This window comes from Stenotrophomonas sp. SrG (genome assembly GCF_050031795.1).
GTDB classification, from domain to species: Bacteria; Pseudomonadota; Gammaproteobacteria; order Xanthomonadales; family Xanthomonadaceae; genus Stenotrophomonas; species Stenotrophomonas rhizophila_A.
The window spans coordinates 1-42969 of record NZ_JBNBBE010000025.1 but is presented as its reverse complement, the minus strand read 5'-3'; the positions used below and the strand labels follow the sequence as shown (position 1 = coordinate 42969).

General features: G+C 67.5%; 41 protein-coding genes and 4 tRNA genes. 21 read left to right on the top strand and 24 right to left on the bottom strand.

The annotated features are described in order from the left end of the window. The 5 genes from ACQG3P_RS18100 to ACQG3P_RS18080 form a co-directional block, all read right to left on the bottom strand. Window positions 1–308: GTP-binding protein (locus tag ACQG3P_RS18100; RefSeq protein WP_426805805.1), on the bottom strand; the 308-nt coding region annotated here is incomplete at its 3' end. Window positions 309–348: 40 nt separating this feature from the next. Next, a tRNA-Thr gene (locus ACQG3P_RS18095) sits at window positions 349–424 on the bottom strand. Window positions 425–471: 47 nt separating this feature from the next. Then, window positions 472–545, bottom strand: a tRNA-Gly gene (locus tag ACQG3P_RS18090). A 38-nt stretch (window positions 546–583) separates the two neighbouring features. Next, window positions 584–669: transfer RNA gene (locus ACQG3P_RS18085), tRNA-Tyr, on the bottom strand. 138 nt (window positions 670–807) lie between these two features. Further along, window positions 808–1818 carry an isoaspartyl peptidase/L-asparaginase family protein gene (locus tag ACQG3P_RS18080; RefSeq protein ID WP_426805804.1) on the bottom strand — a complete coding sequence of 337 codons (1011 nt, stop codon included), beginning with the start codon at window positions 1816–1818 and terminating at the stop codon, window positions 808–810. A gap of 231 nt (window positions 1819–2049) precedes the next feature. On the opposite strand from ACQG3P_RS18080, the gene ACQG3P_RS18075 reads away from it, so the two are divergent. Further along, entirely contained in the window at window positions 2050–4785 is a 2736-nt protein-coding gene (locus ACQG3P_RS18075) for a TonB-dependent receptor plug domain-containing protein (RefSeq protein ID WP_426805803.1), read from the top strand. Between the two features lie 702 nt (window positions 4786–5487). On the opposite strand, the gene ychF is transcribed toward ACQG3P_RS18075, so the two are convergent. From ychF to ACQG3P_RS18035, 8 genes are all read right to left on the bottom strand, one after another. Next, window positions 5488–6579, bottom strand: coding sequence for a redox-regulated ATPase YchF (ychF, locus tag ACQG3P_RS18070; RefSeq protein ID WP_217538810.1), 1092 nt, complete (start codon window positions 6577–6579; stop codon window positions 5488–5490). Between the two features lie 52 nt (window positions 6580–6631). Next, window positions 6632–7210 carry an aminoacyl-tRNA hydrolase gene (gene pth / locus ACQG3P_RS18065; protein WP_184124884.1) on the bottom strand — a complete coding sequence of 193 codons (579 nt, stop codon included), beginning with the start codon at window positions 7208–7210 and terminating at the stop codon, window positions 6632–6634. Between the two features lie 81 nt (window positions 7211–7291). Then, window positions 7292–7909, bottom strand: a complete 618-nt coding sequence (locus ACQG3P_RS18060) for a 50S ribosomal protein L25/general stress protein Ctc (protein WP_217538809.1) — start codon at window positions 7907–7909, stop codon at window positions 7292–7294. A 113-nt stretch (window positions 7910–8022) separates the two neighbouring features. After that, complete coding sequence (locus ACQG3P_RS18055) at window positions 8023–8982, bottom strand: ribose-phosphate diphosphokinase (RefSeq protein WP_038692467.1); 960 nt, start codon at window positions 8980–8982, stop codon at window positions 8023–8025. Between the two features lie 134 nt (window positions 8983–9116). After that, window positions 9117–9193: transfer RNA gene (locus ACQG3P_RS18050), tRNA-Gln, on the bottom strand. A 9-nt stretch (window positions 9194–9202) separates the two neighbouring features. Then, the gene (gene ispE, locus ACQG3P_RS18045) at window positions 9203–10072 is read right to left on the bottom strand and encodes a 4-(cytidine 5'-diphospho)-2-C-methyl-D-erythritol kinase (protein WP_426805802.1); all 870 of its coding nucleotides are present in this window, start codon (window positions 10070–10072) and stop codon (window positions 9203–9205) included. Next, the gene (lolB, locus tag ACQG3P_RS18040; protein WP_184124878.1) at window positions 10069–10728 is read right to left on the bottom strand and encodes a lipoprotein insertase outer membrane protein LolB; all 660 of its coding nucleotides are present in this window, start codon (window positions 10726–10728) and stop codon (window positions 10069–10071) included. The genes ispE and lolB overlap by 4 nt, the downstream gene beginning before the upstream one ends. Further along, on the bottom strand, window positions 10725–12410 hold the full coding sequence (locus ACQG3P_RS18035; RefSeq protein ID WP_217538807.1) for a tetratricopeptide repeat protein: 1686 nt from the start codon (window positions 12408–12410) through the stop codon (window positions 10725–10727). Before ACQG3P_RS18035 ends, lolB begins: the two co-directional genes overlap by 4 nt. Window positions 12411–12474: 64 nt before the next feature. Here ACQG3P_RS18035 and hemA point away from each other — a divergent pair, with 64 nt between their 5' ends. From hemA to ppk2, 4 genes are read left to right on the top strand one after another with little or no spacing between them, the layout of a single operon-like run. Then, the gene (gene hemA, locus ACQG3P_RS18030) at window positions 12475–13758 is read left to right on the top strand and encodes a glutamyl-tRNA reductase (protein WP_095364647.1); all 1284 of its coding nucleotides are present in this window, start codon (window positions 12475–12477) and stop codon (window positions 13756–13758) included. Beyond that, window positions 13736–14821: a peptide chain release factor 1 gene (prfA, locus tag ACQG3P_RS18025; RefSeq protein WP_426805801.1), complete on the top strand. Its 1086-nt coding sequence runs from the start codon at window positions 13736–13738 to the stop codon at window positions 14819–14821. The genes hemA and prfA overlap by 23 nt, the downstream gene beginning before the upstream one ends. Continuing rightward, window positions 14818–16527 (top strand): tetratricopeptide repeat protein, encoded by a 1710-nt coding sequence (locus tag ACQG3P_RS18020; protein ID WP_426805800.1) that lies wholly within the window; start codon window positions 14818–14820, stop codon window positions 16525–16527. Before prfA ends, ACQG3P_RS18020 begins: the two co-directional genes overlap by 4 nt. Before the next feature lie 52 nt (window positions 16528–16579). Beyond that, a complete protein-coding gene (gene ppk2 / locus ACQG3P_RS18015) occupies window positions 16580–17359 on the top strand; it encodes a polyphosphate kinase 2 (RefSeq protein ID WP_426805799.1) in 780 nt (259 codons plus the stop codon). A gap of 7 nt (window positions 17360–17366) precedes the next feature. Here ppk2 and ACQG3P_RS18010 read toward each other — a convergent pair whose 3' ends face one another. Together ACQG3P_RS18010 and ACQG3P_RS18005 are read right to left on the bottom strand one after the other, a co-directional pair. Continuing rightward, on the bottom strand, window positions 17367–17930 hold the full coding sequence (locus ACQG3P_RS18010) for a TlpA family protein disulfide reductase (RefSeq protein WP_426805798.1): 564 nt from the start codon (window positions 17928–17930) through the stop codon (window positions 17367–17369). Then, on the bottom strand, window positions 17927–19201 hold the full coding sequence (locus ACQG3P_RS18005) for a YihY family inner membrane protein (protein WP_068849407.1): 1275 nt from the start codon (window positions 19199–19201) through the stop codon (window positions 17927–17929). Before ACQG3P_RS18005 ends, ACQG3P_RS18010 begins: the two co-directional genes overlap by 4 nt. A gap of 72 nt (window positions 19202–19273) precedes the next feature. Between ACQG3P_RS18005 and wrbA the strand changes: the two genes are divergently transcribed. The 3 genes from wrbA (at window position 19274) to ACQG3P_RS17990 (ending at window position 20782) form a co-directional block, all read left to right on the top strand. After that, complete coding sequence (wrbA, locus tag ACQG3P_RS18000) at window positions 19274–19864, top strand: NAD(P)H:quinone oxidoreductase (RefSeq protein ID WP_068849405.1); 591 nt, start codon at window positions 19274–19276, stop codon at window positions 19862–19864. Continuing rightward, window positions 19861–20196 carry a DUF2069 domain-containing protein gene (locus ACQG3P_RS17995; protein WP_426805797.1) on the top strand — a complete coding sequence of 112 codons (336 nt, stop codon included), beginning with the start codon at window positions 19861–19863 and terminating at the stop codon, window positions 20194–20196. Before wrbA ends, ACQG3P_RS17995 begins: the two co-directional genes overlap by 4 nt. Before the next feature lie 100 nt (window positions 20197–20296). Then, window positions 20297–20782, top strand: coding sequence for an asparaginase domain-containing protein (locus tag ACQG3P_RS17990; RefSeq protein ID WP_068849402.1), 486 nt, complete (start codon window positions 20297–20299; stop codon window positions 20780–20782). 91 nt (window positions 20783–20873) lie between these two features. On the opposite strand, the gene ACQG3P_RS17985 is transcribed toward ACQG3P_RS17990, so the two are convergent. The 3 genes from ACQG3P_RS17985 to sufT all read right to left on the bottom strand — a co-directional run bounded on the left by ACQG3P_RS17985 (window position 20874) and on the right by sufT (window position 24730). Then, window positions 20874–22613, bottom strand: coding sequence for a S8 family peptidase (locus ACQG3P_RS17985; RefSeq protein ID WP_320459099.1), 1740 nt, complete (start codon window positions 22611–22613; stop codon window positions 20874–20876). Between the two features lie 436 nt (window positions 22614–23049). Then, window positions 23050–24147 carry a branched-chain amino acid aminotransferase gene (locus tag ACQG3P_RS17980; RefSeq protein ID WP_093534546.1) on the bottom strand — a complete coding sequence of 366 codons (1098 nt, stop codon included), beginning with the start codon at window positions 24145–24147 and terminating at the stop codon, window positions 23050–23052. Window positions 24148–24178: 31 nt separating this feature from the next. Beyond that, window positions 24179–24730: a putative Fe-S cluster assembly protein SufT gene (sufT, locus tag ACQG3P_RS17975; RefSeq protein ID WP_068849396.1), complete on the bottom strand. Its 552-nt coding sequence runs from the start codon at window positions 24728–24730 to the stop codon at window positions 24179–24181. A 117-nt stretch (window positions 24731–24847) separates the two neighbouring features. Between sufT and ACQG3P_RS17970 the strand changes: the two genes are divergently transcribed. Beyond that, window positions 24848–25267, top strand: a complete 420-nt coding sequence (locus tag ACQG3P_RS17970; RefSeq protein WP_184124861.1) for a hypothetical protein — start codon at window positions 24848–24850, stop codon at window positions 25265–25267. A gap of 77 nt (window positions 25268–25344) precedes the next feature. On the opposite strand, the gene ACQG3P_RS17965 is transcribed toward ACQG3P_RS17970, so the two are convergent. Together ACQG3P_RS17965 and ACQG3P_RS17960 are read right to left on the bottom strand one after the other, a co-directional pair. Then, on the bottom strand, window positions 25345–26799 hold the full coding sequence (locus ACQG3P_RS17965; RefSeq protein WP_184124859.1) for an NAD(P)(+) transhydrogenase (Re/Si-specific) subunit beta: 1455 nt from the start codon (window positions 26797–26799) through the stop codon (window positions 25345–25347). Beyond that, window positions 26796–27104, bottom strand: a complete 309-nt coding sequence (locus ACQG3P_RS17960) for an NAD(P) transhydrogenase subunit alpha (protein WP_426805796.1) — start codon at window positions 27102–27104, stop codon at window positions 26796–26798. Before ACQG3P_RS17960 ends, ACQG3P_RS17965 begins: the two co-directional genes overlap by 4 nt. Before the next feature lie 129 nt (window positions 27105–27233). Here ACQG3P_RS17960 and ACQG3P_RS17955 point away from each other — a divergent pair, with 129 nt between their 5' ends. From ACQG3P_RS17955 to ACQG3P_RS17945, 3 genes are read left to right on the top strand one after another with little or no spacing between them, the layout of a single operon-like run. Next, complete coding sequence (locus tag ACQG3P_RS17955; RefSeq protein WP_068849388.1) at window positions 27234–27803, top strand: RNA polymerase sigma factor; 570 nt, start codon at window positions 27234–27236, stop codon at window positions 27801–27803. Between the two features lie 8 nt (window positions 27804–27811). Continuing rightward, window positions 27812–28129 carry a hypothetical protein gene (locus ACQG3P_RS17950; protein WP_307107422.1) on the top strand — a complete coding sequence of 106 codons (318 nt, stop codon included), beginning with the start codon at window positions 27812–27814 and terminating at the stop codon, window positions 28127–28129. A gap of 2 nt (window positions 28130–28131) precedes the next feature. After that, a complete protein-coding gene (locus ACQG3P_RS17945; protein ID WP_426805795.1) occupies window positions 28132–28551 on the top strand; it encodes a DUF3106 domain-containing protein in 420 nt (139 codons plus the stop codon). Window positions 28552–28578: 27 nt separating this feature from the next. On the opposite strand, the gene ACQG3P_RS17940 is transcribed toward ACQG3P_RS17945, so the two are convergent. Continuing rightward, window positions 28579–29661: an NAD(P) transhydrogenase subunit alpha gene (locus ACQG3P_RS17940; protein WP_426805794.1), complete on the bottom strand. Its 1083-nt coding sequence runs from the start codon at window positions 29659–29661 to the stop codon at window positions 28579–28581. A 633-nt stretch (window positions 29662–30294) separates the two neighbouring features. After that, window positions 30295–32604: a DUF1631 domain-containing protein gene (locus ACQG3P_RS17935; protein ID WP_426805793.1), complete on the bottom strand. Its 2310-nt coding sequence runs from the start codon at window positions 32602–32604 to the stop codon at window positions 30295–30297. Window positions 32605–32936: 332 nt separating this feature from the next. Between ACQG3P_RS17935 and ACQG3P_RS17930 the strand changes: the two genes are divergently transcribed. The 4 genes from ACQG3P_RS17930 to ACQG3P_RS17915 are packed head-to-tail and all read left to right on the top strand — an operon-like array spanning window position 32937 to window position 35780. After that, the gene (locus tag ACQG3P_RS17930; protein WP_426805792.1) at window positions 32937–33512 is read left to right on the top strand and encodes a nitroreductase family protein; all 576 of its coding nucleotides are present in this window, start codon (window positions 32937–32939) and stop codon (window positions 33510–33512) included. After that, complete coding sequence (locus tag ACQG3P_RS17925; RefSeq protein WP_217537071.1) at window positions 33513–34436, top strand: 5'-3' exonuclease; 924 nt, start codon at window positions 33513–33515, stop codon at window positions 34434–34436. Next, a complete protein-coding gene (locus ACQG3P_RS17920; RefSeq protein ID WP_217537069.1) occupies window positions 34433–34984 on the top strand; it encodes an NUDIX hydrolase in 552 nt (183 codons plus the stop codon). The genes ACQG3P_RS17925 and ACQG3P_RS17920 overlap by 4 nt, the downstream gene beginning before the upstream one ends. Continuing rightward, window positions 34965–35780, top strand: coding sequence for an N-formylglutamate amidohydrolase (locus tag ACQG3P_RS17915; RefSeq protein ID WP_426805791.1), 816 nt, complete (start codon window positions 34965–34967; stop codon window positions 35778–35780). Before ACQG3P_RS17920 ends, ACQG3P_RS17915 begins: the two co-directional genes overlap by 20 nt. Window positions 35781–35815: 35 nt before the next feature. Here the strand turns inward: ACQG3P_RS17915 and pip are convergent, their stop codons facing one another. Both pip and prmC read right to left on the bottom strand, forming a co-directional pair. Continuing rightward, complete coding sequence (gene pip / locus ACQG3P_RS17910) at window positions 35816–36760, bottom strand: prolyl aminopeptidase (RefSeq protein WP_068849368.1); 945 nt, start codon at window positions 36758–36760, stop codon at window positions 35816–35818. Between the two features lie 34 nt (window positions 36761–36794). Further along, entirely contained in the window at window positions 36795–37652 is an 858-nt protein-coding gene (prmC, locus tag ACQG3P_RS17905; protein ID WP_426805790.1) for a peptide chain release factor N(5)-glutamine methyltransferase, read from the bottom strand. 342 nt (window positions 37653–37994) lie between these two features. Here prmC and ahpC point away from each other — a divergent pair, with 342 nt between their 5' ends. From ahpC to ACQG3P_RS17880, 5 genes are all read left to right on the top strand, one after another. Beyond that, window positions 37995–38558 carry an alkyl hydroperoxide reductase subunit C gene (gene ahpC, locus ACQG3P_RS17900; RefSeq protein ID WP_068849365.1) on the top strand — a complete coding sequence of 188 codons (564 nt, stop codon included), beginning with the start codon at window positions 37995–37997 and terminating at the stop codon, window positions 38556–38558. A 151-nt stretch (window positions 38559–38709) separates the two neighbouring features. After that, entirely contained in the window at window positions 38710–40302 is a 1593-nt protein-coding gene (gene ahpF / locus ACQG3P_RS17895; RefSeq protein ID WP_093532920.1) for an alkyl hydroperoxide reductase subunit F, read from the top strand. A gap of 92 nt (window positions 40303–40394) precedes the next feature. Next, window positions 40395–41351, top strand: a complete 957-nt coding sequence (locus ACQG3P_RS17890; RefSeq protein WP_068849361.1) for a LysR substrate-binding domain-containing protein — start codon at window positions 40395–40397, stop codon at window positions 41349–41351. Between the two features lie 136 nt (window positions 41352–41487). Continuing rightward, window positions 41488–41892, top strand: coding sequence for a nucleoside diphosphate kinase regulator (gene rnk / locus ACQG3P_RS17885; RefSeq protein ID WP_068849359.1), 405 nt, complete (start codon window positions 41488–41490; stop codon window positions 41890–41892). Between the two features lie 51 nt (window positions 41893–41943). Further along, the gene (locus ACQG3P_RS17880; RefSeq protein ID WP_426805789.1) at window positions 41944–42906 is read left to right on the top strand and encodes a transaldolase; all 963 of its coding nucleotides are present in this window, start codon (window positions 41944–41946) and stop codon (window positions 42904–42906) included. Window positions 42907–42969: the final 63 nt, after the last annotated feature.

The following is a 42969-nucleotide window of genomic DNA, read 5'->3' as shown; positions in this document are numbered from 1 at the left end:
ATCGCGCCGTCCATCTGGGCAGCACCGGTGATCATGTTCTTGACGTAGTCAGCATGGCCCGGGCAATCGACGTGGGCATAGTGACGGGTCGGGGATTCGTATTCGACGTGTGCGGTCGAGATCGTGATGCCACGGGCCTTTTCTTCCGGCGCGGCGTCGATCGAGGAATAATCCTTGAACTCGCCACCGAAGCGCTCGGCACCGATCTTGGTCAGTGCGGCGGTCAGCGTGGTCTTGCCGTGGTCGACGTGACCGATGGTGCCGACGTTGACGTGCGGCTTGGTGCGCTCGAACTTACCCTTGGCCATGGCTGCTTATCTCGAAATCGTCTGAATGGTGGCACTAAGATGGTGCTCACGAAAGGAATCGAACCTTCGACCTCCTCCTTACCAAGGAGGTGCTCTACCGACTGAGCTACGTGAGCGAGTTTTGAATTATGGCACGAATTTGAATATATTCAAATCCATTCAATGGAGCGGGAGACGGGGATCGAACCCGCACCATCAGCTTGGAAGGCTGAGGTTCTACCATTGAACTACTCCCGCATCGGAAGCTATTGCCACAACTTGAAACTGCATGAAACTGGTGGAGGGAGGTGGATTCGAACCACCGAAGGCGTAAGCCAGCAGATTTACAGTCTGCCCCCGTTGGCCGCTTGGGTATCCCTCCTTACCACCCTGTCCCGTGGCGCCGAAGCGTTTTCGGTGTGGGGTGGAAGAGCCGTGAATTTTGGGGGTGAATGCGGGTTCTGTCAACAACCTTTTTGAAATTTTTCACACGAATCGCAATTTGCCCTGACAACGCGGGCTATTGGCCCGGAAGCGTCAGCGTTTCGTCCGCGAAGATCGCCACGTGCGGCACGCCGTCGGCACCAATCCAGCCGCGATACATGCCCTGCGTATTGAACGGCGTGGCGGCACGGCCATCGGCCCCCAGCACGATCGCACCACCATCGCCGCCCAGCGCGGGAATGCGCGTATTGATCACCTCGCGCCCGGCCTCTTCCGGGCCTTGCTTCAGGTACTGCATGCGCGCGCAGATGTCGTACGCGGCGGCCGTGCGGATGTAGTACTCGCCCCAGCCGGTGCCGGACACCGCACAGGTGGCGTTTGCGTAGGTGCCGGCGCCGATGATCGGTGAGTCGCCCACCCGCCCGTAGCGCTTGTTGGTCATGCCACCCGTGGAGGTGCCGGCGGCCAGGTGGCCCTGGCTGTCCAGCGCGACGGCACCCACGGTGCCGAAGTGGCGGGCCGTTTCCAGGTCGGCATGGGCCTGCCCGCTGGCCTCTTCCTTCAGTGCCTTCTGCAGCTGTTGCCAGCGCTTTTCGGTGCGGAAGTAGGACGGATCGACCAGCGCGATGCCCTGGCTCGCGGCGAAGGTCTCGGCACCCTGGCCCACCATCATCACGTGCGGGGAGTGCTGCATCACCGCTTCGGCGAGGAGGATCGGGTTGCGCACGCGCTGCACGCCGGCCACTGCGCCGGCCTTGAGGCTGGCGCCGTCCATCAGCGCGGCATCCAGTTCGTTGCGCCCGTCATGGGTGAACACCGCGCCCTTGCCGGCATTGAAGGTCGGATCGTCCTCGAGCACGGTGATGGCGGCGGTGACCGCGTCCAGCGCCGGCTTGCCGGCCGCCAGCGCCTGGTGGCCTTTGATGAGCGCCTGGCTCAGTGCCGCGCGCGCCGCCTTTTCCTCGGCCGCCGAGAGATCGTTGCGCTGCACCCCTGCCCCGCCATGGATGACCAATACCGGTTCGGCGGCCGACGCGAGGGGGCTGAGCAGGCACAGGGACAGCAGGAGGGCGGATCGACGGGACATGGCGATGACCGGAGCGGGTGAACCCCCATCATGCCCGCGCCGCACGCCCGCCTGCATCGGCCGAAAGACATGCAGGCCGTGGCTGGGGCCGGAAATCGGCTTCAGCCCCTTCCTGAAGACGCGGCAGTGGTGAACGGCGTAAAAAAGGCGTTAAATGCGCGCCGTCCGTTCACCGAATGTGAATGGGGGTCGCGGCCTCCCCTGAGGCCTACTTTCTTGTTGGGAATTCTCATGCGTAAACAGGCGATGGCGTGGTCGATCCAGCTGGCGTTGATGGGTGTGGCCGCAACTGCGGCGGCGCAGGCCCCGGCCCCCGGGGTGCAGCAGCTGGACACGGTGCAGGTCACCGGCTCGCGCATTCCGCGCGCGCAGGTTGAAGGCCCGGCCCCGGTGACGGTGATCACCGCCGAGCAGATCCAGGCCAGCGGTTTCACCAGCGTGCCGGACGTGCTGCGTTCGATGACCCAGAACGGCGGCGAGACCCAGAGCCAGCAGTCCGCCAGCGGTGCCGATTTCTCACCGGGCGCGCAGCAGGTCGACCTGCGCGGGCTGGGGCCGAACCACACCCTGGTGCTGGTCAATGGCCGCCGGATTGCCGACTTCCCGATGCCGTTCCAGGGCCGCAGCAACTTCACCGACGTCTCCAACATCCCGCTGGGCATGATCGACCGGATCGAAGTGCTGACCGGCAGCGCGTCGGCCATCTACGGCTCGGACGCGATCGCCGGCGTGGTCAACTTCATCCTGAAGAAGCAGGTCGATGGCAGCACGGTGGACGTGCGCATGGGCACCACCACCGAGGGCGGTGGCGAGTCGTTCGACATGAGCATCGCCAGCGGCTTCGATTCGGGCAGGTTCAGCGCGGTATACAGCCTGGAACTGCAGTCGCAGACCCCGCTGTGGGCCTATGAGCGCACCCAGCAGGATTCCACCCTCGACGCCCCCACCGACAGCGCGCGCGCCGCGCGCCGCGCTTACCTGCGCACGGATTACAACGACGATTACCTGGACCCGGGCCAGGCCACCTGCGATGCGCTGGCCGGACAGAACAAGGGCAGCACCTACTACGCCGAGCGCGCGCGCTACGGCTTCTACTGCGGCAGCGACCGCTCGATCGGCTACGGCACGATCCTGAGCAAGCGCCGTGGCGCCAACGGCTACGCCTCGCTGCGCTATGGCTTCGAGAATGGCGCGGAGTGGTTCGCCGACGTACAGCTGGGCTACCACGACATCGCGCTGATGCGCGACGTGACCCAGTGGGGGCTGATGGCGCCGGATGGCAACGAGGACGGCTACTTCCACAACCAGGCCACCGACCAGGTGGAGTTCTGGCAGCGCCAGTTCTCGCCGGAGGAAATGGGCGGGCTGAGCAACGGCATGATCCGCAGCACGCAGAAGACCTTCAGTGTCACCACCGGGTTCAAGGGCTCGCTGGACGCGGCCTGGGATTACGAGGCCTCGCTGAGCCATTCGCAGTACCAGTCATCGATCCGCTGGCCGCAGATCATCGCGGCAAAGGCCAACGACCTGTTCCTGGGCCCGCAGCTGGGCGAGGACGACGATGGCTTCCCGATCTACAACGCCGACCCGGCGCGCCTGTACCGGCCGCTGACCCGCGCCGAGTACGATTCGATCGCCGCGCGCACCACCTACACGCCCAAGTCGCGCACCGATACCGCCACGCTGACCCTGACCAACGGCGAGCTGTTCGAGCTGCCCGGCGGCAAGGCCGGCTTTGCGGCCACCGCCGAGTTCGGCAACCAGTCCTACGCGCTCAATCCCGATCCGCTGGCCACGCAGTACTACTACTACAGCTGGAAGGATTCGGACGGCCATGGCAGCCGCAACCGCTGGGCCACCGCGGCCGAGCTGCGGCTGCCGCTGCACGACACGCTCAACGTGAGCGTGGCCGGCCGCTTCGACCAGTATCGCTACTCGGGCAACACGATCGGCAAGGCGACCTGGAGCGGCGGCATCGAATGGCGGCCGATCGATTCGCTGCTGGTGCGCGGCTCGTACGGCACCGCGTTCCGCGCGCCGGACCTGCACTATGTGTATGCCGGCCCGGGCAACGATGAAACCAGTGCCAACGACTACTACGCCTGCGCGGTGGATGGCGCGGACGACTGCTCCGATTACGAGGAAAACCTGATCCGGACCCGCGAGGGCAACCGCCAGCTCGATCCGGAGACCAGCACGTCCTGGAGCGCGGGTCTGGTGTGGTCGCCTGCCGTGGGCCTGGACCTGTCGGTGGACTGGTTCGACATCGACATGCGCGACCAGGTGCAGGACATGGACGTGAGCACGATCCTGCGCGATGAGGCAGCCTGCCGCCTGGGCGATGCTGATGCCAGCTCGCCGACCTGCGTGGACGCCATCAGCCGCGTCACCCGAACCGACGACGGCCGCCTGTACGGGGTGCACGTGAGCCCGATCAACATCGCCCGCGAAACCACCCGCGGCATCGACGTCGGCCTGCGCTACCGCCTGACCACCGGCGTCGGTGATTTCATCCTGAGCGGCAACCACACGTGGGTGCAGCGCCATGATTTCCAGCAGTTCGCCGGCGACGTGGTGGAAGACCAGTTCGCGGTCAACAGCGGCTTCGACATTCCGCGCACCAAGACCAGCGCCAGCCTGACCTGGGAGAACGCGGCGTGGTCGACCACGCTGTACGGTTCGCGGCTGGGCAAGCTGCCGAGCTTCGACAGCTACGACCAGAGTTTCGACTGGGAAAGCGGCGACAGCCCTTGGATGAAGGCGACGTACCGCTACAACCTGTCCGTGCAGTATCGCTTCGACGACCACTCGCGCCTGTCGCTGTCGGTGGTGAACCTGTTCAACAAGATGCCGCCGAAGGATGCGACCTATACGTCGTACCCGTATTACGACGTGTCGTGGTTCGATACCGTGGGCCGCCAGTTGAACCTGCAGTACACGCACAAGTTTGGAGGGTCTGCGCTGTAAGCGGTGAGGCGAACAGCCGTTCTGCAACGATCGTCTGGCTTGGCGGGACGGTGTGTCATAGCCATGGGAAACGCGGGGGACGGCCGTTGGCCGTCGATCCTTCCGATCCAATTCATGCGCTACCGGACGTAGATACGTTCACGGCGGTTGTTTGGGAACCAACCCTACCGGCGATGCCGGAGCATGCCAAACAACGGGAATTCCGCTCCTTCCTTGGCCACCGGCCAACTGTCGGGGGCCGGCGGGGGTGGGTTTGCGGGACCATAGAAAACATGGATGTTTTCTACGAGCCCCCATGGATGGGTTCACGGCGTGTCCCGCAAACCCGCACCCGACGGCCCAAGCCAGGTGCGCTCGCAGAGCAAGGCTGTTCGCTCATATGCGTGAAGCAGCCGGGCAACGCCCGGCATCACGTCAGTTGCGTGCACGTTCTCCACAGGGGTCGTGGAGAGCGGTGGGAGTTAGCTGTGGACAACCCTGCATGAGCCCCGCGCTGCAACGGTCTTGAGTGCGTGGTGATTATTTGTCCAGGCGAACGACGGGTTTTCCACACGCATCGTGGAAAGCCGTGGGAGTTTGTTGTGGACAAGTCGGTTGAAGCCTGTCGCGCAGCGCTTTCGGGGCGTGGCTAATTATTGTCCACACCCAAACGCAAACGCCCCGCTCAAGGCGGGGCGTTGCGGACATCAGCGTCGGGCTGAATCAGACGTTGAAGCGGAAGTGCAGGATGTCGCCTTCCTGGACGCGGTATTCCTTGCCTTCCAGGCGCAGGCGACCGGCTTCCTTGGCGCCGGCTTCGCCCTTGTACTTGATGAAGTCGTCATACGCGATGGTTTCGGCGCGGATGAAGCCCTTCTCGAAGTCGGTGTGGATCACGGCGGCCGCCTGCGGGGCGGTGGCGCCCTTGCGCACGGTCCAGGCGCGGACTTCCTTCACGCCAGCGGTGAAGTAGGTCTGCAGGCCGAGCAGCTTGTACGCCGCGTTGATCACGCGGTTGAGGCCCGGCTCGCTCAGGCCGAGGTCGGCCAGGAACGTGTCGCGGTCTTCGTCGTCCAGCTGCGAGAGCTCTTCTTCGATCGCCGCCGAGACCGGCACCACCATCGCGCCCTCGGCCGCAGCGTGCGCGCGCACCGCTTCCAGGTGCGGATTGTTCTCGAAGCCGTCTTCCAGCACGTTGCAGATATACATCACCGGCTTCAGCGTCAGCAGGAACAGGTCGCGCACCAGCGCCTTCTCTTCCTCGTCCAGGCCCACCGAACGACCCGCCTTGCCGTCGGCCAGCGCAGCCTGGAGCTTGGCCAGCACCGGCTTGCGAGCCGCTGCATCCTTGTCGCCACCCTTGGCCGCGCGCTCGGCGCGGTTCAGCGCCTTTTCCACGCTGTCCAGGTCCGCCAGGGCCAGCTCGATGTCGATCGTCTCGATGTCCGAGATCGGATCCACCTTGCCTGCCACGTGGATGATGTCGCCGTGCTCGAAGCAGCGCACCACGTGCGTGATCGCATCCACTTCGCGGATGTGGGCCAGGAACTTGTTGCCCAGGCCTTCACCGCTGGCGGCACCGGCGACCAGGCCGGCGATGTCGACGAACTCCACGGCGGTCGGGATGACCTTCTGCGGGTTGATGATCGCCGCCAGTTCGTTCAGGCGCGGATCCGGCACGGGCACGATGCCGACGTTCGGCTCGATGGTGCAGAACGGGAAGTTGGCCGCGGCGATGCCCGCCTTGGTCAGCGCGTTGAACAGGGTCGATTTGCCGACGTTGGGCAGGCCGACGATGCCGCATTTGATACCCATCTTTGACAACCTCTGGGGTGGTAGGCACCGACCGTCGGTCGGTGCGCCGTGGTTATTTCGGGGTGTGCAGGCGCTTCATCGCCTCACTGTAATCGCCACGCACGGCCAGCGGCAGTACGTCGATGGCGTCGTCGATGGCATGCCCGATCAGCACGTCATCGTCCTTGCTGGCACGGCCGAGCACCCATGGCACCACGCGGTCCTTGTGACCGGGATGACCGATGCCGATGCGCAGGCGGTGGAACCTGCCATGGCCGAGCAGGCGGATGGTGTCACGCAGGCCGTTCTGGCCACCGTGGCCGCCATCGAACTTGAGCCGGGCCACGCCGGGCGGCAGGTCCAGTTCGTCGTGCGCCAGCAGGGTTTCCTCGGGCTCGATCTTCCAGAAGCGCTGGGCGGCGGTGACCGACTTGCCACTGAGATTCATGAAGGTGGCGGGCTTGAGCAGCCACACCGGTTGGCCGGCGATATCGACCTTGGCGGTCTCGCCGAACAGCTTGCTGTCCACGCTCCAGCGCGCGCCGGCCTGTGCGACCAGGGCGTCAATGAAACGAAACCCGGCATTGTGCCGGGTCTGGGCGTGCTCGGGTCCGGGGTTACCCAGGCCAACGATCAATCGCAATCCTGTCATCGCTCTTCTTCATCGCTACCGGCGTCGTGCCGGTACATGCAGAAACGGCGCCTGCCCCGGGGGGACAGGCGCCGCAATCACTTACTCTGCAGCAGCCACTTCTTCATCAGCGGCTTCGCCCTTGCCGTGCTTGGCAGTGACGATGGCGTCGTCGTGGTCCTTGCCCTGGGCCAGGGCAACGATCTCAACGCCCTTCGGCAGCTTGATGTTGGACAGGTACACCACGTCGCCAGCCTTCAGCTCGCCCAGGTCGACGTCGATCGACTCCGGCAGGTCCTTCGGCAGGCAGCTGATGGTGACTTCCTTCAGTTCGTGGGTGACCACGACGTCGGCAGCCTTGCCGGCCGGCGAGGTGTCTTCGTTGAGGAAGTGCAGCGGCACCGAAGCGGTCAGGGCCTGGTTCTCATCCACGCGCAGGAAATCCAGGTGCATGATCAGCTGCTTGTGCGGGTGGCGCTGCATGTCACGCAGCAGGACCTTGGTGATCTGGCCGTCCAGGTTCAGGCTCAGGATCGACGAGTAGAACCACTCGTTCTGCTGGGCCAGCCAGGTGGCGTTGTGGTCCAGGCTGATGGCGACCGGTTCGGCGTTGCCACCGTACACGATGGCCGGGATCACACCGGCGTGACGCAGGCGGCGGCTCGCACCCTTACGCTGCAGTTCACGCTTGGTGACCTTGATTTCATGGGTCTTCGACATTTTGCTTCTACCAGTTGTTGCCTTGCCGGAATGGCTTGGCGATGAAGGGCACGTCCGCGACCAGACGTCCCCGGGGCCCTGGCTGCCGTTGCCGGCGGCCAGGAAAAAACGAATCAATCCACGTACAGCGAGCTGACCGACTCGCCGAAGGCGATGCGGCGCATCGTTTCGGCCAGCATTTCCGCCACGCTGAGCTGGCGGATCTTGCTGCACACGCGCGCTTCTTCACGCAGCGGGATGGTATCGGTCACCACCAGCTCGTCGAGCTGGGAGTTGTTGATATTGTCCACCGCCGGGCCCGAGAGCACGGCGTGGGTGCAGTACGCGGCCACCTTGAGGGCGCCACGCGCCTTCAGCGCCGCGGCGGCCGCACACAGGGTGCCGGCGGTATCGACGATGTCATCGACCATCACGCAGGTCTTGCCTTCGACGTCACCGATGATGTTCATCACGGTGGAGACGTTGGCGCGCGGACGGCGCTTGTCGATGATCGCCAGGTCGGCATCGTCCAGGCGCTTGGCGACGGCACGCGCACGCACCACGCCACCCACGTCCGGGGACACCACGATCAGGTTTTCAGTGCCGTAGGCGCGCCAGATATCGGCGAGCAGCAGCGGCGAGGCATACACGTTGTCCACCGGCATGTCGAAGAACCCCTGGATCTGGTCGGCATGCAGGTCCACCGTCAGGACGCGGTCGGCGCCAACGGCGCTGAACATCTTGGCGGCGACCTTGGCGGTGATCGGCACGCGCGAGGAGCGCATGCGGCGATCCTGGCGCGAGTAGCCGAAGTACGGCACCACGGCGGTGACACTGTTGACCGAAGCGCGCTTGAGCGCGTCGATCAGGACCAGCAGTTCCATCAGGTTCTCGGCGCTGGGCGCACAGGTCGGCTGGATCACGAAGACGTCCTGCTTGCGGACGTTCTCTTCGATTTCGACCTGCACTTCGCCATCGGAGAAGCGCGACACCAGCGCCTTGCCCGGTCGCACCCCCAGTTCCTTGCAGATGCTCTGCGCAAGGCGCTTGTTGGCGTTGCCGGAAAATACCAGCAGGTTCGGGTGATCTTGCATCATGACGGTCTCGGGCGGGAGCGATTGGCGGAGAACTCGGCCGCCGGCGCCCGAGGACGTCTGCGGTGACAACACCGCGGCCGTTCAACCGTGTCCGCGCAGCATGCGCATGGAACGCGGTTGGCGTCCGCAAGTGGCAGGGGCGGGAGGATTCGAACCTCCGAATGCCAGGATCAAAACCTGGTGCCTTGGGCCTCTTGGCGACGCCCCTGCATCAAAATCAATAACGCTCGAGTACATCAAGCAGTGGCGAGCGCTCCACGCCCGCAGCCACCCATGCCCGCAGTTCCTTCGGCAACCGCGCCAGGCCCTGCTCTGCAGCAGCGCGCGTGGCGAACTCGACGAAACAACCGCTTCCCGACCCGGTGAGTCGTGCCCGGCCAATCCTGTCCAACGCGATAAGCACTGCCTCGACGGCAGGTTCGCGACGGCGCAGTACCGGCTCGAACGCATTCCCGAGCAAAGACCCGGAAGCGAAGTCCGCTATTTTCGCTACTGGGGCGTCGCGCGTCAAATCGGGACTGGCGAAAAGTGCAGCCGTGGGCACGTGAACGCCGGGGTCGGCGATCACATACCAGGCCGGCGGCAGCGCCAGCGGGGTCAGTTGTTCCCCCACGCCTTCGGCCCAGGCGTTGCGGCCGCGCACGAAGACCGGCACGTCCGCGCCCAGCTGCAGGCCCAGGCCGGCCAGCGCATCTTCGTCCAGACCCGTTTTCCAGAGCGCGTTCAACGCGACCAGGACAGTCGCCGCATCGGAAGAACCCCCGCCAAAACCGCCGCCCGCCGGAATGCGCTTTTCGACGGCGATATCCACACCTTGAGCGACGTTCGCATGATTTTTCAGGAGGACCGCAGCACGCACGGCGAGATCATCGGCCTCGGCCACGCCGGGCACGGACGGCCCCACACGACGCACCTGGCCGTCTTCACGCACCTGCAGCTGGACCCGGTCGCCCCAGTCCAGCAGCCGGAACACGCTCTGCAGTTCGTGGTAGCCGTCGGCGCGGCGGCCGGTGATGTGCAGGAACAGGTTGAGTTTGGCCGGGGCCGGAAACCACGGCCCGCCGGCGTTCAGGTCCAGCGCGCTCATGGGCTGCCGAGCACCCAGCCGTCGACCAGCAGGCGCACTTTGGCGTCGCCATTGACCGCCTCGATCCGCCGCGGCAGCACCGGGCGGTCGCCTTCAGCCGGATACCAGTCCAGGAACTGGATCTCCCAGTCCATCTGGCGGACGCGGCGCGGCCGGCCGTCGGCGTCCCGATCGATCTGCCCGGCGCCGGCCCCTTCGGCGACCAGGCCGCGCACCCAGTCCGGCAACTGGTTCACCGGGATATCCCAGCCGGTGGCCTCCAGCAGCACCTGCTGCGCATCCTCGCCTTGGCGGGGACCACCGTCCACGCCGTCCAGGCGCCCGCTGCGGCTTTCGCTGTCGCCGCTCAGGGTCCAGCTCTGCCGGGTGACCGGCGCGCTCAGCGACACCACGTACTGCCGCGCCTGCTGCTGCCAATCGATGCGACCACTGCCGCCGTTGCGCCCCTTGCTGACCGCGACCCGGCCCTGGAACGACCACGCCGGCTGTGCGCGCAGTGCGTCCACGCGCGCGGCCTCGGCCTGCTGCGCTTCGGTGCTCACGGTGGTCACCACATCGGGGGCGGCCGGGGCCTTGCGCGTGTCCAGTGACACGCAGGCCGACAACGACACGGCCAAGACCGCCGCCAGGGCGGCCTTCACGGGAATCAGGTTCATACGCCGTATTTCTCGATCACGCGCTGCAGCGCACGGTTTTCCGGGTCGAGCTTGCGTGCTTCATCGAAGAAGCGGCGGGCCTCGTCCTTGCGCCCGAGCACCCACAGCACCTCACCCACATGCGCGGCGATTTCCGGGTCCTTGGCCAGCGTCCAGGCGCGGCGCAGCTGGACCAGCGCTTCTTCGTTGCGGCCCAGGCGATAGAGCACCCAGCCGTAGCTGTCGACGATGGCGGCGTTGTCCGGCTCGGCCACGCGGGCACGGTCGATCAGCTCCAATGCTTCCTGGTAGCGCGTGGTGCGGTCGGCCAGGGTGTAGCCCAGCGCATTGAGCGCGGCCACGTTCTCCGGCTCGGTCACCAGGATCTTGCGCAGGTCCGCTTCGGCGCGCGGCACGTCATCGCGGCGCTCCCAGGCCAGCGCGCGTGCATACAGCAGCGCGTTCTCGTCCGGGTAGGCGGCCAGGCCCCGGGCCAGCGCGTCCAGCTCACCCGGCAGGTCATCGCCCCGCTGGCGCAGCTCGGCTTCGAGCAGGTACGCATCGCGCCGCGCTTCATCGTCGATCATGGCGTCGGACTGGATCGCGTGCACCCCGGCGAAGGCCTTGTCGGTCTGGCCCAGTTCGTACTGTGCGCTGGCCGCACGCAGGCGCGCTTCGGCCCGCTCTTCGCCGCCCGGCACGCTGAGGTACCAGTCCACCGCTTCGGCATGGCGCTTGAGGTATTCGGCGATCTTGCCCAGCAGCAGGCGCTGCGCCGGATCCGGCTTGGTCGCCTGCTTCGAGAGATCGGTATACAGCGCCAGCAGCGCCACATCGTCCTTCTGCTTGGCCAGCAGCGAGGCGCGCATGCCCCAGGTCTGCACGTTCTGCGGACCGACCGCGAGCACGCGCTCGGCCGATGTCGCATCGCCCATGGCGTCGTAGGCGATGGCGACGGCATTGCGCAGCTCCGGGTCTTCGGCGGTGCGCGGTTCCACCGAACGCAGCGCTGCCAGGGCGTCGTCGGTCTTGCCGGCCTGGAACATCAGGCTGGCATTGAGCAGCGCCACGCGCGGCTCACCGGGGAAGCGGCGCACCACTTCATCGACCATGCGCCGGGCCAGCTCGGGCCGGTCCATGCGCATGGCCAGCCGGCCAAATTCCTGCCAGGGCTCGAGCTGGTTGGGGATGGCGTTGTCGTCGACCAGCCGGCCCAGCACATCGGCGGCGGCGGCCGGGTCGCGGCCCCCACCGACCAGCGCGGCCAGCGCGAACTTCCAGCCGCGCGGGTCCGGGTCACGCAGCAGGCTGGCCAGCTCGGTCCGCGCGCCCTTCACATCGCCCTTGCGCAGGTCCAGCGCGGCCGCAGCGCTGCGCATGGACAACGAACGGGGCGCACGCTTCTCCCACAGGGACAACGCGCGGCTGGCGCGCTTGTCATCGTCGGCGAGCATGGCGATCCGGGTGGCGCGCTCGGCCAGGCCGGCGTCGTCACGGCCCGCCTCGGCGGCCTCCAGGTACCAGCGCGCGGCCTCGGGCAGCTTGCCGGCCTGCAGCGCGAACTCACCGGCCATGACCGGGGTCAGCGACGCCGGTTCGGCCGTTCCGGCCTTGCCGGCCGGTGCAGCCGGAGCCGCCGCCAGGGCGTTGGCGGTGAACAGGGACAGCAGCAGAACGCTGGAGATGCGAATCAATGCGGGCATCGGGGGCTTCTGGCCTTAAAATGACGACTTGAATGGCCAGCAGCTTATCGCAAGCAACTGAACAATGACCCTGTGGGTGCTCGGACTGAATCACCAGACCGCGCCAGTGGAACTGCGCGAACGCGCGTCCTTTGGCGGCGACGCCCTGCCCCAGGCATTGGCGTCGCTGCGCGATACCCCGCAGGTGGCCGAGGCGGTGCTGCTGTCCACCTGCAACCGCACGGAGCTGTATGCCGTGGCCGAATCGGGCGAGGCGCTGGCGCAGTGGCTGGAGTCGCACGCCGGGCAGCTGCACGGTTACCTGTACCAGCATGCCGATGCCGATGCGGTGCGCCACCTGTTCCGGGTCGCCACCGGGCTGGACTCGATGGTGCTGGGTGAGCCCCAGATCCTGGGCCAGGTGAAGGATGCCTGGGCGACCGCGCGCGACCATGGCCTGCTCGGCCAGCGCCTGGATCGCTTGTTCCAGCAGACCTTCTCGGTGGCCAAGCGCGCGCGCACCGATACCCGCGTGGGCGCCAACCCGATCTCGGTGGCCTCCACCGCAGTGCGCCTGGCGCAGAACTCCTTCGCGCGGCTGGAAGACTCCACCGTACTGCTGGTCGGCGCCGGCGAAACCATCGAACTGGCCGCCCGCCACCTCAGCGAAGGCCGCGTACGCCGGCTGCTGATCGCCAACCGCACCCTGGCGCACGCGCAGGAGCTGGCCACCCGCCACGGCGGCGTGGCACTGCCGCTGACCGAGCTGGAACGCCACCTGGGCGAAGCCGACGTGGTGTTTTCGGCCACCGCCGCGCGCGAGCCGGTGATCACCAAGGCGCAGATCGCCGCCGCGCTGCGCTCGCGAAAGCACAAGCCGATGCTGCTGTTCGACCTGGCGGTGCCGCGCGATATCGAAACCGGGGTGGGCGAGCTGCAGGACGCCTTCCTGTACACGGTCGACGACCTGGAGCGCGCGGTGGAGGACAACCGCCGCAGCCGGCGCGAGGCGGCCGCTGAAGCCGAAGCCATCATCGAGCTGCAGGTATCGCGGTTCGTCGAGACTCTGCAGGCCAACGCGCACCAGGCGCCGCTGCGCCAGCTGCGCGCGTACGGCGAAGCCACCCGGGTGGAAATGCTGGACAAGGCGCGCCAGCAGCTGGCCCACGGCAAATCGCCGGAGGAGGTGCTGGAGCTGCTCGCGCATGGCCTGACCAACCGCCTGCTGCACCCGCCGACCGCCGCGCTGCGTGCGGCCGCGCTCAGCGGCGATACTGAATTGACCCGCGCCGCCGAGCGCCTGTTCCCGGCCAAACCGGGCTACCAACACCCTGCCGTGAGCAACGATGACGCCGACCCTGCGCCGTAAGCTGGAAGCGCTGGCCGAACGCCGCGAAGAACTTGAACGCCTGCTGGCCGACCCGGATGTGGTCGGCGACAACGAGCGCTTCCGCAATTTTTCACGTGAATTCGCCCAGCTGCAGCCGATCGCCACCGCGCTGGACGACGAAGCGCGGGCGTTGGCCGACCTGGCCGCCGCCGAAGCGATGCGTGCCGACCCGGACCTGCGCGAGCTGGCCGAGGAGGAAATCATCGCCGCGCAGGAACGCCTGCAGCAGCTGGACCATGACCTGGCGCTGCTGCTGGTGCCGCGCGATCCGCGCGACGATGGCAACCTGTTCCTGGAAGTGCGCGCCGGCACCGGCGGCGACGAGGCGGCGATTTTCGCCGGCGACCTGTTCCGCATGTACGCGCGCTATGCCGAGCGCCAGGGCTGGAAGGTGGAGATCGAATCGGACAGCCCCGGCGAGCATGGCGGCTACAAGGAGATCGTGGCGCGCGTGGTCGGCCGCGGCGCCTATTCCAAGCTCAAGTTCGAATCCGGCACGCACCGCGTGCAGCGCGTCCCGGCCACCGAGTCGCAGGGCCGCATCCACACCTCGGCGGCCACGGTAGCGATCATTCCCGAAGCCGACGAGGTCGATGAGATCGTCATCAACCCGGCCGACCTGCGGGTGGATACGTTCCGCTCGTCCGGCGCCGGTGGCCAGCACGTCAACAAGACCGAATCGGCCATCCGCATCACCCACGTGCCCAGCGGCGTGGTGGTGGAATGCCAGACCGAGCGCAGCCAGCACGCCAACCGCGACAAGGCGATGAAGCGCCTGAAGGCGCAGCTGCTCGATGCCGAGCGCAGCAAGCAGGCGGCCGCCACCGCGGAAAGCCGCCGGCTGCAGGTCGGCAGCGGCGACCGCAGCCAGCGCATCCGCACCTACAGCTTCCCGCAGGGCCGGATCACCGACCACCGCGTGGAAGGGCTGACCCTGTACGACCTGCCCAACATCATCGCCGGTGAGCTGGACACGCTGGTGGAGCGGCTGATCCACGAACATCAGGCCGATGAACTGGCCCAGCTGTCCGCCGGCGCGTGAGCATGGACCCGCAGCGCGAGCAGCTGCGCAGCGCGGTGCAGCGCCAGCCGCAGGACTTCATCGCCTGGGTGATGCTGGCCGACGCCGAGCTTGAGGCCGGTGACACCGCTGCCGGCGATCACGCCGCTACACGCGCGTTGCAAATGCGCCCCGGCCACCCCGAAGCGCTGGCCCGGCTGGGCCGCACGCGCTGGATGCAGGGCCGCCATGGCGAAGCAGCCACGCTGTTGCGGCAGGCCGCCAACCTGGTCCCGGAGCACCCCGGCATCGCGCTGTGGCTGGGCCACGCGCTGGAAGACGCCGGCCAGCCTGAAGCCGCTGCCGATGCCTACCGCCAGGCGCATCGGCTGCTGCCCGGCGAGCCTTACATCACCGCCCAGCTGCTCAACTGGCAACGCCGGCTGTGCGACTGGCGCGAACTCGAACCGCTGTCCCAGCAGGTGCGCCAGGCCGTGGCGCAGGGCGCGGCGGTGGTGGAGCCGTTCGCCTTCCTCAGCGAAGACGCCAGCGCCGCCGAGCAGCGGGCGTGTGCGCGGCAGCGCGCTGCGGGCATTGCCGAGGGAGTGCGTGCGCTGCCGCCTGCGCAGGTCCGCCGCGAGGGCCAGCTGCGCGTGGGTTTCCTTTCCAATGGCTTCGGCGCGCACCCCACCGGGCTGCTGACCGTGGCGCTGTTCGAGCAGCTGCGTGCGCTCGGCGCGCTGGAGCTGCATCTGTTTGCCCTCAACGCCGATGATGGCAGCGCGATCCGCGCGCGCCTGCAGGCCGCTGCCACTGCACTGCATGACGTGTCGAGCCTGCCGCACGCGGCGATCGCCGCGCGGATCCGCGCGACCGGCATCGATGTGCTGTTCGATCTGCGTGGCTGGGGCGGAGGGGGCGCGCCGGCGGTACTGGCGATGCGCCCGGCCCCGGTGCAGGTGAACTGGCTGGCGTATCCGGGCACGTCGGGCGCGGCGTGGATCGACTACGTGCTGGCCGATGACTACGTGCTGCCTGCCGCGCTGACGCCGGCCTTCAGCGAACAGGTCCGGCGCCTGCCCCGCGCGTTCCAGCCCTCGGACAACACCCGCGTGCTGGAGCCCGCGCCAGGCCGCGAGGCCTGTGGCCTGCCCGCGCAGGGCGTGGTGTTCTGCTGCTTCAACAACAGTTACAAGCTCAACCCGCGCAGCATGCGCCGCGCGTTCGCGGTGCTGCAGGGCGTGCCGGGCAGCGTGTTGTGGCTGCTGTCCGGGCCGGGCAATGCCGATGCGCGGCTGCGCGCGGCGGCGCGCGAGGCGGGGCTGGATCCGGCGCGGCTGGTGTTCATGCCCAAGCTGCCGCACCCGACCTACCTGGCGCGCTACCAGCAGGCGGACCTGTTCCTGGACACCCACCCGTACAACGCGCACACCACCGCATCCGATGCACTGTGGGCCGGCTGCCCGGTGCTGACCTGCCCGGGCGCGACGTTCGCTTCGCGCGTGGCCGGTTCGCTCAACCATCACCTGCAGCTGCCGGCGATGAACGCTGCCGACGACCGCGCATTCGTGGAGACCGCCATCGCGCTCGGCAACGACCCGCAGGCACTGGCAGCGCTGCGCGCCACCCTGGCCCAGCGGCGTTCGGACACCGGCCTGTTCGACATGGCCGGGTTTGCACGCGACTTCAGTGCCGAGGTGCAGGCGATGGGGCGATTGCATGGCTGGCAGGATGCACACGCGGGCTGACTACCCACTGCGCTAGGCTCGGGTTTCTTCTGTCAGCCGGAATCCCGCACCGATGGGCAAGCTCAAGCGCAAGGCGTACCAGGCACTGCTTGAACCGATGCAGCTCGAACTCACGGCGATGGCGCGTTGGGCCCAGCATACCGGGCAGCGCGTGCTGGTGCTGTTCGAGGGCCGCGATACCGCCGGCAAGGGCGGCGCCATCCAGGCCATCGCCGAGCACCTCAACCCCCGCCAGTGCAGGGTGGTGGCGCTGCCCAAGCCGACCGACCGCGAAAGTACCCAGTGGTACTTCCAGCGCTATGTGTCGCACCTGCCGGCTGCCGGCGAGATCGTGCTGATGGACCGCAGCTGGTACAACCGGGCCGGGGTCGAGCACGTGATGGGCTATTGCACCGAGGCCGAGTACCACGCGTTCCTGGCGCAGGCGCCGGTGTTCGAGAAGCTGCTGGTGGACGATGGCATCCTGCTGTTCAAGTACTGGCTCACGGTCGATCAGGTGCAGCAGGAGAAACGCTTTGCCGAGCGCCACCTCGACCCGCTCAAGGGCTGGAAGCTGTCACCGGTGGACCTCAAATCGCGCAGCAAGTACACCGCGTATACCGAGGCGCGCGAGGCGATGTTGCGCGCGACGCATCGGGAAGAGGCGCCGTGGACGCTGGTGGACTTCAACGACCAGAAGCGCGGGCGGCTGGGATTGATCCGCAACCTGCTGGATCGCCTGCCCGATACCGGGGTGGACGATCCCATCCCGGACCTGCCGCCGTTGGAAGGCAAACTGCACGAAGAGCATTTCGGCGTGTTGAAGCCGATCGACGGTTACCCCATCGAATGAGGTGCCGTTACCTGGCTGCGATCCGCGCCTCGATGTCGTGGGCGGTGACCGGGCCCAGGAATTCCTTGGCGACCTTGCCGTCCGGGGCGATCAGGTAGGTCAGCGGCAGGCCGCGCGGCACGGCGAAGTCTTCCGGCGGGTTGTAGGTGTCCACCAGCACGATCGGGTAGGTCACCGGCAGCTTCTGCAGGAACGCCTTCATCTCCTCCGGCTCGATGTCTTCGTAGGCCAGGCCGACCACTTCGATCTCCTCGCGCATGGCATGCAGTGCCGACAGCTCCGGCATTTCCTTGCGGCACGGCGCGCACCAGGTCGCCCAGAAGTTCACCACCACCCATTTGCCGCGATGTGCGGCCAGGTCGTACGTGGTTCCGTCGAGGGCGGGCAGCACCAGGCGCGGCTGCGCCACGGTTTTGCGCTCCAGGTCGGGCGTGGCGGGGTCGGCGGCCGGGGCGGCCGGTTCTGCTGCGGGGGCCGGCGCCGGGGCGGCCGCTTCGGGCTGCGGTGCCGGCTTGTTGCAGCCGGCCAGGGCGAGCAGGCCGACGGCCAGCAGCAGGGGCTTGAAGGTCATGGGGTGTCTCCAGACGGGGAATAGATATCGCTGACGCGGCGCTTGAGCAGCTCGCGCAGCGGCAGCCGCAGGGCATCCAGCGCCGCCACCGAGGCGGTACCGAGGCTGTCGTCGCGATAAGGCAGGTAGGCTTCCTTGACCGGAATGCGCAGCTGCGTGGATTCGTAGAGGTCGGCCAGGGTGAGCTTGTCCAGGTCGCGCGACAGCAGCCATTGGCCCTGTTCGTCGCGGCGCACCACCCGGATCGCTTCCAGGTCGCAGAGCATGCTCTGCAGCAGCGAGTCGGTCAGCATCGGCTCCAGCCCCAGAATCTCGTCTTCGTCCAGCCCGCGTCCGTCCATGCGCGCCTGGTGGAAGCGGCCGATCAGGCGCAGCAGGCCATACAGTTCGTAGCCGGTGGGCAGGCGCAGGTCGGCCGGCTGGTAGCGGAACGCGGCGATCGACGAGGCCAGCGAGGCACCCAGCAGCACCGAGACCCAGCACAGGTAGATCCACAGCAGCAGGATCGGCACGAAGGCCACCGTGCCGTAAAGCTTCTGGTAGGACTGGAAGCTGCCCAGGTAGGCGCCCATGCCCCACTTCACCAGCTCCAGCATCACTGCCGCGAGGATCGCGCCGGGAATGGCATGCCGCCACTTCACCGTGTGGTGCGGCACCACCCGGTAGACCAGCATGATGCAGACGAACTCGATCAGGATCGGCGCCAGGGTCAACGATGCATTGGCCAGCAGGCGGCCTTCACTGGTGCCGAACAGCGGCAGCGCGAACACGCGGGCCGATACGGCCAGCGACGCGGCCGCCAGCATCGCGCCCAGGGTCAGCACGGTCCAATAGACCAGGAAGCGGGTGAGCTTGGGCCGCGCCGAACTGACCCGCCAGATCTGGTTGAAGGTCTGCTCGACGCTGTTGAGGGTGATCAGCAGCGACACCACCAGCGCGATGAAGCCGGCGGCGGTGAGCTGCCCGGCACTGGCCGAGAACTGGCGCAGGTAGCCTTCGGCCGCGCGCGCGGCGTTGGGCACGAAGTTGGAGAACACGTAGTCGCTGAGCGTGTCGCTCCAGCGGTCGAACACCGGGAACGCCGAGAGCACGCCGAACACCACGATCGCCAGCGGCACCAGCGCGAACACGGTGGTGTAGGCCAGCGAGGCGGCGGCCTGGAACAGGCGGTCGTCGAGGAAGCGGCGCCACAGGAAGCGACCGAAGCTGGCGGTACGGGCGCGATCGCGCACGCGTTCCATCCACAGGTTGAGGGTGTCCAGGGGTTCCATCGTGGCAAGCGTACCTGAAGCCGGGTGGAGGCAATGCCATACTGCGGACAGACTGGACACAACGGAAGCGAGATGGCGGAGATCCTGGTGCTGTATTACAGCCGCGGCGGTTCGGTGGCGCGGCTTGCGCGCCAGATCGCGCGTGGCATCGGCGAAGTGCCCGGCATGAGCGCGCGCCTGCGCACGGTGCCGCCGGTGGCAGCGGTCACCCAGACCGCGCGGCCGCCGGTGCCCGATGACGGTGCGCCCTACGTGAGCGTGGAGGACCTGGCCGAGTGCAGCGGCCTGCTGCTGGGCAGCCCGACGCGGTTCGGCAACATGGCCGCGCCGGTCAAGCATTTCCTCGACGGGCTCGGGGCCGAGTGGGTCAACGGCACGCTGGCCGGCAAGCCCGCCGGGGTGTTCACCTCCACCGCGTCGCTGCATGGCGGGCAGGAATCCACGCTGTTGTCGATGCAGGTGCCGCTGCTGCACCACGGCTGCCTGATCGTGGGCATTCCGTTCACCGAGCCGGCGCTGAGCCATACCACCACCGGCGGCACCCCCTACGGTGCCAGCCACGTGGCCGGTGCCGACGACAACCCGGTGCCGAGCGAGGACGAAGCGATCCTGGCGCGCGCGCTCGGCCGGCGCGTGGCCGATATCGCGCGGCGGCTGGGATGAGCCCGCGCGCGCAGAAGTGGACGTTGGCCACCGTGCTGCTGGCGTTGGCGGCGCTGTTTGCGGTGTGGTTCGCGCATGACCGGCACTGGCTGGCCAGCCAGCTGGTCTTCACCGCCCCGCCGCTGCTGCTGGCGCTCGGCGTGGTCACGGGGCGGGGCAAGGCGATGTTCTGGGCCGGGGTGCTGGCGCTGTTCTGGTTCAGCCACGGCGTGATGAGTGCCTGGAGCCACCCGGAAACCGCGCACTTTGCCTGGCTGGAACTGCTGCTGGCCCTGGCGGTGATCGGGATATCCAGCGCGCCCGGCCTGCGCCGGCGTTTCTCGAAGCGTTGAGCGCCTCGCGCGCGGCTGCGGGCGGGCGCCGGCAGCCGTATCATGGGCACCCAGCGCGGGTGTTGCCGCGCGGTACCGCCCGCACTCCAGGAAGCCTGCAATGGAAGAACTACTGATCATCACCACCGGTGGCACGATCGACAAGATCTACTTCGACGACAAGTCGGACTACCAGATCGGCGATCCCCAGATCGGGATGATCCTGCGCGAGCTGGGCGTGACCTTCCGCTTCAACGTGATTCCGATCCTGCGCAAGGATTCGCTGCACATCACCGACGAAGACCGCGAGCTGATCCGCGCCACCATCGCCGCGCAGCCGACCCGTCACGTGCTGGTCACCCACGGCACCGATTCGATGGTGCAGACCGGCCGGGTGCTCAAGAGCATCCCCGACAAGACCATCGTCATGACCGGCGCGCTCAGCCCGGCGCGCTTCCGCGGCTCGGACGCCGAGTTCAACATCGGCTGTGCGATCGGCGCGGTGCAGTCGCTGCAGCCGGGCGTGTACATCGCCATGAACGGCCGCATCTGGAACCCCGAACACGTGCGAAAGAACGTCGCGGCGAACCGGTTCGAAGACGCGTGACGCGGTAACCGCGTCACGCGTGGGGCGTGCCGACCAACGGTCGGCACCTACCTGCGGCAGCACCCGACCGTTGGTCGGGTGACCGATCACATCAATACTGCGCGGTCAGGGTCACGCCGGAGAAGGTGCTGTAGGCCTTCACCCGGACGTGCCAGGTCCCCGCGGCCGGGGCGGTGATCGTGCAGGTTTCGTTGTTGCCGCTCAGGTACGGGCGGCAGGTGTATACGGTGTCGGTGGGCGCGCTGCCCGAGCGCACGTACAGGTCCGCATCACCCGTGCCGCCGGCGATGGTCACCTTCAGCTGCGAGCGGCCCGACGGCACGGCCACGGTGTAGGCCAGCGATGCACCGCTGGAAGCACCCAGGCCGCTGACCGGCACGTTGTTCTGCAGCGTGCCGGTGCCCGGGTTCGGGTTGGTCCCGCCCAGCGCGGAGGTGACGGCCGCATCCGCATCGACGATGCCCGCGCCGCAGCCGCCGCTGCAGGCGCCCGGCAGGGCCCGTGCGGTGTTCTTGAGCAGCGTTTCAATGGCCGCCGGCGACAGCGCGGTGGGCGCGACCGACTGCACCAGCGCGACCACGCCGGCCACGTGCGGGGCCGCCATCGAGGTGCCGTTGTACGACGCATAGGACGCAGCGCCCGGCACGGTGGTGCCGCTGTTGAGCGTGGACAGGATCGCCTGGCCCGGCGCCGAGACATCGATGCCGGCACCGTAGTTGGAGAAGCTGGCGCGGGCGCCGGCAGAGGTGGTGGCGGCCACCGCGATCACGTTGGCGCAGTTGGCCGGTACCGACGAGGACACGTTGGTGTTGCTGTTGCCCGCTGCCACCACCACGGTGGTGCCGCGCGAGACCGCGCCGTTGATGGCGTTCTGGTAGGTGGTCGAGCAGGTGCCGCCGCCGCCCAGGGACATGTTGATCACTTCGGCCGGGTTGGCATTGGCCGGCACGCCGCTGACGGTGCCACCGGATGCCCACACGATCGCATCGGCGATGTCGGAGGTGTAGCCGCCGCACTTGCCCAGCACGCGCACCGGAACGACCTTGGCGTTGTAGGCGGTGCCGGCCACGCCGGTGGTGTTGTTGGTCACCGCGGCGATGGTGCCGGCCACGTGGGTGCCGTGCCAGCTGGAGTTGGAAGCCGGGTAGCCGGCGCCGCATTCGTTGGCGGCGTACCAGTCGCCTTCGTCGTTGGCATTGTTGTCGCGGCCACCGCCATCGCGCGCCATCGCGGCATCGCTGATGAAGTCATAGCCGGGCAGGATGTTGGCGTTCAGATCCGGATGGTTGGTGATGCCGGTATCGATCACCGCCACCACCACGCCCGTTCCCGTGGCCTTGTCCCAGGCCGGACGCACGTTGATCGAGGCGTTGCTGGTGCCGAAGCCCCACTGCTCGGACAGGCGGCTGTCGTTGGGCACCAGGGTGGCGTGCATCAGCTGGTCGACTTCGACGTATTCCACGTTCGGATCGGCGGCCAGGCGACGCATCAGCAGTTCCGATTCGGCGGCATCCAGCGGGCGGTCGGCCTTGACCACGGTCGGGCCGATGGCCAGCTGGCGCAGCTTCTGCAGGCCCAGCGCGCGCCCCTGCGCGGCGGGAACGGCCTGGGCGGCGGCCTTGAGCGAACTGGCCAGTGCGGTCGGGGTGGCCACGTCGGTGGCGCCGTCCTTGTACTTGACGATGAAACGCTGGTGGGTCGGGGCCGAGGCCAGGCCACTCAACTGCACGTCGCCGGCGAATGCCGGCGCCGCCAGGAGCAGGGTCGAAAGCACCGAACCACCGAGTACAACCAAGGCACGCTGACGCAAGCGCTGCGGATCATGAGACATCGGAATTCCCTTCAAGAGTGAGGAGCCGTCGAGGCGGCAAAGGTCGGTCAGATCCGGCGCTGTGGAGCGGTGGCTTGGATCGAACCTGGAAGACGGATCGGCTTTCCCCTGCGAAACCGCCCGAACCCGGACGCTAGTGGTTTCGATTCGGCCCAACAATGTTTCAGCCCGCTCTCAGGCTTGTGAAAGTTTCGATCTGAGACTTTTCGGGTCAACGGTTTGTGAATGTGAAGAAACTTCCCCGTGCCGATGCGGTCACGACGGACGCAATTCGTGTCCTGCGTCACTGTCTTGCGCGTCATGGGCAAGACATTGCTTGCGCGTCAATGAGTTGGGTCCGTTTGGATCGTTCAGACCGGTCCTCGGCAGGCGCCGCCCATGAAAAAGGCCCGCCTGTTGCCAGGCGGGCCTTGGGTATCCAGCGCGCGTCGAACGATCAGCCGTCCAGGCGCACCAGCCAGCCATGGCGGTCCGGCAGGCGGCCGTACTGGATGTCGGTCAGTTCCTTGCGCAGCGACATGGTCACCTCGCCAGCCGGGGCGGTCAGGTCACCCACCGAGAAGCCCTCGCCCTTGAGCTGGCCGATCGGCGTGACCACCGCCGCGGTACCGCAGGCGAACACTTCGGCGATCTCGCCCGAGGCCACGCCCTGCTTCCACTCGTCGATGGTCACCTTGCGCTCTTCGACCTTCATGCCGCGGTCGCGCGCCAGTTGCAGGATGCTTTCGCGGGTGATGCCTTCCAGGATGCTGCCGGACAGCGCCGGGGTGACCAGGGTGCCGTCCTTGTAGACCAGGAACACGTTCATGCCACCCAGTTCTTCCAGGTACTTGCCTTCGACCGGGTCCAGGAACAGCACCTGCGAGCAACCCTGCGCCTGCGCCTTCTGCTGCGGCAGCAGCGAGGCGGCGTAGTTGCCACCGCACTTGGCCGCACCGGTGCCGCCCTTGGCCGCACGCGCATATTCGGTGGACAGCCAGATCGACACCGGGGCCACGCCTTTGGCGAAGTACGGGCCTGCCGGGCTGGCGATCACGTAGTAGCCGGCCTTCTGCGCGCCGCGCACGCCGAGGAAGGCTTCATCCCCGATCATGAACGGGCGGAAGTACAGGCTGGATTCGTCGGCCGACGGCACCCAGCTGGCATCCACGGCGATCAGCTGCTTGAGCGATTCGACGAAGATCTCCACCGGCAGTTCCGGCAGCGCCAGGCGCTGCGCCGAACGCTGCAGGCGGCGGCCGTTGGCATCGGGGCGGAACGTCCAGATCGAGCCGTCGGCATGGCGGTAGGCCTTGATGCCTTCGAAGATTTCCTGGCCGTAGTGCAGCACCGCGGCGGCCGGGTCCAGCTGCAGCGGGCCGTACGGGCGCACGCTGGCGTTGTGCCAACCGGTGTCCTTGTCCCACCGCACTTCCACCATGTGGTCGGTGAAGTGCAGACCAAAACCGGGGGCGGCCAGGATGCGTTCACGCTCCTCGCTGCTGCGCGGCTGGGCGGAACGGGTGGTGGTGAAGCTCACGGAAGACTGGGACACCGGAAATTTCCTGTTCTGGTTACGGGTTCAATTACAGCATGCCGGTTTCAAGGCGGGCGGCCTCGGACATCATGTGCTGGCCCCACGGTGGGTCGAACACCAGCTCGACATCGGCTTCGACCACGGTCGGGATCATTTCCAGCTTGCTGCGCACGTCGTCGACGAGGATATCGCCCATGCCGCAGGCCGGCGCGGTCAGGGTCATCTTGACGTCGACCTCGCGCTGGCCGTCATCCAGGTGCTTGAGCTCCACTTCGTAGACCAGGCCCAGGTCGACGATGTTGAAGGGGATCTCCGGGTCGAAACAGGTTCGCAGCTGCTGCCAGACAAGCTTTTCGACCTCCTCGTCGGAGGCGTCGGCGGGCAGTTCCAGCGGCGCGGGCGGTTCCTTGCCCATGGCGTCGCCGTCCTTGCCGGCGATGCGGAACAGATTGCCTTCGACAAATACGGTATAGCTGCCGCCCAGCGCCTGGGTGATGTACCCATAGCTGCCGGCGGGCAAGGTGACCGTTTCGCCCTGCGGGACCATGACGGCCTCGCAGTCGCGTTCGAAGTGGACGGGTTCGCTGCTACGGGAGTACATGTGGATCGATATGGGGTCGCGGCCGATTCCCGCAAGGCGCTCATTTTAGCCCAGTGGCCGGCCACGCGCCGGTCACCCCGCAAGCCGGTATCCTGTGGCGGACCAAAGGAAGAATGCATGCCGCCCACCTCTGCGCCCGCCAGGTCCGCCCACTGGCTCTGGCCCCCGCTGTTGTTGCTAGGAGTTGTCACGGCCACGCTGGCCTGGTTGTTCATCGCGCTGCTGAGCGGCCGCCAGGCAGGCTGGATGGCCGTCCTGGTGGCCCTGGAGCTGGGTTTCATGCTGCGCCTGGGCAACCTGCGCGGCGGCCTGCTGCGGGTGGCGTTGACCCTGCTGGGCACGGTGCTGGTGGCATTGGCAGCCAACTGGGGGATCGCTTCGGCCTACCTGGGCGGGTCGCTGGGACTGGATCCGTGGGAATCAGCGTTGCGGATGGGACCGTTCATGGCGTTCACGTTGGTTCAGCTGGCCAACGGCGTGGCCGAGCTGTTGTGGCTGGGCATCGCCCTTGTCGTCGGATGGTGGATTTCGCGCTGAGCGCGCCACGACCAACGGTCGTGGCCTACCGTCGATCGGGGTAGGTCACCACCGTTGGTCGTGACCCGCAGATCGGATCAATGCCCTCCGTCGAGGGCTTTGAGCTCGCTGACCAGCGCGCTGGCCGCACCGGCGCCATCGCCGTAGAGCATGCGGGCGTTGTCGGCGTAGAACAGCGCGTTTTCGATGCCCGCGAAGCCGGTGCCCTTGCCGCGCTTGATCACCACCACGTTGCGGGCGTTGACCACGTCCAGGATCGGCATGCCGTAGATCGGGCTGGCCGGGTCGGTGCGCGCCACCGGGTTGACCACGTCGTTGGCACCGATCACCAGCACCACGTCGGTGGTGGGGAACTCAGGGTTGATGTCATCCATGTCGGCGATCAGGTCGTAGGGCACGCCCGCTTCGGCCAGCAGCACGTTCATGTGCCCCGGCATGCGCCCGGCCACCGGGTGGATCGCGAATTTGACCTTGATGCCGCGTTCCAACAGCCGCTGCGCCAGCTCCCATACCTTGTGCTGGGCCTGGGCCACGGCCATGCCATACCCGGGCACGATCACCACGCGCTCGGCGAACGCCAGCATCGCGGCCACGTCGCTGGCCTCGATCGGCTTCTGCGCGCCGGTGATTTCCTGGGCCGTGCCACCGCCGCCGAAGTTGGAGAACAGCACGCCGCTGATCGGCCGGTTCATCGCCTTGGCCATCAGGCGGGTGAGCAGGATGCCGGCCGCGCCGACCATCATGCCGGCGATGATCAGCGCCTCGTTGCCCAGCACGTAGCCTTCGAAAGCGACCGCCAGGCCGGTGAACGCGTTGTACAGCGAGATCACCACCGGCATGTCGGCGCCGCCGATCGGCAGGGTCATCAGCACGCCCAGCGCCAGCGCGACCACGAAGAAGCTGATGATCGCCACCGGGCTCAGGGTCACTGCCGCCCAGATGCCCAGCACCACCATCGCCAGCGCAACCAGCAGGTTGAAGGCCTGCTGGCCGGGGAAGGTCACCCGCCGGTCCAGCCGGCCATCGAGCTTGGCCCAGGCGATGACCGAGCCGGACAGCGACACCGCCCCGATCGCCGAGCCGATCACCGCCAGCGCCAGCACCGTGGCCGAAGGCTGGCGCGCGCTCAGTTCGGCGATGGCCTGCGCGCTCCAGTGGCTGGTATCGCGGTTGGCCAGGAACGAGAAGCGCAGCAGTTCCACCGCACCGATCGCGGCGGCCGAACCGCCGCCCATGCCGTTGTACAGCGCTACCATCTGCGGCATGTCGGTGATGGCCACGCGCTTGGCCGACCACCACGCCACGCCGGTACCGATCGCCACCGCAGCCAGGATCAGCGGCACGTTGTGCAGGTCGGGCAGGAAGAAGGTCGCCACCGTGGCGATCAGCATGCCCAGGCCGGCCCAGCGGATGCCGCTGCGCGCGGTCATCGGCGAGGCCATGCGCTGCAGGCCGAGCAGGAACAGGGTGGCGGCAACCAGGTAGCTCACCTGCACCAGCCACTGCAGCAGTTGCGCGGTGGTGACGTTCAAGGCGCCTTCTCCCCGGCGTCGCGCTTCTGGCTGGGCTTGAACATGTCCAGCATGCGTTCGGTCACCACGTAGCCACCGGCGGAATTGCCCGCGCCGAGCACCACGGCGATGAAGCCGATGATCTTTTCCAGCGGGGTCTGCGCATGGCCCAGCACCACCATGGCGCCGATCAGCACGATGCCGTGGATGAAGTTCGACCCGGACATCAGGGGGGTATGCAGGATCACCGGCACCCGCGAAATGATCACGTGGCCTGCGATCGCAGCCAGCATGAAGATGTACAACGCCACGAACCCGTCGCTCATTGCTGTCCCTCTTCCCGGCGGTCATCCCGTCCCCTGCATCATAACCATGCGCTGAACCGTTCTGCAGGGCGGTCAACCGATGCCGCGCTGGTGCGTTCTCACCGTATCCCCCTGCGCGAGCGCTACCCTGTGCTGGTGAGCCCCTCCCTGCCGCCCCTGGCTGACGATGCCGATGCCGAAACCGCGTTGCCGGTGTCGCTGGATGCGTTTCTGGCCGGCATCGGCCCGCGCGCGTTCCGCTTCGCCGAGGCCGGGCTGCGCCAGCGCGACGACGCACTGGACGCGGTGCAGGACGCGATGCTGCGCATGCTGGCCTACCGCGACAAGCCGGCAGGGGAGTGGTCACCGCTGTTCTGGAGCATCCTGCGCCGCCGGGTGGTCGACCTGCAGCGCCGCCGCGGCTTCCGGCTGCGGTTCTGGCGCAGCAGCGACGAGCTGGCCGGCGACCACGACATCGACTGGGCCGATCCTGGACCCGGCCCGGCCCAGGCCCATGAGCAGCGCGACCAGTACGCGGCGCTGGTCAGGGCATTGCGCGATCTACCTGCACGCCAGCGCGAGGCCTTCACCCTGCGCGTGCTGCAGCAGCTCGACGGCGCCACGACCGCAGCGGCCATGGGCTGCAGCGAGGGCGCGGTCAAAACCCATCTTTCGCGCGCCCGGCAGGCGCTGCAGCAGCACCTGGAGATTGAACTGTGAGCCGCCCCGTGCCCCCCACCCTTCCCGATGACGCCGCACTGGCGCAGCTGCACGCACATGCGGTGACCCAGCTCTCTCCCGCCACGCTGGCGCGCCTGCGTGCCGCACGGCATGCGCCGCAGCGGGCCCGCGCGCACGGCTGGTGGCTGGCCACCGCGTGTTCGCTGGTGGTGGCGCTGGGCCTGGGCATCAGCTTCACCGCCCGACCGCCGGCAGCCACCCCGATGCAGGTGGCGGCCATGGCGGCGGATGACAGCAGCGACGTGCTCGACGAGAATCCGGACCTGTACCTGTGGCTGGGCGCCACCGACCTGGCAATGGAGTGAACATGAAACCGCGACTGACCCTGGCACTGGTACTGCTCTCGCTGAGCGCGGCCAGCGCCGCGCAGACCTCGACGCTGCCGGAGTGGGACAAGCTCACCCCGCAGCAGCGCGATGCGCTGATCGCGCCGGTGCGCGACCGCTGGAACGACGCGCCGCCGCCACAGCGCGAACGCATGCTGCAGCATGGCCAGCGTTGGCAGAGCATGACCCCGGAACAGCGCGAGCTGGCGCGGCGCGGCCGCCACCGTTTCGAGAACATGAGTCCGGAGCAGCGCGAGCAGGCCCGCGCGCTGTTCGCGCAGATGCGCGGCATGACCCCGGCCCAGCGCGATGCGCTGCGAGAGCGCTGGGGCCGCATGAGCCCGGAGCAGCGGCAGGAATGGCTGAAGGCCAATCCGGTCAAGGACCTGCCGCCGCGGTAGCGCCACGCCCTGCGTGGCGGCGCGATATCAGTTCGCAATCCAGCGCGTTTTCGCCAGCAGCTCATCGTCCCAGTCAAACGCCACCGCGCCATCCTTCAGGAACAGCGCGACGAAGTTGTAAAGGTTGCGCGCATACATCTCGCTGGCGTGCACCGCGCCCTGGCTGGCCAGGTTGAGCGGGCCGTCCACGGTGACGCCGCCGACGTCGACGGTTTCGCCCGGCCGGGTCGCCTCGCAGTTGCCGCCGGTCTCAGCGGCCAGGTCCACGATCACGCTGCCCGGGCGCATGCCCTGCACCATCGCGCTGGTGACGATCTTCGGCGCAGGGCGGCCGGGCACGGCGGCGGTACAGATCACCACATCGACCAACCGCAGGTGCTCGCCCAGCCGGCGCTGCTGCTCGGCCCGCTCGTCGTCGGTCAACGGACGGGCGTAGCCGCCCTCGCCCACCGCGCTGACGCCAAGGTCAAGGAACTTGCCGCCGAGCGATTCAATCTGTTCGCGGGTTTCGGGGCGCACATCGAAGCCCTCCACCTGCGCCCCAAGCCGGCGCGCGGTGGCGATGGCCTGCAGGCCGGCCACGCCGGCCCCCACCACCAGCACGCGCGAGGGCCGGATCGTGCCGGCGGCGGTGGTCAGCATGGGGAAGAAGCGCGGTGCCAGCTGGGCAGCAATCAGGGTGGCCTTGTAGCCGGCCATGCCGGCCTGCGAACTGAGCACGTCCATGGACTGTGCACGGGTGGTACGCGGCAGGCGCTCCAAGGGAAATGCCTGCAGCCCACGTGACTGGATCACGCCGGCACGTTCGGCGTCGGCCTGCGGGTGCAGCATGCCGACCAGGCTGGCACCGGACTTGAGCTGGCGCAGCCGCGCGGTTTCCGGCGGCTGCACGCACAGCACGATGTCGGCCTGGCCCAGGCGGGTGTCATCGGCGAGCTGCGCGCCGACATCCAGGTAAGCCTGGTCGGTAAAGCCGGCGCGCGTGCCGGCGCCCGGTTCGATCCACACGGCGGCGCCCAGCGCGATGTACTTGCGCGCCGTTTCCGGCGTCAGCGCTACGCGGCGTTCGCCCTGCGCGTGTTCCTTGACCCCCAACACCTCGACAGCCATGCATGTCCCCGAGCAGCGGTAAGTGGTGGGATCGTAACCCGATTGGCTGGTTTGGATGCCTTTCCTCTTTGAGCGCTACCTGGAGTCCGGCGTTGCTGGAGTGCCGGCCGTTGGCCGGCAGCCTCACGCAGTTGGGCGAACAGCCTGATGCCTGACACGTTGTCGCGCAGGGCCGGCGGGTGCGGGGGTACGGGGGGCGCCGTGAACCCATCCATGGGGGCTCTTGCGAAACATCCATGTTTCGCAAAGCCCCCGTACCCCCGCACCCGCCGACCCTCTGACGGTGTGGCGGTGGCCATGGGAGATCAAAGGCCGTTTGGATCATTTCCATGCGTTACCGGGCGTGGATGTTACAACGGCAGTCGTTTGGGAACCGACCCTACCCTGCCCCGATGCCATGTGAACCGCGTAGAGCCACGCCCTGCGTGGCTGATTCTTCCATCCGCGCGCGATCCACTGTCGGGGGAGGACGGCGGGCAGCCCCTGTAGGGACTGTCAAAAACATGGATGTTTTTGCCAAGCCCCCAGGGATGGGTTTACGGCGTGTCCCGTAAGGGGCTGCCCGTCGGCCTCCCCAGCACGTAGCACCTGAAACGCTGCCGTTGACGTTTGACGTTGACGTTGAACGCAACTTCAGTGAACCGTAGCGCCCTTGGTATCCAGGCGATCGATCACGCCCTGCATGGCGCTGTCGAAGGCGCCATCGTCGATGTGCGCGCGCAGGCGGCCGAGGCGCACCATGACCGCCAGTTCTTCCGGCGAGGCCACGCAGAAACGCACGCCGCGTCGGTTCACGAACAGCAGGCGCTGCGAGATCGGGCTGACCCAGGACAGTTTGCCGGCCTGGACTTTGCCGTCCTTGTCGACGAAATCGAGCCAACTGCCGATTTCAAGGCCGCGGAAACGGTCGGCATCGGCATTATCGAAATCGGTGACGTCGACCTTGCTGCCCAGCTCCACGCCCGCACTGTCCGCAGCCGGCGGCGTCGGCAGGACCACCTGCGGCAGCTCCGGCAGCGCGCGTTCCAGTTCCGGGCGCGATTCGGCAATGGACTGCAGCGTGTCATGCAGCGAATCGATCGCGGCGTTGGCGCCATCGGCATGTACGCCGACACTGGCAAACACCTTGCGCAGCACCGGGTGCCATGCCTGCAGCCACGGCTTGCCGACGATCTGGCGCCGGGCTTCGGACACTTCTTCCAGGATCCCGTCGGCCAACGCGAGCGCCTCGCTCACGGAAGGGCCGTCGTCGCCTTCGCGCAGCACCGCCAGGGTGAGATGGTGTTGCCACGGCTGCCGCAGGAAATCGCCGATGGCCTGCGGCAGCGCCGTATCGGCGATCCGCCAGTCCAGTTCGGATGCCGCGCGGGTGCGCGCCACTTCCAGCTTTTCCTGGCCGCGCTGGGTCTCGGCGGCGCGGCGCTCGGCGATCTCGATGCGGCGGCGGTGCTGGGCCAGGAAGTCGCGGAATTCTTCTTCCAACGTCAGGAAGATGGCCAGGTTCTCGTTGAACTCGGCCACCAGCCGCTCGATGATTTCCTCGACCTTGCCCATCAGCACGCGCTCGGCCTGGCTCTCGCCGGTGTTGCCTTCGCAGGCCTCGGCCAGCGAATTGAGCAGCTTGCGCGCCGGGTGGGTCTTCTGCACGAACATGCGGCGGTCGAGCATGGCCACCTTCACGAAGGGCACCACCAGCCGGCCGATCAGCTCGCGCGAGCGACCTTCCAGGTCGCGCTCGTCCAGCATCACATCGAACAGCATGCCCACCAGGTCGATCGCATCTTCATCCTGCGGGTCCAGGCGCGCCTGCGCCGGGTCCACGCCGAGCCGGGTTGCCCCGGACAGCACTTCGCTCTTCAACCGCTGGGCCAGCGATTCGCCGTCTTCGCCGATCGCCGCGCGCAGGGTCGCGCTCGGCGTGGCCTGCAGCAGCGACAGCACCGACATCATTTCGCGCTGGCTCAGTGGGCGCTGTTGCCCCACCGCCACGCTGGCGGCGGAGGTCGCGTCTTCGCGGACATGCCGGGTCTGCTGCAGCAGCTCGTGCAGCGCTTCCAGCAACATGCCCTGGTTGCCGCTCATCCCGTCCGGGCCTTCGGCTGCATGGTCATGCGCGGCCTGCGCCGACTGCATGCGGCCACGGCTGGCCGCCCAGCGGTCGGCGAAGCGCCGTGCCCAGGCCGGGGCCGCACCTTCGTCGGCTGCGCCGCTTTCGGTTTCCAGGGCCTGGACCAGCTCGTCCAGCTCCTGCCGGGGCGTGGGCGGACGCGGCGTGGCGCGGCGCGGGGCGGCCATCTGCGGCATCACACCGGCAGCGGCCAGTTGTTCGTCGAGTTTCTCGTAACGCTTGCCGATCGGCGCGTGCAGGTCGCGCTCGCACAGCTTGATCAGCACCAGGCGCACTTCCGGCGCCAGTTCACAGTCTGCGAAGGCCTCATGGATGGCCACGCCGATGTGTTCGGGGCTGATCGGGTTGGTGTCGGCGTTCAGTTCCAGCCCGCCGGCGATCCAGCCCAGGCGGCGGTCAAGCCGGCCCAGTACCGGCTTCCAGTCACGCAGCAGCACGGTGGCGAAGTTGCGCACCGCCAGCCGCGATTCCAGCACGTGCTCGGGGACCAGGCTGAGCCCTTCCCCGCCCGCACCGGCCAGCGTGGCTTCGGCCGACAGCGGCTCAGCGTGTTCCAGCGCGTCCCAAGCCCTGGCCAGGTGCCCACGGAAACCGGCCACGATGTCTTCACGGCGCCGACGCAGTTCACGCATGCCATCGAGGAACAGCAGCTGCGACGCGCCGGCGGTGCCGGCACGGTCGAACAGCACGTCGTCGAAGCGGGCGATCACGGTCGCGAAAGACTCGGCCAGGCCCGGCAGGGCGGCCTCGCGTGCAAGCTTCAACAGCGCCGGGTCGCGACCCGGCTGTCCCGATACGTTGGGCGTGGCGATCATGCGAAAAGGCTCCCCACCCTCGCTGGTACAGAATGCAGCATGGATACAACAGGCACGGGCGTCCCCAAGACACCAGCACACGGATGGTAGGACGCCCCACCGGTCAGGGACAGTGAAACAGTCCGCACTTTGAACCTCATGACCCGGGTGCCGGCAGGCCTTGTATCGTAAGGCCAGCGCGGGTGGGAAGCGAGTACAGCGACGTGAAGGAGTGCCGTTAATTAAGTGAGGTTCATCACGTTTTGTCGCAAATGGGCAGGAGATCGCCGGAAGACGGGTCACAAACTGCCCCGACTATAATCTGAGCCACCCCGATGCCCGACAGAGACCCCATGCTCGACTCCCCTGCGCTGCAAGCCCTGGACGCCCGCCGTTCGGTTCCCGCCCTGCAACTGGGCGCGCCCGGACCGGACCCGGCCACCCTGCAGCGGATGCTGGCCTCGGCCGTGCGCGTGCCGGACCACGGCAAGCGGGTGCCCTACCGCTTCCTGCGCATCGCCGGCGATGCGCGCCTGCAGCTGGGTGAGTTCCTGGCCCGGCGCAGCCGCGAGCGCGACCCCAATGCCTCCGACGCACAGGTCGAGAAGGACCGGCTGCGCTTTTCGCATGCGCCGCTGATCATCACCGTCATCGCCGCGCCTACGCCCAGCCCGAAGGTACCCGAGCTGGAGCAGCTGATGACCGCCGGCTGCGTCTGCTTCGCGCTTTTGCAGGCCGCGCAGGCGCTGGGCTTTGGCGCCCAGTGGCTGACCGCCTGGATGGCGTTCGACCCGGCCGTGCATGCCCACCTGGGCCTGGCCGAGCATGAGCAGATCGTGGGTTTCATCCATATCGGCACCCCGAAGACCGCCGTGCCCGAACGTGAGCGCCCTGATCCGGCCGCGCTGCTGCAGGACTGGGTGGGCTGAGTGCACACGCCTCTCTACCTGGTGGATGCCAGCCTGTACGTGTTCCGGGCCTGGCATTCGATGCCCGATGAATTCCAGGACCAGCAGGGCTGGCCGACCAACGCGGTGCATGGCTTTGCCCGCTTCCTGCTCGACCTGCTGGAGCGCGAGCGCCCGCAGCACATCGCCATCGCCTTCGACGAGGCGCTGGACAGCTGCTTCCGCCACACCCTCTACGCTGCCTACAAAGCCAACCGCGATCCCGCGCCCGACGCGCTGCGCCGCCAGTTCGCGCACTGCAAGGCGCTGTGCAGCGCGCTGGGCCTGACCGTGCTGGCCCACCACGAATACGAGGCCGACGACCTGATCGGCAGTGCGCTGCATGCGCGCCGCCCGGCCGGCATGCGCGGGGTGATCATCTCGGCCGACAAGGACCTGTCGCAGCTGCTGTTCGAGCATGACGAGCAATGGGATTACGCCCGCAACCAGCGCTGGGGCATGGCCGGGGTCAAGGCCCGCCATGGCGTGCATGCCCACCAGATCGCCGATTACCTGGCACTGTGCGGCGATGCGGTCGACAACATTCCCGGGGTGAGCGGCGTCGGCGCCAAATCGGCGGCCGTGCTGCTGGCCCATTTCGGCAGCCTGGACACCCTCTACGAGCGGCTGGACGAAGTGCCGTTCCTGCGCCTGCGCGGCGCCGCCCAGATGGCGGTGCGGCTGCGCGAGCAGCGTGAGCATGCACTGCTGTGGCGGCAGCTCACCACCATTGCGCTGGATGCACCGCTGGATGCGGCGCAGGCCGATTTCAGCCGTTCCAGCGCCGATCCGCAGATGCTGCAGGGCCTGTGCGAGGCGCTGCGCTTTGGTCCGCTGACCCGGCGCCGGCTGTTCAACGCCGCCGGCATTCCCGATATTTCTCCTCCCGCAAGCGAGTTCGCATGAGCCCCAACACGCAAGCCCCGAAGGTCGTCTACGAAGGCAAGTACCAGCGCATGGTCGTGCGCGGCTCGTGGGAGTACAGCGAACGCACCCACGCCGGCGGACTGGCCGCGATCATCATCGCCGTCACCCCCGACGACAACGTGCTGTTCGTCGAGCAGTTCCGCGTACCGCTGCAGGCCAAGACGATCGAGATGCCGGCCGGCCTGGTCGGCGATATCGACGCGGGAGAATCGATTGAAGACTCCGCCGTGCGCGAGCTGGAAGAAGAAACCGGCTGGACCGCCGGGCATGCCGAAGTGTTGATGATCGGCCCGACCTCCTCCGGTGCCAGCAGCGAGAAAATCGCCTTCGTGCGCGCCACCGGCCTGCGCAGGGTCGGCGAAGGCGGCGGCGATGCCAGCGAGGACATCACCGTGCATGAGGTGCCGCGCGCCCGCGCGGCGGCCTGGCTGGTGGAGAAGATGGGCCAGGGCTACCAGCTGGACGCGAAGTTGTGGGCTGGGCTGTGGATGATCGAGCACCACCTGGATGGGACCGCACGTGGCTGATTCCCGCGCGCTTCCGCTGGCGGCCACGCCCCTGCTTGGCGCCAAGGATCCTGCACCGTTCACCGTGTTGCATCCGGCCGGGCGTTCGCCGTATGTGCTGATCACCGACCACGCCGGCCAGCAGGTGCCGGAGGTGCTGGCGAACCTGGGGCTGCCGCAGGTCGAGCGCGACCGCCATATCGGCTGGGACATCGGCATTGCCGGGGTCACCCGCGAACTGGCCCGGTTGCTCGACGCGTGGGCGATCACCCAGACCTATTCGCGGCTGGTGATCGACTGCAACCGTCCGTTGGCGTCGCCGACGCTGATTCCCGAGGTCAGCGACCATACCGTGGTGCCGGGCAACGCCGGGCTGTCGGCCGCGCAGCGGCAGCAGCGCATCGATGCAATCCACGCGCCCTACCATGCGCGCATTGCCGCCGAGCTGGATGCACGCGCCGGGCAGCAGCGCCCGACGGTGCTGGTGATGATGCACAGCTTCACCCCGCGCATGAACGGTGCGGACCGGCCGTGGCATGCCGGGGTGCTGTACCACCAGGACACGCGCCTGGCGCATGCGCTGCTGCAGGCACTGCGCGACGAAGGCGACCTGGTGGTGGGCGACAACGAACCGTATTCGGTCAGCAGCACCAGCGATTACGCGGTGCCGGTGCATGGTGAAGGCCGCGGGCTGCTGCACGTTGAGCTGGAAATCCGCCAGGACCTGATCGCCGATGCCGCCGGTCAGCGCGCGTGGGCCGAACGCCTGGCGCGGGTGTTCACCGCGCTGGACGTCACGGCGCGGTCAACCCCGTAGCCCCGGCAGGTACCCACCGTGGGTGGGTACATCCATCAGGCGGCGAAACCATCCGTCGCGCGCACCAGCGCATCGATGGTCTCTGCCTCGAACGCGGAATGGCCCGATGCCGGGCTGATCTCGAGCGTGGATTTCGGCCAGGCCTTGTGCAGCTCCCACGCATTCTGCAGCGGGCACACCACGTCGTAACGGCCGTGCACGATCACGCCCGGGATGTCGGCGATGCGGTGCGCGTCGCGCAGCAGCTGTTCTTCGACCTCGAAGAAACCGCCGTTGACGAAGTAGTGGTTCTCGATGCGCGCGAATGCCAGCGCGAAGCGCGGGTCTTCATGGCTGTTCACGAAGTCGGCATCCACGTGCAGGAAGCTGGTGGCCCCTTCCCACACGCTCCACGCCTTGGCCGCGGCCAGGCGGGTGGCTTCATCGTCGCTGGTGAGGCGGCGGTGGAAGGCGGAAATAAGGTCGTGGCGTTCCACCGCCGGGATCGGCGCCAGGTAGTGTTCCCACGCATCGGGGAACAGGCGGTTGGCGCCTTCCTGGTAGAACCATTCCAGTTCCCAGCGGCGCAGCATGAAGATGCCACGCAGCACCAGCTCGGTGACCTGCTGCGGGTGGGTCTGGGCATAGGCCAGCGCCAGGGTCGAACCCCAGCTGCCGCCGAAGACCTGCCAGCGTTCTACCTTCAGGTGCTCGCGCAGCTTCTCGATGTCGGCCACCAGGTCCCAGGTGGTGTTGTCCACCAGGTCGGCGTGCGGGGTGGAACGGCCAGCACCGCGCTGGTCGAACAGGATGATGCGGTACTTGGCCGGATCGTGGAACTGGCGCATCTTGTCGCTGCAGCCGCCACCGGGGCCGCCGTGCAGCATCACCACCGGCTTGCCCTGCGGATTGCCGCACTGTTCGAAATACAGCGTGTGGCGGTCGTCGACCTTCAGGCTGCCAACGTCGTAGGGGGTGATGGCCGGGTACAGCGTGCGCATGGGTGGAGCTCCAGTGGAATCACGGTCGCTCATTCTACCGCTGGGTGGTGGGCCACCGTCCCAGGCTCACCCGGTCGCGCTGCTCCAGGTCCAGCGCGGTTTCCACCTCGACGAATCCGGCGCCCTCCAGCAGCGCGCGGATCGCTTCGCCCTGGTCCCACCCATGTTCCATCAGCAGCCAACCGCCCGGCTGCAGGTGCACGGGCGCGCCGGCGATGATCAGGCGGATGTCGTCCAGCCCGTCGTGGCCAGACGCCAGTGCGGTGGCTGGTTCGAAGCGCAGGTCGCCCTCGGCCAAGTGCGGGTCGTCGCTGGCGATGTACGGCGGATTGCTGGCGATCAGGTCGAAGCGGTCGCCGACCAAGGGGGCATGCCAGGATCCCTGCCGGAACGCGACGTTGGCCAGCCCATGCTGGCGGGCATTGCCGGCAGCGACGGCGATCGCATCGCCACTCATGTCCGTGGCCACGATCTGCGCCAGCGGGCGTTCACTGGCCAGGGCCAGCGCAATGGCACCGCTGCCGGTGCCCAGGTCGGCGATCCGCAGCGGCACGCCCTCCGGCAGCCGCTCCAGGGCCAGTTCGACCAGCCGTTCGGTTTCCGGGCGCGGAATCAAGGTGGCCGGGCTGACCGCCAGGTCCAGGGTCCAGAAGCCGCGCCGGCCCAGCAGGTAGGCCACCGGCTCACCGGCAATGCGACGCTGCAGCAGCGCCGCGAACGCCTCCGCCGTGGCCGGGTCGAGCAGGTCGGTGGCATGCGCGAACAGCCAGCCGCGCTCACGCCCCAACACATGCAGCAGCAGCAGTTCGGCTTCGTGCCGGCCTTCCACCCCGGGCAGCACGCGGGCGGCGGCGGCAAGCAGCTGGCGGATCTCCTGTGGGGCGGCGGTCATGGCGGGCTTGGGCGTCGGTGGGGGCGCAGTGTAGGCCAATGGCGGCACGGGCCGGCCGCCGCGACCGGTTGTCGCAGCCACCTCGCGACGCTGAAAGGCGGTTCAGGCACCGCGACGGGCGGATAACCTGCGGCTATCACCGCGCGGCGCGAGGAAATGATGAAAGTCCTTTCCATACAATGGGCTACGAATGAATAGTGGCCCATGTTCACCCGGGAATCAGGCCGTTTCGATAGACTGTATCTATCGTATTGATGAAATCAATGCATTTTCCTTATCGAAACCCAGGCGGTACTCTGTGTTGGCTGCTTCACCCATCCCCCTTCACCACGAGGAATATCGATGTCGCTCATCAACACCCAGATCAAGCCGTTCGAAGCCAACGCCTACCAGAATGGCGAATTCATCAAGGTGTCGGACAGCACCCTGAAGGGCCAGTGGTCGGTCCTGATCTTCATGCCGGCCGCCTTCACCTTCAACTGCCCGACCGAGATTGAAGACGCCGCCGATCATTACGCCGAGTTCCAGAAGGCCGGTGCCGAGGTGTACATCGTCACCACCGACACCCACTTCTCGCACAAGGTGTGGCACGAAACCTCGCCGGCCGTCGGCAAGGCCCAGTTCCCGCTGGTCGGCGACCCGACCCACCAGCTGACCAACGCCTTCGGCGTGCACATTGCCGAAGAAGGCCTGGCCCTGCGCGGCACGTTCATCATCAACCCGGAAGGCGTGATCAAGACCCTGGAGATCCACTCCAACGAGATCGCCCGTGACGTCTCCGAGACCCTGCGCAAGCTGAAGGCTGCCCAGTTCACCGCCGCCAACCCGAACCAGGTGTGCCCGGCCAAGTGGAAGGAAGGCGAGAAGACCCTGACCCCGTCGCTGGACCTGGTCGGCAAGATCTAAGCAACGCCTCATCCCCATTCCCGTTGCGACGGGAGTGGGGGTGAATCCAAGCCGGTGCGCCCGCGCCCGTTTCGATTCACCCCTACGCCGCCCAGATGTACCGTAGTGGTACGTCGACGCCGTTCCTTTGCCTGAATCAAGGAGTTTTTCGATGTTGGATGCCAACCTCCAGTCCCAGCTGAAGACCTACCTGGAACGCGTCACCCGGCCGATCCAGATCACCGCGCACGCCGACGACGGCGCCAAGTCGCAGGAGATGCTGGAGCTGCTGGAAACCCTGGTCAGCCTGTCCAGCCAGATCACCCTCGACGTGCGCCGCGACGGCGCCGAGCGCACCCCCTCCTTCGCGCTGACCACGCCGGGCCAGGACATCCACCTGGCCTTCGCCGGCCTGCCGATGGGACACGAATTCACCTCGCTGGTGCTGGCGCTGCTGCAGGTCGGCGGCCACCCCTCCAAGGCAACGGCCGAGGTGATCGAGCAGGTACAGGGGCTGGAAGGCGAGTACCGGTTCGAGACCTACTTCTCGCTGTCCTGCCAGAACTGCCCGGACGTGGTCCAGGCACTCAACCTGGCGGCGGTGCTGAACCCGCGCATCCAGCACGTGGCGATCGACGGCGGCCTGTTCCCGGCCGAGGTCGAAGCGCGCCAGATCATGTCCGTGCCCACCGTGTACCTCAACGGCGAAGTGTTCGACCAGGGCCGCATGAGCCTGGAGCAGATCGTGGCCAAGCTGGACACCGGTTCGGCCAAGCGCGATGCGGCGAAGATCGCCGCGAAGGCGCCGTACGACGTGCTGGTCATCGGCGGCGGCCCGGCCGGCGCCGCTGCGGCGATCTACGCCGCCCGCAAGGGCATCCGTACCGGCGTGGCAGCCGAGCGTTTCGGTGGCCAGGTGCTGGACACCATGGCGATCGAGAACTTCATCTCGGTCAAGGAAACCGAAGGCCCGAAGCTGGCCATGGCACTGGAACAGCACGTGCGCGAGTACGACGTGGACATCATGAACCTGCAGCGCGCCAGCGGCCTGGTGCCGGCCGGCGACGATGGCCTGGTCGAGATCAAGCTGGAGAACGGCGCATCGCTGAAGTCGCGCTCGGTGATCCTGTCCACCGGTGCGCGCTGGCGCCAGATGAACGTGCCCGGCGAAGACCAGTACCGCAACAAGGGCGTGGCCTACTGCCCGCATTGCGACGGCCCGTTGTTCAAGGGCAAGCGCGTGGCGGTGATCGGCGGCGGCAATTCCGGGGTGGAAGCGGCGATCGACCTGGCCGGCATCGTGACGCATGTGACCCTTCTGGAGTTCGACGACAAACTCCGTGCCGATGAAGTCCTGCAGAAGAAGCTGCGCAGCCTGGGCAATGTCACCATCATCACCAGCGCGCTCACCCAGGAAGTGCTGGGCGATGGTCAAAAGGTGAACGGCCTGGTCTACAAGGACCGCGTGGGTGGCGACGCCCACCGGGTCGAGCTGGAAGGCATCTTCGTGCAGATCGGGCTGCTGCCCAATACGGAGTGGCTGAAGGACGCGGTGGCGCTGTCGCCGCGCGGCGAAGTGGTCATTGACGACCGCGGCCAGACCAGTGTTCCGGGCGTGTTCGCCGCGGGAGATTGCACAACCGTACCCTACAAGCAGATCATCATCGCCATGGGCGCCGGTTCGACGGCCGCGCTGAGCGCTTTTGACCACCTGATCCGAACTACCGTTCCCAAGAGCAGCGGCGCCGTCGCCGAAGCTGCCTGAAACGTCCGGTTCCCCGCTTGCGGGGAACCTTTTTTACCTGCTGGGGAAACCACGCCATCGCCCGGTCCATTACCGTCTAGAGGTACAAGGAAATGAACCTACGTGATCTGAAATATCTGGTGGCGTTGGCTGACCATCGCCACTTTGGTCGCGCGGCGGCGTCCTGCTTCGTCAGCCAGCCCACGCTCTCGACCCAGATCCGCAAGCTCGAGGATGAGCTGGGCCTGCCGCTGGTGGAACGTTCCCCGCGCAAGGTGATGCTGACCCCGGCCGGGCTGGAAGCGGCCGCCCGCGCGCGCTCGATCATGGGCGAAATCGAACAATTGAAAGAAGCGGCGCGGCGCAGCCGCGACCCGGAAGCGGGCACGGTCCGGCTGGGCATCTTCCCCACGCTGGGCCCCTACCTGCTGCCGCACGTCATCCCCAACATCCGCGGACGCTTCCCGCAGCTGGAACTGCTGCTGGTCGAAGAAAAAAGCGACGAACTCCTGCACCGGCTGCGCGACGGCCGGCTGGACGCGGCGCTGTTGGCACTGCCCCTGGACGACGACCAGCTGCACGCCGAGTTCCTGTTCGAGGAACCGTTCCTGTTGGCCGTCTCCGGCCAGCACCCGCTGGCGCGACGCCTGCACCTGGACGTGCAGGAACTGTCTTCGCAGAAGCTGCTGCTGCTTGAAGACGGGCACTGCCTGCGCGACCAGGCGCTGGCGGTGTGCCGGCTGTTCGGCGCCAACGAGAAATCCGAATTCCGCGCCACCAGCCTGGAGACGCTGCGCCAGATGGTCGCGGCCGACGTCGGCATCACCCTGCTGCCGACGCTGTCGGTGAAGCCGCCGGTGCCGCGCTCGGACAACATTCGTCTGCTCGACTTCGAGGGCGAAGACCGCCCCAGCCGGCGCATCGCGATGGCCTGGCGGCGCAGCTCGGCCATGACCGGGTTCCTGGAACAGCTGGCCGAGCAGTTCAAGCGGCTGCCGGAGGCATTGTTCATGCTGGACCCCGCCGATGGCGCCCCGGACCGGCCGCAGCCGCTGCAGGCGCGGGCCTGACGGTCACGCTGAACCGGCCATGCCGGGGTGCCCCGGGCCCGGGTCGCATACTCTGCGGATAGGCAGCACAATAGGACAAGGCGGTGCCAGCAGGCGCCGCCTTTTGCTTGGGTCTTCCATAATCAAGGAGTTTCAGATGTCTACCGCCAGCGGCCTGCCGCCGTCCATCACCGTTTCCAGTCACGACATGGACCGCCTCGAGGCCATGCTCGACGGACCCACCGTCGCCAAGACGCCTGCGGCGCTGGCCCTGGCCGATGAGTTGAACCGTGCGACCGTCGTGGCGCCGGAACAGATGCCCGAAGGCGTGGTCATGATGCATTCGCGGGTGGAATGCGAAGATGAGCTGCACGGCGACAAGCACGAGCTGACGCTGGTGTACCCGCGCGAAGCCGATGTCGACCAGGGCAAGGTCTCCATCCTCGCACCGGTGGGCACCGCACTGCTGGGCCTGGCCGTTGGCCAGTCGATGGACTGGGATGCACCTGGCGGCCGCAAACTGCGCCTGCGGGTGAAGGCCGTCCACGCCCCCAAGATTTGATCGTCCCTGCCACGCACCGCGCAGGGCCCAGGTAACGTTCCAGGAGCCGCAATGAGCACCGCAACCCCGTCCAAACTTTCGCAGCTGCGCGACCTGTCCGTGGTCGTGGCCGATACCGGCGATTACGAGGCGATCAAGCGCCTGAAGCCGGTCGACTGCACGACCAATCCCACGCTGGTCAAGAAGGCACTCGACCTGCCGGTCTATGCCGAACTGATCGAGCGCGAACTGGCCTGGGGCCGTGAGCAGTCGGGCGAGCGCGAAACTGTCGTGCACGCCGTGGCCGACCGCCTCACCGTGGGCGTGGGCACGCTGCTGAGCACGCTGGTGCCGGGCCGTGTGTCCACCGAAGTCGACGCCGACCTGGCGCACGACACGGCGAACACGGTGACCAAGGCGCGCCAGTTCATCGCCATGTACGAAGCGGCCGGCGTGCCGCGCAGCAAGGTGCTGATCAAGATCGCCGCCACCTGGGAAGGCGTGGAAGCCGCCCGCCAGCTGCAGGCCGAAGGCATCGACTGCAATCTGACCCTGATCTTCAACCCGACCCAGGCGCTGGCCTGCAGCGAGGCCGGCGCGTTCCTGATCTCCCCGTTCGTCGGCCGGATCCTGGACTGGTACGTGGCCAACGGCCAGGCCCCGGCCAACATCGACGCCGACCCGGGCGTGGTGTTCGTGCGCGGCGTGTACGCCGAGTTCAAGCGCCGCGGCTCGCCGACGGTGGTGATGGGCGCCTCGTTCCGTTCCACCGCGCAGATCGAAGCACTGGCCGGCTGCGACCGCCTGACCATCTCGCCGGACCTGCTGGAAAAGCTGGACGCCGACCACGGCGAACTGCCGCGCAAGCTGGTGGCGGGCGCCCCCGAAGCGGTCAACGTCACCCCGATCGACGCCGCGACCTTCGCCGCCGACTTGGCGGCCGACCCGAGGGCCACCGAGAAGCTGGCCGCCGGCATCGACGCAGTCGCCAAGGACCTCGAAGCGCTGCGCCAGACGATTCGCGAACGGCTGTAAGCCGTTCCTGCGTTCTCGACCGCAACGACGGGACGGATGCAGCGAGTGCATCCGTCCCGTTTG

Bases quoted from the DNA above. Each gene is read 5' to 3' on its own strand.
- ACQG3P_RS18080 (WP_426805804.1), bottom strand. From the start codon at position 1,818: ATGTCCCGTCGATCCGCCCTCCTGCTGTCCCTGTGCCTGCTCAGCCCC.
- ACQG3P_RS18075 (WP_426805803.1), top strand. From the start codon at position 2,050: ATGCGTAAACAGGCGATGGCGTGGTCGATCCAGCTGGCGTTGATGGGT.
- ychF (WP_217538810.1), bottom strand. From the start codon at position 6,579: ATGGGTATCAAATGCGGCATCGTCGGCCTGCCCAACGTCGGCAAATCG.
- pth (WP_184124884.1), bottom strand. From the start codon at position 7,210: ATGACAGGATTGCGATTGATCGTTGGCCTGGGTAACCCCGGACCCGAG.
- ACQG3P_RS18060 (WP_217538809.1), bottom strand. From the start codon at position 7,909: ATGTCGAAGACCCATGAAATCAAGGTCACCAAGCGTGAACTGCAGCGT.
- ACQG3P_RS18055 (WP_038692467.1), bottom strand. From the start codon at position 8,982: ATGCAAGATCACCCGAACCTGCTGGTATTTTCCGGCAACGCCAACAAG.
- ispE (WP_426805802.1), bottom strand. From the start codon at position 10,072: ATGAGCGCGCTGGACCTGAACGCCGGCGGGCCGTGGTTTCCGGCCCCG.
- lolB (WP_184124878.1), bottom strand. From the start codon at position 10,728: ATGAACCTGATTCCCGTGAAGGCCGCCCTGGCGGCGGTCTTGGCCGTG.
- ACQG3P_RS18035 (WP_217538807.1), bottom strand. From the start codon at position 12,410: ATGCCCGCATTGATTCGCATCTCCAGCGTTCTGCTGCTGTCCCTGTTC.
- hemA (WP_095364647.1), top strand. From the start codon at position 12,475: ATGACCCTGTGGGTGCTCGGACTGAATCACCAGACCGCGCCAGTGGAA.
- prfA (WP_426805801.1), top strand. From the start codon at position 13,736: ATGACGCCGACCCTGCGCCGTAAGCTGGAAGCGCTGGCCGAACGCCGC.
- ppk2 (WP_426805799.1), top strand. From the start codon at position 16,580: ATGGGCAAGCTCAAGCGCAAGGCGTACCAGGCACTGCTTGAACCGATG.
- ACQG3P_RS18010 (WP_426805798.1), bottom strand. From the start codon at position 17,930: ATGACCTTCAAGCCCCTGCTGCTGGCCGTCGGCCTGCTCGCCCTGGCC.
- ACQG3P_RS18005 (WP_068849407.1), bottom strand. From the start codon at position 19,201: ATGGAACCCCTGGACACCCTCAACCTGTGGATGGAACGCGTGCGCGAT.
- wrbA (WP_068849405.1), top strand. From the start codon at position 19,274: ATGGCGGAGATCCTGGTGCTGTATTACAGCCGCGGCGGTTCGGTGGCG.
- ACQG3P_RS17995 (WP_426805797.1), top strand. From the start codon at position 19,861: ATGAGCCCGCGCGCGCAGAAGTGGACGTTGGCCACCGTGCTGCTGGCG.
- ACQG3P_RS17990 (WP_068849402.1), top strand. From the start codon at position 20,297: ATGGAAGAACTACTGATCATCACCACCGGTGGCACGATCGACAAGATC.
- ACQG3P_RS17985 (WP_320459099.1), bottom strand. From the start codon at position 22,613: ATGTCTCATGATCCGCAGCGCTTGCGTCAGCGTGCCTTGGTTGTACTC.
- sufT (WP_068849396.1), bottom strand. From the start codon at position 24,730: ATGTACTCCCGTAGCAGCGAACCCGTCCACTTCGAACGCGACTGCGAG.
- ACQG3P_RS17970 (WP_184124861.1), top strand. From the start codon at position 24,848: ATGCCGCCCACCTCTGCGCCCGCCAGGTCCGCCCACTGGCTCTGGCCC.
- ACQG3P_RS17960 (WP_426805796.1), bottom strand. From the start codon at position 27,104: ATGAGCGACGGGTTCGTGGCGTTGTACATCTTCATGCTGGCTGCGATC.
- ACQG3P_RS17945 (WP_426805795.1), top strand. From the start codon at position 28,132: ATGAAACCGCGACTGACCCTGGCACTGGTACTGCTCTCGCTGAGCGCG.
- ACQG3P_RS17940 (WP_426805794.1), bottom strand. From the start codon at position 29,661: ATGGCTGTCGAGGTGTTGGGGGTCAAGGAACACGCGCAGGGCGAACGC.
- ACQG3P_RS17935 (WP_426805793.1), bottom strand. From the start codon at position 32,604: ATGATCGCCACGCCCAACGTATCGGGACAGCCGGGTCGCGACCCGGCG.
- ACQG3P_RS17930 (WP_426805792.1), top strand. From the start codon at position 32,937: ATGCTCGACTCCCCTGCGCTGCAAGCCCTGGACGCCCGCCGTTCGGTT.
- ACQG3P_RS17920 (WP_217537069.1), top strand. From the start codon at position 34,433: ATGAGCCCCAACACGCAAGCCCCGAAGGTCGTCTACGAAGGCAAGTAC.
- ACQG3P_RS17915 (WP_426805791.1), top strand. From the start codon at position 34,965: ATGGGACCGCACGTGGCTGATTCCCGCGCGCTTCCGCTGGCGGCCACG.
- pip (WP_068849368.1), bottom strand. From the start codon at position 36,760: ATGCGCACGCTGTACCCGGCCATCACCCCCTACGACGTTGGCAGCCTG.
- prmC (WP_426805790.1), bottom strand. From the start codon at position 37,652: ATGACCGCCGCCCCACAGGAGATCCGCCAGCTGCTTGCCGCCGCCGCC.
- ahpC (WP_068849365.1), top strand. From the start codon at position 37,995: ATGTCGCTCATCAACACCCAGATCAAGCCGTTCGAAGCCAACGCCTAC.
- ahpF (WP_093532920.1), top strand. From the start codon at position 38,710: ATGTTGGATGCCAACCTCCAGTCCCAGCTGAAGACCTACCTGGAACGC.
- ACQG3P_RS17890 (WP_068849361.1), top strand. From the start codon at position 40,395: ATGAACCTACGTGATCTGAAATATCTGGTGGCGTTGGCTGACCATCGC.
- rnk (WP_068849359.1), top strand. From the start codon at position 41,488: ATGTCTACCGCCAGCGGCCTGCCGCCGTCCATCACCGTTTCCAGTCAC.
- ACQG3P_RS17880 (WP_426805789.1), top strand. From the start codon at position 41,944: ATGAGCACCGCAACCCCGTCCAAACTTTCGCAGCTGCGCGACCTGTCC.